46 protein-coding genes and 3 tRNA genes (1 of these 49 only partly in view) are annotated in these 52,301 nt (G+C 49.4%); 21 read left to right on the top strand and 28 right to left on the bottom strand.

The window, feature by feature from the left end; all coding sequences use genetic code 11:
* The 10 genes from WBJ47_RS07740 to WBJ47_RS07695 form a co-directional block, all read right to left on the bottom strand.
* A partial coding sequence (locus tag WBJ47_RS07740) for a GTP-binding protein (RefSeq protein WP_422245020.1) occupies window positions 1–151 on the bottom strand: 151 nt, incomplete at its 3' end.
* A gap of 87 nt (window positions 152–238) precedes the next feature.
* Window positions 239–313, bottom strand: a tRNA-Thr gene (locus WBJ47_RS07735).
* Window positions 314–403: 90 nt separating this feature from the next.
* Window positions 404–477: transfer RNA gene (locus tag WBJ47_RS07730), tRNA-Gly, on the bottom strand.
* A 37-nt stretch (window positions 478–514) separates the two neighbouring features.
* Window positions 515–601: transfer RNA gene (locus WBJ47_RS07725), tRNA-Tyr, on the bottom strand.
* Between the two features lie 137 nt (window positions 602–738).
* The gene (locus tag WBJ47_RS07720) at window positions 739–2,331 is read right to left on the bottom strand and encodes a rhodanese-like domain-containing protein (protein WP_424585383.1); all 1,593 of its coding nucleotides are present in this window, start codon (window positions 2,329–2,331) and stop codon (window positions 739–741) included.
* Between the two features lie 26 nt (window positions 2,332–2,357).
* Complete coding sequence (locus WBJ47_RS07715) at window positions 2,358–3,266, bottom strand: ParB/RepB/Spo0J family partition protein (RefSeq protein ID WP_424585382.1); 909 nt, start codon at window positions 3,264–3,266, stop codon at window positions 2,358–2,360.
* 63 nt (window positions 3,267–3,329) lie between these two features.
* Window positions 3,330–4,127: a ParA family protein gene (locus tag WBJ47_RS07710; RefSeq protein ID WP_422243013.1), complete on the bottom strand. Its 798-nt coding sequence runs from the start codon at window positions 4,125–4,127 to the stop codon at window positions 3,330–3,332.
* Window positions 4,124–4,801, bottom strand: a complete 678-nt coding sequence (rsmG, locus tag WBJ47_RS07705) for a 16S rRNA (guanine(527)-N(7))-methyltransferase RsmG (RefSeq protein WP_422243012.1) — start codon at window positions 4,799–4,801, stop codon at window positions 4,124–4,126. Before rsmG ends, WBJ47_RS07710 begins: the two co-directional genes overlap by 4 nt.
* Window positions 4,801–6,714 carry a tRNA uridine-5-carboxymethylaminomethyl(34) synthesis enzyme MnmG gene (mnmG, locus tag WBJ47_RS07700; RefSeq protein WP_422243011.1) on the bottom strand — a complete coding sequence of 638 codons (1,914 nt, stop codon included), beginning with the start codon at window positions 6,712–6,714 and terminating at the stop codon, window positions 4,801–4,803. Before mnmG ends, rsmG begins: the two co-directional genes overlap by 1 nt.
* 279 nt (window positions 6,715–6,993) lie before the next feature.
* Window positions 6,994–8,025: an AbrB family transcriptional regulator gene (locus WBJ47_RS07695; protein ID WP_422243010.1), complete on the bottom strand. Its 1,032-nt coding sequence runs from the start codon at window positions 8,023–8,025 to the stop codon at window positions 6,994–6,996.
* 60 nt (window positions 8,026–8,085) lie between these two features.
* Between WBJ47_RS07695 and WBJ47_RS07690 the strand changes: the two genes are divergently transcribed.
* Window positions 8,086–9,255 (top strand): methionine aminotransferase, encoded by a 1,170-nt coding sequence (locus tag WBJ47_RS07690; protein ID WP_422243009.1) that lies wholly within the window; start codon window positions 8,086–8,088, stop codon window positions 9,253–9,255.
* A 426-nt stretch (window positions 9,256–9,681) separates the two neighbouring features.
* On the opposite strand, the gene mnmE is transcribed toward WBJ47_RS07690, so the two are convergent.
* Genes mnmE through rpmH form a run of 5 tightly spaced genes read right to left on the bottom strand, consistent with a single transcriptional unit; the run spans window position 9,682 to window position 13,625 of the window.
* The gene (gene mnmE / locus WBJ47_RS07685; RefSeq protein ID WP_422243008.1) at window positions 9,682–11,034 is read right to left on the bottom strand and encodes a tRNA uridine-5-carboxymethylaminomethyl(34) synthesis GTPase MnmE; all 1,353 of its coding nucleotides are present in this window, start codon (window positions 11,032–11,034) and stop codon (window positions 9,682–9,684) included.
* A gap of 20 nt (window positions 11,035–11,054) precedes the next feature.
* Complete coding sequence (yidC, locus tag WBJ47_RS07680) at window positions 11,055–12,770, bottom strand: membrane protein insertase YidC (RefSeq protein ID WP_422243007.1); 1,716 nt, start codon at window positions 12,768–12,770, stop codon at window positions 11,055–11,057.
* Between the two features lie 49 nt (window positions 12,771–12,819).
* The gene (yidD, locus tag WBJ47_RS07675) at window positions 12,820–13,056 is read right to left on the bottom strand and encodes a membrane protein insertion efficiency factor YidD (RefSeq protein WP_422243006.1); all 237 of its coding nucleotides are present in this window, start codon (window positions 13,054–13,056) and stop codon (window positions 12,820–12,822) included.
* Window positions 13,053–13,436 carry a ribonuclease P protein component gene (locus tag WBJ47_RS07670; protein WP_422243005.1) on the bottom strand — a complete coding sequence of 128 codons (384 nt, stop codon included), beginning with the start codon at window positions 13,434–13,436 and terminating at the stop codon, window positions 13,053–13,055. Before WBJ47_RS07670 ends, yidD begins: the two co-directional genes overlap by 4 nt.
* A gap of 54 nt (window positions 13,437–13,490) precedes the next feature.
* Window positions 13,491–13,625 (bottom strand): 50S ribosomal protein L34, encoded by a 135-nt coding sequence (rpmH, locus tag WBJ47_RS07665; RefSeq protein WP_006578231.1) that lies wholly within the window; start codon window positions 13,623–13,625, stop codon window positions 13,491–13,493.
* 178 nt (window positions 13,626–13,803) lie between these two features.
* On the opposite strand from rpmH, the gene dnaA reads away from it, so the two are divergent.
* Genes dnaA through WBJ47_RS07645 form a run of 4 tightly spaced genes read left to right on the top strand, consistent with a single transcriptional unit; the run spans window position 13,804 to window position 20,069 of the window.
* Window positions 13,804–15,315, top strand: a complete 1,512-nt coding sequence (gene dnaA, locus WBJ47_RS07660) for a chromosomal replication initiator protein DnaA (protein ID WP_422243004.1) — start codon at window positions 13,804–13,806, stop codon at window positions 15,313–15,315.
* Window positions 15,316–15,318: 3 nt separating this feature from the next.
* On the top strand, window positions 15,319–16,428 hold the full coding sequence (gene dnaN, locus WBJ47_RS07655; RefSeq protein ID WP_422243003.1) for a DNA polymerase III subunit beta: 1,110 nt from the start codon (window positions 15,319–15,321) through the stop codon (window positions 16,426–16,428).
* 3 nt (window positions 16,429–16,431) lie between these two features.
* The gene (gene gyrB / locus WBJ47_RS07650) at window positions 16,432–18,897 is read left to right on the top strand and encodes a DNA topoisomerase (ATP-hydrolyzing) subunit B (protein ID WP_422243002.1); all 2,466 of its coding nucleotides are present in this window, start codon (window positions 16,432–16,434) and stop codon (window positions 18,895–18,897) included.
* A gap of 17 nt (window positions 18,898–18,914) precedes the next feature.
* Window positions 18,915–20,069 (top strand): iron-containing alcohol dehydrogenase, encoded by a 1,155-nt coding sequence (locus WBJ47_RS07645; protein ID WP_422243001.1) that lies wholly within the window; start codon window positions 18,915–18,917, stop codon window positions 20,067–20,069.
* A gap of 27 nt (window positions 20,070–20,096) precedes the next feature.
* On the opposite strand, the gene WBJ47_RS07640 is transcribed toward WBJ47_RS07645, so the two are convergent.
* Complete coding sequence (locus WBJ47_RS07640; RefSeq protein WP_422243000.1) at window positions 20,097–20,438, bottom strand: DUF1840 domain-containing protein; 342 nt, start codon at window positions 20,436–20,438, stop codon at window positions 20,097–20,099.
* Window positions 20,439–20,592: 154 nt separating this feature from the next.
* Between WBJ47_RS07640 and argS the strand changes: the two genes are divergently transcribed.
* Genes argS through WBJ47_RS07625 form a run of 3 tightly spaced genes read left to right on the top strand, consistent with a single transcriptional unit; the run spans window position 20,593 to window position 23,643 of the window.
* The gene (argS, locus tag WBJ47_RS07635) at window positions 20,593–22,278 is read left to right on the top strand and encodes an arginine--tRNA ligase (RefSeq protein WP_422242999.1); all 1,686 of its coding nucleotides are present in this window, start codon (window positions 20,593–20,595) and stop codon (window positions 22,276–22,278) included.
* Between the two features lie 10 nt (window positions 22,279–22,288).
* Window positions 22,289–22,975 carry an SPOR domain-containing protein gene (locus tag WBJ47_RS07630; RefSeq protein WP_422242998.1) on the top strand — a complete coding sequence of 229 codons (687 nt, stop codon included), beginning with the start codon at window positions 22,289–22,291 and terminating at the stop codon, window positions 22,973–22,975.
* A 29-nt stretch (window positions 22,976–23,004) separates the two neighbouring features.
* Complete coding sequence (locus WBJ47_RS07625) at window positions 23,005–23,643, top strand: thiol:disulfide interchange protein DsbA/DsbL (RefSeq protein ID WP_422242997.1); 639 nt, start codon at window positions 23,005–23,007, stop codon at window positions 23,641–23,643.
* A gap of 67 nt (window positions 23,644–23,710) precedes the next feature.
* Here WBJ47_RS07625 and WBJ47_RS07620 read toward each other — a convergent pair whose 3' ends face one another.
* Genes WBJ47_RS07620 through WBJ47_RS07610 form a run of 3 tightly spaced genes read right to left on the bottom strand, consistent with a single transcriptional unit; the run spans window position 23,711 to window position 26,283 of the window.
* Window positions 23,711–24,013 (bottom strand): DUF1330 domain-containing protein, encoded by a 303-nt coding sequence (locus WBJ47_RS07620; protein WP_422242996.1) that lies wholly within the window; start codon window positions 24,011–24,013, stop codon window positions 23,711–23,713.
* 13 nt (window positions 24,014–24,026) lie between these two features.
* Window positions 24,027–25,253 (bottom strand): cystathionine beta-lyase, encoded by a 1,227-nt coding sequence (gene metC / locus WBJ47_RS07615; RefSeq protein WP_422242995.1) that lies wholly within the window; start codon window positions 25,251–25,253, stop codon window positions 24,027–24,029.
* Entirely contained in the window at window positions 25,225–26,283 is a 1,059-nt protein-coding gene (locus WBJ47_RS07610) for an MBL fold metallo-hydrolase (RefSeq protein WP_422242994.1), read from the bottom strand. Before WBJ47_RS07610 ends, metC begins: the two co-directional genes overlap by 29 nt.
* Window positions 26,284–26,358: 75 nt before the next feature.
* Between WBJ47_RS07610 and WBJ47_RS07605 the strand changes: the two genes are divergently transcribed.
* The 10 genes from WBJ47_RS07605 to WBJ47_RS07560 all read left to right on the top strand — a co-directional run bounded on the left by WBJ47_RS07605 (window position 26,359) and on the right by WBJ47_RS07560 (window position 39,287).
* Window positions 26,359–26,739, top strand: coding sequence for a MerR family transcriptional regulator (locus WBJ47_RS07605; protein WP_422243015.1), 381 nt, complete (start codon window positions 26,359–26,361; stop codon window positions 26,737–26,739).
* Window positions 26,740–26,808: 69 nt separating this feature from the next.
* On the top strand, window positions 26,809–28,416 hold the full coding sequence (locus WBJ47_RS07600) for a carboxyl transferase domain-containing protein (RefSeq protein ID WP_422242993.1): 1,608 nt from the start codon (window positions 26,809–26,811) through the stop codon (window positions 28,414–28,416).
* Window positions 28,417–28,435: 19 nt separating this feature from the next.
* Window positions 28,436–30,454, top strand: coding sequence for an acetyl/propionyl/methylcrotonyl-CoA carboxylase subunit alpha (locus WBJ47_RS07595; RefSeq protein ID WP_422242992.1), 2,019 nt, complete (start codon window positions 28,436–28,438; stop codon window positions 30,452–30,454).
* A 94-nt stretch (window positions 30,455–30,548) separates the two neighbouring features.
* A complete protein-coding gene (locus WBJ47_RS07590; protein WP_422242991.1) occupies window positions 30,549–31,511 on the top strand; it encodes a TAXI family TRAP transporter solute-binding subunit in 963 nt (320 codons plus the stop codon).
* Between the two features lie 133 nt (window positions 31,512–31,644).
* Complete coding sequence (locus WBJ47_RS07585; RefSeq protein WP_424585381.1) at window positions 31,645–33,669, top strand: TRAP transporter permease; 2,025 nt, start codon at window positions 31,645–31,647, stop codon at window positions 33,667–33,669.
* A 133-nt stretch (window positions 33,670–33,802) separates the two neighbouring features.
* Window positions 33,803–34,261: a DUF494 family protein gene (locus tag WBJ47_RS07580; protein WP_422242976.1), complete on the top strand. Its 459-nt coding sequence runs from the start codon at window positions 33,803–33,805 to the stop codon at window positions 34,259–34,261.
* Complete coding sequence (gene gluQRS / locus WBJ47_RS07575) at window positions 34,239–35,192, top strand: tRNA glutamyl-Q(34) synthetase GluQRS (protein ID WP_422242989.1); 954 nt, start codon at window positions 34,239–34,241, stop codon at window positions 35,190–35,192. Before WBJ47_RS07580 ends, gluQRS begins: the two co-directional genes overlap by 23 nt.
* Window positions 35,193–35,254: 62 nt before the next feature.
* Window positions 35,255–37,936, top strand: a complete 2,682-nt coding sequence (locus tag WBJ47_RS07570; protein WP_422242975.1) for a DNA topoisomerase III — start codon at window positions 35,255–35,257, stop codon at window positions 37,934–37,936.
* 13 nt (window positions 37,937–37,949) lie between these two features.
* Window positions 37,950–38,771, top strand: a complete 822-nt coding sequence (panB, locus tag WBJ47_RS07565; RefSeq protein ID WP_422242974.1) for a 3-methyl-2-oxobutanoate hydroxymethyltransferase — start codon at window positions 37,950–37,952, stop codon at window positions 38,769–38,771.
* An 18-nt stretch (window positions 38,772–38,789) separates the two neighbouring features.
* A complete protein-coding gene (locus WBJ47_RS07560; RefSeq protein WP_422242973.1) occupies window positions 38,790–39,287 on the top strand; it encodes an SET domain-containing protein in 498 nt (165 codons plus the stop codon).
* Window positions 39,288–39,321: 34 nt separating this feature from the next.
* Here WBJ47_RS07560 and WBJ47_RS07555 read toward each other — a convergent pair whose 3' ends face one another.
* On the bottom strand, window positions 39,322–39,801 hold the full coding sequence (locus WBJ47_RS07555) for a DUF3429 domain-containing protein (protein ID WP_422242972.1): 480 nt from the start codon (window positions 39,799–39,801) through the stop codon (window positions 39,322–39,324).
* Window positions 39,802–39,845: 44 nt separating this feature from the next.
* Between WBJ47_RS07555 and WBJ47_RS07550 the strand changes: the two genes are divergently transcribed.
* Window positions 39,846–40,652: a ferritin-like domain-containing protein gene (locus WBJ47_RS07550; RefSeq protein ID WP_422242971.1), complete on the top strand. Its 807-nt coding sequence runs from the start codon at window positions 39,846–39,848 to the stop codon at window positions 40,650–40,652.
* A 42-nt stretch (window positions 40,653–40,694) separates the two neighbouring features.
* Here WBJ47_RS07550 and leuA read toward each other — a convergent pair whose 3' ends face one another.
* The 3 genes from leuA to WBJ47_RS07535 form a co-directional block, all read right to left on the bottom strand.
* Window positions 40,695–42,365 carry a 2-isopropylmalate synthase gene (leuA, locus tag WBJ47_RS07545; protein WP_422242970.1) on the bottom strand — a complete coding sequence of 557 codons (1,671 nt, stop codon included), beginning with the start codon at window positions 42,363–42,365 and terminating at the stop codon, window positions 40,695–40,697.
* Between the two features lie 157 nt (window positions 42,366–42,522).
* The gene (locus WBJ47_RS07540; RefSeq protein ID WP_422242969.1) at window positions 42,523–42,684 is read right to left on the bottom strand and encodes a hypothetical protein; all 162 of its coding nucleotides are present in this window, start codon (window positions 42,682–42,684) and stop codon (window positions 42,523–42,525) included.
* Between the two features lie 88 nt (window positions 42,685–42,772).
* Window positions 42,773–43,408, bottom strand: coding sequence for a hypothetical protein (locus tag WBJ47_RS07535; protein ID WP_422242968.1), 636 nt, complete (start codon window positions 43,406–43,408; stop codon window positions 42,773–42,775).
* On the opposite strand from WBJ47_RS07535, the gene rpoN reads away from it, so the two are divergent.
* Window positions 43,407–44,918, top strand: a complete 1,512-nt coding sequence (gene rpoN / locus WBJ47_RS07530) for an RNA polymerase factor sigma-54 (protein ID WP_422242967.1) — start codon at window positions 43,407–43,409, stop codon at window positions 44,916–44,918. The two genes, WBJ47_RS07535 and rpoN, sit on opposite strands and share 2 nt — an antisense overlap.
* On the opposite strand, the gene WBJ47_RS07525 is transcribed toward rpoN, so the two are convergent.
* The 5 genes from WBJ47_RS07525 to WBJ47_RS07505 all read right to left on the bottom strand — a co-directional run bounded on the left by WBJ47_RS07525 (window position 44,915) and on the right by WBJ47_RS07505 (window position 51,301).
* Window positions 44,915–45,520 carry a hypothetical protein gene (locus WBJ47_RS07525; protein WP_422242966.1) on the bottom strand — a complete coding sequence of 202 codons (606 nt, stop codon included), beginning with the start codon at window positions 45,518–45,520 and terminating at the stop codon, window positions 44,915–44,917. The genes rpoN and WBJ47_RS07525 overlap by 4 nt on opposite strands.
* A gap of 23 nt (window positions 45,521–45,543) precedes the next feature.
* Complete coding sequence (locus WBJ47_RS07520) at window positions 45,544–47,154, bottom strand: peptide chain release factor 3 (protein ID WP_422242965.1); 1,611 nt, start codon at window positions 47,152–47,154, stop codon at window positions 45,544–45,546.
* A 47-nt stretch (window positions 47,155–47,201) separates the two neighbouring features.
* Window positions 47,202–48,656 (bottom strand): DEAD/DEAH box helicase, encoded by a 1,455-nt coding sequence (locus WBJ47_RS07515; RefSeq protein WP_422242964.1) that lies wholly within the window; start codon window positions 48,654–48,656, stop codon window positions 47,202–47,204.
* Between the two features lie 193 nt (window positions 48,657–48,849).
* Window positions 48,850–49,818 carry an alpha-E domain-containing protein gene (locus WBJ47_RS07510; RefSeq protein ID WP_422242963.1) on the bottom strand — a complete coding sequence of 323 codons (969 nt, stop codon included), beginning with the start codon at window positions 49,816–49,818 and terminating at the stop codon, window positions 48,850–48,852.
* Window positions 49,819–49,828: 10 nt separating this feature from the next.
* Window positions 49,829–51,301 carry a circularly permuted type 2 ATP-grasp protein gene (locus WBJ47_RS07505; protein ID WP_422242962.1) on the bottom strand — a complete coding sequence of 491 codons (1,473 nt, stop codon included), beginning with the start codon at window positions 51,299–51,301 and terminating at the stop codon, window positions 49,829–49,831.
* Window positions 51,302–51,465: 164 nt separating this feature from the next.
* Here WBJ47_RS07505 and WBJ47_RS07500 point away from each other — a divergent pair, with 164 nt between their 5' ends.
* Window positions 51,466–52,301 carry the beginning of a DUF2126 domain-containing protein gene (locus WBJ47_RS07500; protein WP_422242961.1) on the top strand. 2,548 nt of this gene lie beyond the right edge of the window, so 836 of the gene's 3,384 nt are visible here — the first part of the coding sequence; its start codon is at window positions 51,466–51,468; its stop codon lies beyond the right edge, outside the window.

The raw sequence follows: 52,301 nt of genomic DNA, 5'->3' as shown, positions 1-52,301 counted from the left end.
CGATCTGCGCGTAGCCTTTTGCTTCGCCACCAAACTTCTTGGACAGAACAGTCGTGATCGCTGCAGTCAACGTCGTTTTGCCGTGGTCAACGTGGCCGATTGTGCCGACGTTAACGTGTGGTTTGGTACGTTCGAATTTACCTTTTGCCATGGCTGACTCCTGACCTGAGTTGACACTAATAAGATTGGTGAAATTAAATCTGTCTTGAACTTGTAAAACTAAATACGGTATGGCTTCTGGTGCCCATGACGCGGATCGAACGCGTGACCTCTCCCTTACCAAGGGAGTGCTCTACCACTGAGCCACATGGGCGCATTCGCCGGGCATGCCCTACGAACCTAAATTGGTACTGCAATCACTATCTCAAAACACTCAAACAGTTTAGGTACCTGCACTTGCTACTGGAGCGGGTGAAGGGAATCGAACCCTCGTCGTAAGCTTGGAAGGCTTCTGCTCTACCATTGAGCTACACCCGCCCGTATCGAGTTTGCGTCCGTCTAAACAGTCGCCTCTTGGTGGAGAAGGTTGGATTCGAACCAACGTAGGCGCAAGGCCAACAGATTTACAGTCTGCCCCCTTTAACCACTCGGGCACCTCTCCACAAGAGAACCAACGATTATGAACGAAGATTTCCTAATTGTCAAGAGCTTAGGGCCGTTATATGACAATATGGCTTCAATTCTTAATTCTATTGATTTCTTTTCCTTAAAAACAAAGAATTCCTTTATTTTATCTCTTTAATGTGGCAACTTATAAGTATTTTTTTCCTGCTCATCAATTTGAGCGAGCAAATTCATTTCCCACGCTAAGTATTGCCTTGCTGCAGCCTTGTTCCCATCATGTCTGTCATGAACAAAAAACAAATAATCGATACATTGTTCATTAGATGGTGAGTTTGGCGAGGACTCCATGGGAAGCTCTGCAGCTTTCCAAGTGCTTGGGGCGTCCACATTGACGTAAATCTCATTCACACCAAGTTCGCGTAGGTCTATTGATGCGAGTTGTGCCGTTTCTATATCTTCTGAAATCAAAAGAATAGATTTTTGCTGCGGTAACAGTGCTAACTCAGAGAGATTGGGACGGATTGACCATGATGCCCCCAAAATATGTGACTCTCTAAATTTCATGCTTGGACGCAGGTCAATTACTTTTACACCTGCATTCATCAGAGCTGCAATTTCTTCGCTTCTTGTTTGCGTGATGCCCTCGTTTGTTGCAGCGACTTTAATGTCTTGTGTGCTTGTTGATGCGTGCTTAAACGCATCTACCCAAACGGCGACCTCCCACCCCAACATCGCGAGCCAAGATGCCATCGCAGGCGCACGAACACCTTCATCATCTATCAATACTAGTCGGGCACCTTTTATTCCAACATATTGATCTGTGGCCTGGACCAATTGTCCGCCTGGAGTATGTTGGGCACCAGACACTGTTCCTTTGGCAAACTCTTCTGGTGTGCGCACGTCACATAAAAAAGTAGTTCTGTTTTGATCTTTTAACCAGGATTGCACGGTGGTGTGATCAACAAATTGAACTTGGTGTTTTTCAGCTAGCGTTTTTGCGCGTGATCTACGCGCGTCCATTCCTGCGTCGCTTATTTCTTCAGGATATTTTCTTGTTTGTCCGTGATCTAAAGGTAGATCCTGTAGGTACCAGCCCTGAGTTCCATTTTCAAGTGCAAGCACTTTATTCGGGATGCCTAAATTGATGAGTGTTTGTGCGCCAATGATGCTTCTCGTTCTTCCCGCGCAATTGATGACAATGGTCGTTTCTGGGTCAGGGGCAATCTCATCTATTCGAAGTGCTAACTCTCCATTGGGACAGCAAACTGCAGTAGGAATACTCATCTTTTTATATTCAACGAAAGGGCGTCCATCAAGGATCACCATATTTTCTTTTGCTGCTATTTTTTGATTAAGCTCTAAGGCAGTGATTCGAGGTGTATTGAAGGCATGCTCAGCGAGTTCACCAAAAGCTTTGCTGGGCAAATTGACACCTGCGAACACCTCTAATCCTGCTTTTTTCCATGCGGGCATTCCACCATCGAGTACCTGGATATTTTGATAACCCATTGCACTCAGCCTCTTAAAGGCTTTGTTTGACAAAGCCCCTTGTTCATCTCCTACCAATACCATCCGCACATTTTTGTTTGGCACAAGTCTAACAACTTCTATTTCAAGCTTGCTGTACGGTATCGAAACAATATAAAAAAGATGTTCTTCTCCATATTGTCCGTGTTCGCGAATGTCCAGGACAGCAACTTCCTGACCATCATGTAACCATTGTTTTAGAGTCGTAGGAGTGATTTTTTTCTCAGTGCTTTGTTTCATGTTGTCTCTTTTTTGTATATGACAATTTAATTGTCTAGCTCTTCTTTTAGATTCATCTTTTCAATAAGGGATGAACAATGTTCCCAACCATGAAAATCTATAATCAATTGACCGCGTCCTTTTGCGTTTGCTTTCAAGAACACTTTCGTTCCCAATTGATCCGATAAAATTTCTTCAAGCCGTACTACATCTCTAGATCCCGACTTGTCTTTTTTTGATGTCTTTGTTTTGCTCTCTGTTCCTATTTGAGAAACAAGTTTTTCTGCCTCTCGCACGGAAAGTCTCTTAGCAATAATTTGATTAGCAAGCTGGATTTGCGTTGCATTATCAACCGCAAGTAGTGCGCGCGCGTGCCCCATGTCAATATCGCCTGCTAACAACATTGTTTGTATCGGCGCGGCTAAATTTAAAAGTCTTAATAAATTACTCGTTGCTGATCGCGAACGTCCGATCGCGGTCGCTGCCTGTTCGTGTGTCAATCCGAATTCTTCTAATAAACGTTTGACTCCTTGCGCTTCTTCAAGGGGATTTAAGTCTTCACGCTGTATATTTTCTATCAGTGCCATTGCCGCCGCATGTTCGTCGGCGACCTCTCTTACCAGCACGGGTACTTCTGTTAATCCTGCAAGTTGCGCTGCTCTAAAACGTCTTTCACCTGCAATAATTTCATAACGTCCTTTTGCCGCATCAACGGGACGAACAAGGATTGGCTGCATGATGCCCTGAGTGCGAATAGAGTCAGCTAACTCTGCTAATGCGCCTTCATCCATGCGTGTTCTTGGTTGGTATTTTCCTGCTTGTAATTTCGAAACAGGTAAGACAGTTGGCAACGCCAAGCTTGTTTCTGTCTGACCCAGTTGGCTAAGACCCGGCGCATCAGCGCCAAGTAACGCTTCGAGTCCACGGCCGAGGCCTTTGGGTTTTTTAGTTGCCATTGTTTTTTTCTGCCTTCACATTTCATTGACTATTAATACCAAAGATATTTTCTTTGGTATCAATCATTTTTGTTCTGCGCGAACGCGTTCGATGACTTCAGCACCAAACGCGATGTAAGCTTGTGCACCTCGAGAACTCGGGTCGTAAATGACGCCGGGCATTCCATGGCTAGGTGCCTCGGCTAATCTGACATTTCGTGGAACAACAGATTTAAATACTTTATCCCCGAAGTGTGCTTCGAGCTGTGCTGACACCTGTTGCTGTAATGTGACCCGAGGGTCATACATCACTCTTAACAATCCAATTAAACTTAATTCTGGATTGATGTTTCGATGAACGCGTTTAATTGTATTAACTAAGTCCGATAAACCTTCTAGCGCAAAATATTCACACTGCATCGGAATAATGACGCCATGTGCTGCTGCCAACCCATTTAGGGTTAACAGAGAGAGGGTAGGAGGGCAGTCAATGAGTACAAAATCGTATTCTGTTCCAACGTGATCAATCGCTTGTTTTAGTTGCAATTCACGCTGGTCCATACCAACAAGATCAATTTCTGCACCTGATAATTCTCTGTTTGCAGGTAGAACGTCATAGCCTCCAGTTTCAGATTTAACTCGTGCTTCTTTGATTGATGCTTCGCCTATCAACACATCATATAAGTTGTGCGCTAGCGTACTTTTATCTATACCACTTCCCATCGTAGCGTTACCTTGTGGATCAAGATCGATCAGCAATACACGCTGTTGATGTTTTGCCAATCCTGCGGCAAGGTTAATGGCGGTAGTGGTTTTACCCACCCCGCCTTTCTGATTCGCAATGCAAAATACGCGCGCCGATTGTGGTGTTTGAGTTGTCATTTTGTTTCCTTATCCTTCATCCATACTAGGCAGCGCTGTGCGTCTAATTGAGGAACCTTTAGTTGCTCTACCTTTTCAGCCACCCATGTTGTATTTTTCTCCAAGTTTTCTATTTCTTCTTCTGGATGTTTTCCTTTCATTGCAAGAAGTAATCCCTTTTCTTTCACTTTGCTACCTGCTAATTGCGCAAAGTCAACTAAGCTTGCAAATGCTCTGGATATCACCACATCGTATGGACCAGAGGCTAAGTTTTCTACACGATTATGAACAGCCTCTACGTTTGAAAGCTTGAGTATTCCGGCAACTTGTCTGACAAAAGTCATTTTTTTATCAACCGGATCTACACAACTGATTTGACTTGTTGGAATCATGATTCCCAAAATCACAGCTGGTAAACCAGCACCTGAACCAACATCTAAAAGCGTTCCTTTAGTGATGCCTTGCTCTAAAAAATGGTCTGTTATTGGTTTAACCACCGCTAAGCTATCAAACACATGTTGAATAAGTGCCTGTTCAGGATCACGTATTGCGGTGAGGTTATATGTTTGATTCCACTTTAATAGTTGATTTAAATACTCTAGTAATTGCTCCTTTTGAGTATTCGTTGGCTCCAACAACAATGTTTTACATGCCAGCTCTAGTTGTTCTAAGGTTCTCAAAGTATTTTTTTGCATCAGTGGGTTTTACTCGCCTGGCCGTATAGGTGTCGCTTTAAGTGAATAAGTAGTAAAGAAATCGCAGCAGGCGTTATTCCAGAGATTCTCGACGCTTGACCAACTGTTTCTGGCCGGTGCGCTCTAAGTTTCTGCCTGACTTCAAAAGAAAGGCTTGTTATCGCATCAAAATCAATTGTTTCAGGTATTTGTTGTGATTCGTAAGATTGCTGTCGGTCGATTTCTTCTTGTTGTCTCGAAATATATCCCTCATATTTGATTTGTATTTCTACTTGCTCTGCACACTCACCGGGTGGGAGTCCAACTGGTATTTCAACTTGATCGTTGTATTGAATATTTATTAGATCTCGGTAGAAAACGTTAGGTCGCTTTAATAAATCCGATAGTAAGTACTCACGTCCAATTTCCTTGCCCAACACATCTTGTGCCTCTGTAATGCTTAACATTCTTGGGTTTATCCATGTGCTTCTTAACCGCTGGATTTCTCTTTCAACAATTTCGTGCTTTTCGTTAAACGTTTCCCAACGTTGATCATTTACCAAACCAAATTGTCTACCTAGCTCTGTCAGTCGCCAATCTGCATTATCTTCTCTCAAACTTAAACGGTACTCCGCTCTTGAGGTAAACATTCGATATGGTTCTGTTACACCCTTTGTTACGAGGTCATCAACTAATACACCGATATATGCTTGATCACGTCTTAATAAAAGTGGCTCTTTTTCACGTGAATACTGTGCAGCATTTATTCCCGCAAGCAAGCCTTGAGCAGCAGCCTCTTCATAACCAGTTGTTCCGTTTATTTGACCGGCAAAAAACAACCCTTCTATGGTTTTTGTTTCTAGTGAAGACTTTAGCTCTTTCGGATCAAAAAAATCATATTCAATTGCATAACCCGGTCGAACAATGTGTGCCTCTTCGAGGCCTTTGAGAGACCTGATGAGCTCTAGTTGGACATCAAACGGTAAAGAGGTTGAAACTCCATTTGGATATACCTCGTGTGTATCCAATCCCTCTGGCTCTAAAAAAACTTGATGTGCATTTTTATCAGCAAACCGATGGACCTTGTCCTCGATAGACGGGCAATATCTTGGTCCAACACCCTCGATGACGCCGCTATACATTGGAGAACGATCTAAACCACCTCGAATAATGTCATGCGTTTTTTCATTTGTATGAGTCACCCAACAAGGTATTTGTCTTGGATGCAGATTTGCCGATCCTAAAAATGAAAATACCGGCACGGGATCTAGATCACCTGGTTGTTCTTCTAATACGGAATAATTAATCGTTCGGCCGTCGATGCGAGGCGGGGTCCCAGTTTTGAGACGGCCCTGGGGTAGGCTCATTTCTTTCAGTTTACGACCTAAAGAGATAGCAGAGGGATCGCCGGCACGACCTGCTGAATAGTTTTCTAAACCTACATGGACCAGTCCGTTAAGAAAGGTACCTGCCGTCAGCACAACTGCTTTTGCTCTAAAAGCTACGCCTGTTTGCGTAAGCGCTCCGACAACCTTATTTCCCTCTAATAATAGATCTTCGACCGCTTGTTGAAAAAGCCACAAGTTCTCTTGATTTTCTAATCTTGTTCTTATTGCCTTTCTATATAAAACCCTATCGGCTTGAGCTCTTGTCGCTCGTACGGCAGGGCCTTTTGAGCTGTTCAGTATTTTGAACTGAATCCCGGCTTCATCTGTCGCGATAGCCATTGCACCGCCAAGGGCATCCACCTCTTTTACTAAATGTCCTTTTCCAATCCCTCCAATGGAGGGATTGCATGACATCTGTCCTAAAGTTTCGATGTTATGCGTTAAAAGCAGGGTCGTTGCACCACTGCGTGCTGAAGCTAAAGCCGCCTCTGTACCAGCATGCCCACCACCGACCACTATGACATCAAAAACTTTTGGATAATTCATTTGTTCCGCCTTACTAGTAACCCTCATTATAAGCGCCCAAGTGTTTCACGTGGAACACCTGTTTCACGTGAAACACAAATACTCAATAGAGAAACAATTGATAATGAAAGACAAGAGGATGTTTCACGTGGAACATACTTTTAAAGTAATATAAATGAGTAAAATTAATGTTTCACGTGGAACATTAAAGTAGAGGTGAAAATATTTACGTTGTTAAAACTGTGGATAACAACTGTATAAGTCTGTGAGTAAAACTGTATAACTTCAATCGGTATTTGATTACTCAAATCTAGAGACAATATGTTTATACAAAGGACCCGTTAACAACACAACACCAACCATTCTAGAAACTTGAAAAGCTGTTACTAACGGAACACCAAGCTGAAGAACTTTAGCAGTGATCGCCATCTCAGCAATTCCTCCTGGTGCAACACTGACTGCAAGGGATGAAAGCGGTAAGTCAGTGAGACGATCAAGGAGGAGTGCAAAACCGAAAGCGATCAATAAAGCTGTTGCACTAAACACCACAACATAAAAAAGAAACTGGGGTGCTTTCTTGAAAAAACCAGGGCGGAAACGGTCGCCTAAGGACCAACCAATACACAGTTGCGCAATTTTAGATAATTCAGGTGGAACGCTAGAAAGATGGATTTGGTTAATAGTTAACAGCATTGCTACAAACATGGGACCTAATACCCAAGCATTAGGAATATTTAAATAGTGTGCAATGTAGCCACCAATCACTGTTAAGAGACCAAGCAAAATTAGACCCTTAACCGAAAACTCTTTGGTTTCAAAGACGGTTGAATCAACGCCAGAAACATTGAATAATTGACATGCAAAGGGCACAGCTAAAACAACTAAAATAACCCTTACTGTGTGAGCACTTGCTACCAAATCTGGCCTTACACCGTGGCGCTCTGCTAATACAGCCATTTCATTCGCACCACCAATAGCAGAAGAAAACCATGCTGTTTTTAAATCAACATGCCCTAATTTCAATAACAGCACTGTTCCATATACTGCAAGTAAAAGAGCGAGCAATAAACCTGCCAACATTGCAAACCAATGGGCTGCAAGAATACTGAGTACATGAGGTGTGAAGTACAAGCCTAACGTTAAGCCAATCACCCACTGACCAAAGTTACGCAAAGGCGATGCACTACTGACTGGTGCATTGAGTAATCTGAGGGCGGCAACAGCCAACAAAGGTCCCAAAGTCCAAGGTAGAGGTACGCTCAAATATTGAGCTAAATACGCACCAATCAAGGAAGCAATCGAACCGATACAAAGCTTAAGAAATAAAGTCACGAACAAACAACCATTAAAAATGCGTATTATCAAAAAATTCAAATATCACTTTTTAATATCATGCAGATTGATTCGAAGCTACCTAATGTAGGGCCTACAATTTTTACAACCATGAGCAAAATGGCTGTCGACTATCAAGCCATCAACTTAGGTCAAGGTTTTCCTGATTTCAACACTCAACCTGACTTACTAGCTCTTGTTTCAAAAGCAATGCTAGATGGAAAAAATCAATATCCAGTGATGAGCGGTATTCTTGAACTGAGGCAAGTCATCAGTCAAAAGGTTGAATCTCTTTATGGCAAGTATTACGACCCTGAGACAGAAATCACAATCACTAGCGGTGCCACTGAAGCCATCATGTCTGCAGTATTAGCAACTGTAAGAACTGGTGATGAAGTCATTGTGATTGAACCAAGTTACGACTGCTACGTGCCAGCCATTATGCTTGCTGGAGGGATACCTAAATTTGTACAGATGTCTCCGCCAAGCGCGCAAAATCAAAATTTTTCTATTGACTGGAATAAAGTTAAAGAAGCGATCACAAATAAAACACGACTATTGATACTGAATTCTCCTCATAATCCCACTGGTGCAATTTTTGATGCTGCTGATTTGGATGCGTTGGAATCAATTGTCATAAATACAAACATTATTGTTTTATCTGATGAGGTCTATGAACATATTGTTTTCGATCATTTGAAACACCAGAGCCTTGCCTCAAGAAAAACGTTAGCAGAACGTACTTTTGTGATTTCATCCTTCGGTAAAACAACTCATACAACAGGTTGGAAAGTTGGCTACTGTTGCGCACCAGCATCATTAACCAAAGAATTGAGAAAAGTTCACCAATTTGTTGTGTTTACTGTTCCATCACCCTTCCAACATGCATTGGCTACCTATACAAATAATCAGAATACATATCTGTCATTGCCAAACTTTTATCAAGAAAAAAGAGATTACTTAACTGCGGGTCTCAAGCAAACAAAATTTATTCCTCTGACAAGTCCTGGGACATTTTTCCTGCTTGCTGATTACAGCAATATTTCAGATCAAAAAGAATCAGATTTTTCAATTTGGTTAGCAAAGACACATGGAGTAGTTGTCATACCAGTCTCAGCTTTTTACTCAAATCCTGACCATATTGACTCAAATCACAAACTTGTACGTTTTTGTTTTGCTAAACAAGGCACCACTCTTGATGAAGCAATTCAACGATTACAAAGAATTTGAAAGAGTAAACATTTTTTCGAAGAATGGATTTAAACACGAAGAAGTTAAGCGTAGTGTGTTGTTTTTTTTTGATAACTGGTTCGACACTTGCCTTTAGTACTTTGCTTTATATCTTTTGTTTTATATATAAAGACTGATGGATAATACACCTTGTGGATAATAGGGATAACTGAAAAATTTCTATATAAAACAGAGTGTTATGTTGATTTTTAGTTGTGGAAACACTCTGTTTAATATTGTGGAGCAACTTGAATAAGTTTTTAGAATCGAAAAAGTGATGTGATTGTTCGCTTTCCATACACAATCTATCCACACTTACATTGCCCTTGTTATCCACAGTAAAAAAAAATTGTAACAATGAGTATTCAACGTTTAAAAACAACAGTTGAAAAGAAAAAATATAAATTTTTTAGTGTGTATCAGACGTTACTTGCCAATACAAAACCGAGAAAAAATTTCCCCCAACAAGTCATCGGGAGTCATGTGACCAGTAATGGATCCTAAAATATCATGTGCAAGCCGGAGTTCTTCAGCAAACAAATCTAAAACACGATCATCTTGATCTGCATGAAAACTAGCGTTGATTAAATGATTACTTGCAGCTTCAAGGGCATCAATATGTCGCTGTCTGGCGAGCCATGGGCTTTCTTGACCTGGTTTCCAGCCAGCTAAAGCAAGCAACTTTGTGGTCAATTCCTCAAGGCCATCACCTGTTTTGGCTGAAATATAAAGATGATGATCAGTTGATTCAGGTACTGGACTAAGTAAGTCTGCCTTATTGAATACGGTTAATAAGGTACTTTTTGGTGAACGATGCTGTGAAATTTTTTCATCTAAAAATTGATCTCCCAAGACAGCATCTTTTAGGTTGATCACTACATCAGCCTTAGAAATTTCAGACCAACTTCGCTCAATACCCATCGACTCGATCTTATCGGTCGTGTCTCTCAAGCCAGCAGTATCGACAATCGTTAAAGGAACACCTTGCAAGTGGATAACTTGTGAGACTTTATCGCGTGTAGTTCCTGCAATATCCGTCACAATCGCAAGATCTTCACCGGCTAGAGCATTTAACAGACTAGATTTACCTACGTTTGGTTCTCCTGCCAACACAACATGTAAACCTTCTCTAAGAACCATTCCTTGGTGAGACTGTATCAATACATGTTTAAGCTGGTTTTGTATTGTTCTTAGCTTTTCACGCGCTTGATATTTTTCTAGAAACTCTATTTCTTCTTCTGGAAAATCAAGCGTGGACTCGACCATTATTCGTAAATGAATGATGGATTCAGAGATCGCATTGACTTCTTTCGAAAACGCCCCGCTAAAGGAAGACATTGCAGCGCGAGCGGCAGCTTCTGACGAGGCATCAATTAAATCGGCAACTGCTTCTGCTTGAGCAAGATCGATTTTGTCGTTTAAAAAAGCACGCAGCGTAAACTCACCAGGAGAAGCCATACGCAAGCCGAAAGCAGAACCAATAGCCAGACATTGCTTGAGTAAAGTTTGCATGACTGCGGGCCCACCATGGCCTTGCAACTCAAGAACATCTTCACCCGTATATGAATGGGGTGCAGAAAAATACAAGGCAATACCTTGATCAATAGCAACACCGTCTGAACCACGGAAAACACAATAATGTGCATGCCGTGCTATCAGCTGTTGGCCAAGTAACGCAAATGCTAAGGGCCCCAGAAGGGGCCCCGAGATTCGAATGATGCCAATGCCGCCCCGACCTGGGGCGGTAGCAATGGCAACAATCGGATATTTATGTTGCATGATCTATCCGAACAAACAATTTAACGGTGTGGGATAGCCGCAGTAGCTGCGATTTGACGCATCACATACCACTGCTGAGCAATTGAAAGAATATTGTTCACGCACCAATACAATACGAGACCTGACGGGAAAAAGAACATCATTGCACCAAAGACCAAAGGCATAAACATCATCACTTTGGCTTGCATTGGATCAGGTGGAGTTGGATTTAACTTCATTTGAATAAACATTGTTCCCATCATCACAACAGGAAGAATGAAATATGGATCTTGAACAGCTAAGTCCTTGATCCACCAAATCCAGGGTGCTCCGCGTAATTCAACACTTGAGCCGAGAACGTAATAGAGGGAAATAAATACAGGGATCTGAACCAGAATGGGTAAGCATCCACCTAAAGGATTGATTTTTTCAGTGCGGTACATTTCCATCATCGCCGTATTCAGCTTTTGACGGTCATCACCAAATTTTTCTTTTAAAGCTTGAAGTCTAGGCGCAACCAATTTCATCTTGGCCATGGAGCGATAGCTTGCGGCGGAAAGCGGATAAAAAGCAGCCTTAATAAGAATAGTCAGGACAACAATCGTCCAGCCCCAGTTACCCAAAATGGTGTAGAGCCACGTCATCAATGCAAACAAGGGTTTTGCAATAATCGTTAACAAGCCATAATCAACAACCAAATCTAGACCAGGAGCAACCTTTTCAAGACCATCTTGATCCTGAGGTCCAACCCAAAGTTTGGCAGGAATATTAAGCTGGCTATTCGGTGCGATGGCGCCTACAGGTTCGATACTACGAACAGCAAAGAGGTTCTTTTGCAGCTCTGTCATTTCATAGCTACGGGTTTTACCTTGTGGTGGAACCCAAGCAGTCACGAAGTAGTGTTGCACCATGGCAAACCAACCGTTATCAGCTTCTTTGACGTAGGTTGCTTTGCGTTTTTCAATATCTGTAAAAGAAACTTTTTGAAATTTGTCTTGTTCAGAATAAATAGCAGGACCGGTAAAACTAACAGGCCCAGACATAAAACTTGGCGTTGAGTTTTCGCTCGCAGCATCTTTGCCATCGCGTGTAATCTGAAGATAAACGGAAGGACTGATTGGCTGAGCCGTTAAGTTTTCGATCTGGTGATCAACCAGAATTTCATAGCTGGATTTTTGTAGCGTGAACGTTTTCGTCAGTTTGACGCCGCTAGATTCAGAAACAAATTTGATGACTAACTTGTCGCCATTCAATTCGCGGTCAGTCGTAATGAGTGTGTATTGTGCAAGGTGAGTGGGATAAAGACTTCCGGCAGGCGCTCCCGTAAGACCTGACTGCACAACATATGTCTGACCACCACGGTTGTTTAACAAAACAAATGGTTGATTTTTTTCTTCGCGACTTGGAAATGATAAAAGATCTGCGCGGACCAATTGAGCACCCTGAAGGTCGAAGCTCAGTGACAACACATCAGTTTTGAAGTTGACAAGCTGAGCTTGACTGACAGCGGTAGGTGCAACACCAGGGACGTTAGCCGAAGTTGTGTCAGTTGAAGCCGAAGGCGTTACTGGCGCGGTTGGAACGCCGGCAGGTGTCGCAGTGCTTGCAGAGTCTGGTGAGGGCTTTGCCGTAGATTCAGTTGATTGCGGTTGCCCACCCAACAAAGAAGGGTTGCCTTGGTGGACTTGCCAGTTGTTCCAAAGCATCAGCAAGGAAAACGAGAAAATCATCAATAGGATGGTGCGTCGGATATCCATTCTTGCCTAAATAAAAAAAAGCTCACCAGCGAAGGCTCGCAGTTTAGCGTTAATCAGAGTGGTTGCGTTGGGGAACAGGGTCATGACCGCCTTGGCACCATGGGTGGCATCGCGAAATGCGACGAATCGCTAACATCAAGCCAATGAAAGGTCCTCGGACTTGTATGGCCTCAATAGCGTAATTAGAACAGGTGGGAGTAAAACGACACCAGTGACCCAACCAAGGACTAAGTAAATATTGATAAGCGCGAATAGGCGCAATTAACAGTGCTTTTAGCCACTTCATGATCGAAGCGCCCGTAAAAAATGTGCGTCTGCCTCTAAGCGAGCTGTTTTTTTCAGTTCGGTGAGTGACATAGCAGTGATACGTTTGTTTAGGCGGACAACAAAATCATGAGCAGGTAACTCAAGGCGTTTGGAGCGAAAAGCTTCTCGAACCACGCGTTTTAGAGCATTTCTAGTGCTGGCATGATGTGCAAAGCGCTTGGCCATAATAAGACCTAGCCTAGCACAAGGCTCTGCTGTCGGCTCAGAATCGATGGCTTGACGTAAGTGAGCGGTCACTACGAAAAACGCCCCACGGGCAATACGGCGACCAGCTAGGGCCGCAGCAAATTCGGTGGGGCGGTGCAAGCGCGCCGCCGCGGGAAACGTGGCGCGAGACATAACAAAGCAAAGGAACGAGAAAAGGAATAAATCGATTTCTCGTTACCAGCCGTATTAGACGGCTAGACGCTTGCGGCCTTTGGCGCGGCGAGCGTTGATGACGGCACGGCCACCACGAGTTTTCATCCGAACACGAAAACCATGCGTGCGCTTACGGCGGGTGACGGAGGGTTGGTAGGTACGTTTCATAATTAAGGGCCCAACAAAGAGCGAAAGAGTTTAAGAAAATCTGGAAAAGCCCTCCATTTCATCAAAAAACACGAGACAAGTCAAATGTTTACATCTGTCTACACGTATAAATACGAAGTCAGCCTGTGGATAACCTTGGCCGACACAGGGTAGAATCGAGGTTTGATCAGTGAGTCACATGAACGAGTTTTGGCAATCCTGCGTCGCGCATTTGGAGCAGGACTTTCCCCCACAGCAAATCAGCGCATGGATACGTCCGCTGGTACCTCTCGCCTTTGATGAGACAAAGGCGCAGTTGCGTGTGTCTGCTCCAAATCGATTTAAATTGGATTGGGTCAGGAAAAACTTCGCTCAACAAATAGAAGCATTTGCAACCAAATGGTTTGAACAGCCTGTACAAGTCATGTTTGAACTACCTGCGGCAACAACAGAACGGTCAAAGCCAGCAAGTCAAATTGGTTCTTCCTCACAAAACACCGAATCTAAAACCAATAGAAACCAAAGTGAAAGTCAGAGCGGAGCTTCTGCAGCAGATGCAGGAAACGCATTTGCTAAAACAGAAGTAACGGGTGTGGCACAAGTTGCCGCAGGGAATGCGGAAACACATAGAAATCAAACGACGACAGAAGCCGCACGCGTAAATGCCTCAATGACGCCTGTCGATGATAAGTCACGACTCAATGTCGACCTCACGTTTGATAACTTTGTAACGGGAAAAGCGAATCAACTCGCGCGTGCTGCAGCTCTTCAGGTAGCAGAAAATCCAGGTACTTCTTATAACCCTTTGTTCTTGTATGGCGGGGTCGGACTTGGTAAAACGCATCTAATCCATGCAATCGGTAATGCAATGGTGGCAGCAGGGCATGGCGTCCGTGTGCGTTACGTTCACGCGGATCAATATGTTTCTGATGTGGTGAAAGCCTATCAGCGAAAAGCATTTGATGACTTTAAACGGTATTACCACTCACTTGATTTGTTGCTGATAGATGACATTCAGTTTTTCTCTGGGAAAAGTCGCACCCAAGAAGAGTTCTTTTATGCATTCGAAGCAATGGTGGCGCAACGCAAGCAAATCATCATAACGAGTGACACATATCCAAAAGAATTGGCAGGGATCGATAGCCGTTTGATTTCACGCTTTGATTCTGGTTTGACTGTAGCAATTGAACCCCCTGAGCTTGAAATGCGTGTCGCAATTTTGCTAAGAAAGGCGGAGCAAGAAGGCCTAACAATGCCTGAAGAAGTTGCTTTTTTTATTGCAAAGCATTTGCGCAGCAATGTGAGAGAGCTAGAAGGTGCATTGAAAAAAGTTGTTGCATACGCGCGCTTTCACGGGCGAGATGTCGCGAACGTCGATATTTGCAAAGATGCGTTAAAAGATTTGCTGTCCGTATCAAGCGGACAAGTGACTGTTGAAAATATACAGAAAACAGTAGCTGATTTTTACAAAATTAAGGTGGCCGACATGTATTCAAAACGTCGACCCGCCAACATTGCAATGCCGCGTCAGGTTGCAATGTACCTAGCAAAAGAACTGACGCAAAAGAGTTTGCCAGATATAGGAGACATGTTTGGTGGACGAGATCACACAACCGTTTTACACGCAGTTAGAAAAATAACTGACTTGCGTGCAAAACAAGCAGACCTTAACCATACGCTGCATGTGCTCGAACAAACTTTAAAGGGATAATTCATGCAACTTGTACAAACCCCACGTGACGCGCTTTTAAAGCCGTTATCGACCGTAGCCGGAATCGTTGAGCGCAGACATACCTTGCCAATCTTGGCAAACATATTGTTGCGCAAAGAGGCTGATCGGGTTTCATTTATTGCGACAGATCTCGAAGTTCAGATTACGACACATGCTGATTTTGGTGTCGGTCCTGAGACAGAGTCTCTGACCGTCGCTGCGCGCAAGTTTGTAGACATTTTGCGCGCACTACCTGACACAGGAGACGTCAAGCTTTCCACAGCTAGCGGAAAACTGGCCATCCAAGCAGGAAAGAGCCGGTTTTCTCTGCAGACTCTTGCGGCGACCGAGTTTCCAACAATGACTCAGCCAGATCGCTGGGATGTGTCACTCACAATGACACGTAAAACATTGAAGCACCTGTTCAATATGGTGCATTTTGCGATGGCACAACAGGACATTCGTTATTATTTGAATGGAATGCTGATGGTGTTTGAGCCGGGACTTTTGCGTGCCGTTGCGACCGACGGACACCGCTTAGCGCATAGCTCAACACCTGTTGAAGGTGTGTCAGTCAAACACGAAGTGATTGTTCCGCGCAAAACGGTTCTTGAAATGCAGCGCCTCTTAGACGATAGCGAAGAGCCTGTCACAATTGATGTTGCAGCAGGACAAATTCGTTTTTCTTTCGGTCATGTTGAGCTGGTTTCAAAGCTTGTTGAGGGTAAATTTCCTGACTTTAATCGCGTCATCCCGACAAATTACACGAGGCACTTTGATGTGTCTCGCGAAGTGTTGCAGGGTAGTCTTCAGCGCGCAGCAATTTTGACAACGGACAAGTTCCGTAGCGTCCGATTGCAATTAGGACAGCACTTATTGAAGATTTCTTCGACAAATGCAGAGCAAGAAGAAGCGCAAGAAGAAATCGATATTGATTATGGTCACGAAGCTCTGGATGTTGGTTTTAACGTGAGCTATTTGCTGGATTTTCTGGCTAACGTCAAAGCAGAAACGATTCGCTGGTCAATTATGCCCGATGCGAACGCTTCAGCCCTTATTACTTTGCTCGATGACGAATCGTTTAAATACGTCGTCATGCCAATGCGGATTTAAAACATGTCAGATAACAATCAAGTAGCGGATCAAGTCCCTGAAGATCGCGATGCGTATGGTGCCGACTCTATCAAGATGCTTAAGGGGCTTGAGGCCGTGCGCAAGCGCCCAGGCATGTATATTGGCGATACCTCTGACGGGACTGGCTTGCACCACATGGTGTTTGAGGTCGTCGATAACGCGATCGACGAGGCCTTGGCAGGACATTGTGATGACATTGTGGTCACGATTCATGGCGACAACTCTATTTCAGTCACGGACAACGGTCGCGGTATTCCAACCGACATTCATAAGGATGACGAGTTTGGACGTAGTGCTGCCGAAATTGTTCTGACTGAGTTGCATGCGGGCGGCAAGTTTGACCAAAACTCATACAAAGTGTCGGGTGGTTTGCACGGCGTAGGCGTTTCTTGCGTGAACGCATTGTCATCCTGGTTGCGTTTGACGATTCGTCGAAATGGTCAGGTTCATGAGATGGAGTTCCGTCAAGGTGAACGTGTACAGCCGTTGACCGTCACAGGCAAAACAGAAAAGCGCGGAACAGAAGTTCATTTTCTGGCCGACACGACTATTTTTAACAACGTCGAGTATCACTACGAGATTCTGTCCAAGCGTCTGCGAGAGTTATCTTTTTTGAATAATGGCGTCAAGATCAGACTGATTGATCAGCGTCAAGGCAAAGAAGAGAATTTTGCATTTTCAGGCGGTGTTAAAGGTTTCGTTGAATACATTAACCGCACAAAGACGGTGTTGCATCCAAATGTGTTCTCAGTCAGCACTGAGTCCAATGCGGGCGGCACACTCGTGGGTGTTGATGTCGCGATGCAATGGAATGATGGTTATAACGAACAGGTATTGTGTTTTACCAACAACATTCCGCAAAGAGATGGTGGTGCGCATTTGACGGGTTTGCGCGCAGCAATGACCCGTATCCTCAATAAGTACATTGCGGATAATGAGCTCGCAAAGCGCGCCAAGGTTGAGACCACGGGCGATGATATGCGCGAGGGCCTGACATGCGTGTTGTCCGTCAAAGTTCCTGAGCCAAAATTCAGTAGTCAAACGAAAGACAAGCTTGTTTCGAGTGAGGTCAGACCTGCCGTAGAAGAGGCCGTTGCGCGCACACTCGAGACGTGGTTGCTTGAAAACCCGATTGATGCGAAAGCCTTGTGTGCAAAAGTTGTAGAGGCAGCGCGTGCGCGTGAAGCGGCGCGAAAAGCACGCGAAATGACACGCCGTAAAAGCGTCCTCGAAGGTGCTGGTCTGCCTGGCAAACTTGCGGATTGTCAGGAAAAGGATCCGGCGCTTTGTGAGTTGTATATCGTTGAGGGAGACTCTGCGGGAGGCTCAGCAAAGCAAGGCCGTGATAGAAAGTTTCAGGCAATTTTGCCCCTGCGTGGCAAGGTGTTGAACGTTGAGAAAGCGCGCTTTGATAAGTTGATTGCAAGTGAGCAAATTACGACACTCATTACTGCTCTGGGAACGAGTATCGGCCCAGACTTTAACGTGGACAAGTTGCGTTATCACCGCATCATTATCATGACCGACGCGGACGTAGACGGCGCTCACATTCGTACGCTGTTGTTGACACTTTTGTATCGTCAGATGCCAGAGCTTGTCGAGCGAGGCTATATCTACATTGCCCAGCCACCTCTTTACAAAGTGAAGTCTGGTAAAGACGAGCGATATCTTAAAGATGAAGTGGAAGAGTCCAGCTACATGCTGCAAGTGTCACTCAAAGACGCGTCGCTGGTTCCTCAAGCAGGCGCTGCCGCAATTTCGGGCGATGCGTTAGCTGAGTTGGCTAAACAGTATGTAATGGCAGATAGTGTGATTGCCAGACTCAGCCGATTTATGGACGAGTCGACGCTATCGGCGATTGTGGGTGGAGCAACTGTTGAGCTCGACTCAACGGAAAATGCAGCGGCCTCCGCCAAACGTTTGCAGGCAGCCCTCGAAGATCCTTTGTTGCCGAATCAAGTCGATGTGGTTTCCGAATACCACCAAGGTTCAGAAAGATTCCGTTTGATTGTCCGACGTAAACATCACGGCAACGTTCGTGTCACTGTGTTGGATCCGGACTTTGTAAACGGCGCAGACTATGGCATTTTGGCGCGTGCGGCTGCTACCTTCCAGGGCCTGGTTGGAAAAGGTGCAATGGTTGCGCGCGGTGAAGGCGAGAAGCGCAAAGAGTCGATGGTGGCAGATTTCCGTGAAGCCATGCAATGGTTGCGTAGCGAAGCGGATCGTAACGTCAGCAAGCAACGCTATAAGGGTCTGGGCGAGATGAACCCGGAGCAATTGTGGGAAACCACGATGGATCCTAAAGTGCGACGTTTGTTGCGCGTGCAAATCGAAGACGCGTTAGCTGCGGATGAAATTTTCACCACACTCATGGGTGACAATGTTGAGCCACGGCGTGCGTTCATTGAGACACATGCGTTGCAAGCCGCGAATTTAGATGTGTAACTAGAGGTTAGGTTTTTATGACGATTTCAAGTTTTTTATGTCCCACGACTATTTTTATGGGCGAGGGGTCTTTTAAAAAAATCTCTGAAATCGTCTGCAAACTTCAATGCAAGCGTGTGTTCGTCGCGTTGGATGGTGCGTTGGTTGCCAGTGACTTCTTTGCCCAAATCAAAAAGTTGCTTGCGGCTGAGGGCGTAGAGATTGCGACGTATACAGAGATTGAGCCTGATCCGAGCGCGCACACTGTAGAAAAAGCGTTTGCTGTATGTCAGGCGCACAACGCGACAGTGCTGTTGGCGATCGGTGGTGGTAGCACGATAGATGTGGCGAAGGCAGTCGGTATTTTGGCGACAAACGGTGGTCGGATACACGACTATGAAGGCATCGAAAAGTTTGCTGTGGCTCCTTTGCCTTTAATCGCAATACCGACGACCGCGGGTACGGGTTCTGAAGTATCTGGATCCTGCGTGATTTCAGATACGGAAAAAAATCTCAAAATGTCGATACGGCATGCGGCACTCAATCCGGCCGCGTTCGCCATTTTGGATCCTCTCGCATTACGTACTGTGCCTGGGCATGTTGCCGCACATTCCGGTATTGATGCGTTTGTGCATGCTTTTGAGTCCTATGTTTCACGCCAGTCGAATCTCATGACAGATGCCATCAATCTGCAGGCGATGGAGTTGCTAGCTGGCAATATCAGACAGTTTGTCGCCAATCGTGAAAATCTCGATGCGGGACTCAATATGTTGGTCGGCTCCGCGTTGGCCGGAATTACTTTTGGTCAGACAGGTTTAGGAAACGTTCACTGTATGGCTCGGTTTGTGGGGGCACGTTTTCACTTATCGCATGGTTTGTCCAATGCGGTGTGTCTGCCCCATGTGGCGCGTTTTAATCTTGCGGCCTGTCCTGAAAAGTTTGCTCGCGTGGCGATTGCAATGGGCCGTCCTGTTCAACATATGCCAGTGATTGATGCAGCAGAGGCAGCAGTCGAGGCGATACGCAAGATGTGTGAGGACCTCGGGATTCCAGCCAGATTGCGTGATGTGGGCGCGACACAAGATACATTTGCCGAAATGTCAGAGCAATGTCTGGCTGCGAATTACAACCGATGGAATCCTCGGCACACGACGGTTGCAGACTTTCGTGCGTTGTTTGAACGCGCGTATTGAATGTCCAAGCACCGAAGGTCGTCTGTTTTACCAGCCAGAACCTGCTTCCCACATGACGGGGACGTTAAGTCCTTTTGCGCGCTTTAGTAAATCAAGAAGAGGGAAGGCGCGCTGGCGCAATCCGACGGGTAAGGTGAGCGCATCCTTTGGATGATCAGAGTCTGGATCCTCATCTAGTCCTTGTTTGGGCTCTGCGGCGATGGCTTGTTCAAGGCGTGAAATCGCTTCTTGAAGGTGTTCGGGCATCACCACACCTCGCGTGAGCAAGTCTTTATCGTCTACCTTGCCAATAAGGGTGAGTAGCGGTTTGGCGTGCGGTGCAAGCATCAGAATGTCTGCACCGGCTTTACTGCTAAAAGTCACAAGCATGAAAGTCTCCCTGATAGACCCTTGATTGGATCGCCTTTAGTCATAGTACCCCCTTCAGCTCAGAATTTTGTGCAGTGACTTTGGAGGCGAGAGCGCTCGGTCAGTGGCCAATTCAGGCTATGATTTGTTCTTCTCATCGCTACAGTCAACGCCCATGCTCCTCGAGCAACAAAACACACTTATTTCCCGCATTCACGCTGCCGTGTCAGCCGTTTTGCCCGACGCGATCCCAACGGTTCTTTTAGAGCGCCCAAAGGTCGCCGCACACGGTGATCTGGCAACGAACGTTGCGATGCAGTTGGCCAAACCCGCCAAGCGTAATCCGCGCGAGCTTGCACAGTCTATTTTGGACGTGCTGATGGCTGATCCTGAGGCGCGGCAATTGATTGCTGAGGCTGAGCTTGCTGGCCCAGGATTTATTAATTTTAGATTGACCCATGCTGCACGTACCGCTGTGATGGCGTCGATTGCTCAGCAGGGGGAGGCGTTTGGTCGCGCACCACGTCAGGCACAAAAGGTATTGGTGGAGTTTGTTTCTGCGAACCCAACGGGACCTTTGCATGTGGGGCATGCACGCCAGGCCGCGCTGGGTGACGCGTTGTGTCGCTTGTTTGATGCGAGTGGTTTTGAGGTAAGTCGAGAGTTTTATTACAACGATGCTGGCAATCAGATTCATAACTTAGCGATTAGTGTTCAGGCGCGGGGGCATGGGATTGAGCCAGGTACGGATGACTACCCTGCAGACGGTTATCGTGGCGATTACATTGCGGATATCGCACGAGACTTTTTGGCCAAAGCGACAGTCAGTGCAAGTGATGGTGAGCCGGTTTTGGCTAACGGTGATCTGAATGACTTAGATAATATTCGTCGCTTTGCGGTGACATATTTGCGCCGCGAGCAAGACTTGGATTTACAGGCTTTTAGCCTTGCGTTCGATCATTACTATTTAGAGAGTTCTCTGTACACCTCAGGACGCGTAGAGGACACAGTCAATCAACTGATCGCAAGCGGCCATACGTATGAAAGCGAAGGTGCGTTATGGTTGCGCACGACTGAGCTGGGAACAGGCGACGATAAAGATCGTGTGATGCGTAAATCGGAAGGCGGTTATACGTATTTTGTGCCGGATGTGGCGTATCACGTCACGAAATGGCAGCGCGGCTATGCACGCGCCATCAATATTCAAGGAAGTGATCATCACGGGACGGTTGCGCGCGTGCGTGCTGGCTTACAAGCGTTGTCAATGGGAATTCCTGCAGACTACCCGTCTTATATCTTGCACAAAATGGTGAAAGTTGTGAGGGGCGGAGAAGAGGTCAAAATTTCCAAGCGTGCCGGAAGTTATGTGACCTTGCGGGATTTGATCGAATGGGTTGGGCGTGATGCAGTACGTTTCTTTTTGATCCAGCGTCGTGCCGATACTGAGTTTGTATTTGATGTGGATTTGGCGCGTTCGCAGAGTGAAGAAAATCCTGTTTATTACATACAGTATGCACACGCACGAATTTGTTCCATGCTGGCAACAGCGGGCTTGAATGCGACAGCGTTGCATGCAGCCTCTGCGGAGCTGTTGACTGCGCCTTCAGAGTTAGCGTTGATGCAACGGTTGGCTGAGTTTCCTACTTTAGTGAAAGAGGCTGCGACTGAGCTGTCACCCCACTTAGTGGCGTTTTGGCTGCGCGATTGTGCTTCTGACTTTCATGCTTGGTATAACGCGGAACGCGTGTTGGTGGATGATGTTTCGCTTAAGCATGCGCGTCTGCGTCTGGCAGATGCCACGCGGCAGGTGATTGCCAATGGCCTTGAGTTACTGGGTGTGTCGGCTCCGGAACGGATGTAAGATCATCACTATGGCTAAAAGTAAATCATCGGGTGGTAGCACGGTTTATGGTGTGCTTGCGGGGCTGCTGCTAGGCTTGGGTTTGGCGGCAGGCGTGGCGTATTACGTCATCAAAGCGCCTATGCCTTTTATGGATAAAGCGAGTCGCTCGCCCGACTCACAGGGTGTGCCTGATCCCCGGAATGCACCTGATCCCAATGCGGCCTTAGGAAACCGGGATGTTGGACCTGTCACCGCTCCAAGTTCGCCAGATCAGCCAACAGGTCAAGCAGACCTCTCCGGCTTAGGGCAAGGCTCTCAGCCGCCTGCAACGGGGGCATCGAAACAGCAAGGCGCCGATGCTTTGGGTTCATTGATCGCGACCTTGACCCCTGCACCAAATGCCTCGTCACGCAATTCGCAATCCGCTATAGTGAATGCACCATCGACCCCGACTCGCCCAGAGTCAACTTCTCCTCCTAAAACTGGGGGACCTTATTATTTACAAGTTGGCTCATTTAGAGTGCTTGAGGATGCGGAAGCGTTACGGGCAAAAATTATCTTGATGGGTATGCCTGTCGAAATTCAGCGCGCTGAAGTCAATGGCTTACAAGTTAATCGCGTGCGTGTTGGACCTTTTGCAAAAATTGACGATATGAATCAAACGCGTATTCGTCTGGGTCAGGAAAAAATCCCAACCGCAGTCGTGCGTCAATAATTGGATTTAGTTACTTGGGATGAATTGTTATGACACAAAATATTTTTTCACGTTTCTTCGTGATGTTGTTTGCGACGACAGCGCTGTTGTTTGCAACGGCGAGCTTTTCACAAGGCGGGCCTGCTGCGAAAGGAAAGTTTATTGAACTGACTCCTGCTCAGGCAACAGAACCAGGCAAGGTTGAGGTGTTGGAGTTTTTCTCTTATGGATGCGGTCATTGCGCAGCGATCGAGCCCTTGTTAGAAAAGTGGACCAAAGCTCAACCTGCTGATGTGGTCGTGCGCGGAGTGCCTGTTGCATTCAACGCCAGCATGAAACCTTTGCAACGCTTGTATTACACCCTTGAGGCGTTAAACCGTTTGGACATGCATCCAAAAGTTTTCATTGCCATCCATCAGGAAAAAAAGCGCTTGTTTACAAAAGCTGAAATTAAAAGTTGGATTGGATCGCAAGGCGTGGATGCAGAAAAATTTGATGTGGCCTATGAGTCCTTTGGTGTGTCATCTAAGGCAAGTCGTGCGGATCAACTTGTGACGGCCTACAGAATCCAAGGAACACCGACCGTAGCGGTTGGCGGACGCTTTGTCACGTCACCCTCAGAGGCGGGTGGTTATCAGCAAACTCTGGATGTGGCGAGTGATTTGATCCGTCAGGTCAGAGGAAAGTAAGGCGACCATTCGTCCGACTTGTCTCTGACAGGACCCGAACCGCTACTTGAAAGAAGTAGCGGTTTTTTTATGTGCCACGCATGATGTAAAACGCGTGGACATGTGCATAGCGATCGCGATGAAGTTTTGCCTCTTGGTACAGTGGCGAGTCGTAAAATGCGAGCGCATCTTTGTAACGATCAAACTCTAACAGCACGCGTCGACGTGCATCTTCAGGTCCTGATTTGACAGTGACTTCACCGCCGCGCATCACAAAACGGCCATTAAAAGCAGCCACGGCTGCCGTGGATCGGGGTTGGTAATGTGCTTTGAAGTTGTCCATGTCATGCACTTCAAGTTCCACAAAGACATAACCTTTGTCTTTAGACATATCAATTTTCCTCTTATTTTTTTATTTTCGTTAGTGCTTGCTTGAGGTCGGCAATCAAGTCGTCTACGGACTCAAGACCGATGTGCAAGCGAATCAATGCATGTTGGTGGTGCTTCCAATATTGGTGTGAAGACAAGCTGCCAGGTTCGACCCATTGAACCAAGCTTTCAAAACCACCCCAAGAAAAGCCGATGCCAAAAAGTTCGAGTGCATCGACGAAGGGTTTAGCCGCCTCAGGCGTGCAATTGAGCTCAATGGACAGCATGCCGTTGGAGCCCGTGCAGTCACGTAGCCAGAGTGCATGACCTGCGTCTTTGTGCCAAGCCGGATGGTAGACCTGAAGAACCTCTGGTTGCGCGTCAAGAAAGGTGCAGACCTCAAGGGCGTTGCGTGCATGTTGGGGCATGCGGACGGCCATGGTTTTCACACCGCGTAAGGCAAGCCAGGCGTCGTCTGCGCTCACAGAATTACCCATGGCGTATTGTGCAGAATGAATACGAGAGGCAAGCTTTTGATCTTTCACAATCACTGCACCAAGCATTACATCGGAATGCCCGGCAATATATTTTGTACCCGCTACGATTGATACGTCAGCGCCGAGCATTAAGGGTCGATAAATGTAGCCTGAACCCCAGGTGTTGTCGGTGGCGAGGATCAAGCCATGCTCTTTCGCTTTGGATGCAAGAGCGGGCATATCCAGCATTTCGTATAACAATGAACCGGGTGATTCGACATAAATCATTTTGGTATTGGGTTGAACAAGCTGGGTGATGTCGTCGCGCTCAGCGGAAAAGTAGGTCACGGAGATTCCAAAACCTTGGAGCAAAGCACGGTCGAGATTGCGTACCGGACCGTATACACAATCTGCGACGAGAACATGGTCCCCTGTTTTGAGCAGACCAAGAAAGGCGATATTGATGGCGGCCATGCCGGAAGGTGCGAGCACGCAATACGTGCCGCCTTCGAGCTGCATAAAGACATCTTCGAGCGCTCTATGGGTATCCATCCCTGAGCGACCATACGTAATCGCTCTTTCCCCAGCAAGTCGACGAGTCATTGCCCGATCAAGCGCCGCCAAGTTTTCGAAGCGAACGGTGCTGGTACGCATGGATGGCAGGCTAACAGGGGCGGTGCCTGTTTCTGGATCGAAGGGTGCGCTTCCGATATGGAGTAATCGGGTATCAAGGTGATGTGTGGTCAAAGCGAGTCCTTTATTTTCTGACAAAGCGAATAATGCCATCTGCGCAGAGCTCACGCGAGAGTTTGTCTTCAAAATATAGAGCATGAAGATGCGCGATGGCTTCGCCCATTGCAAACGTTGTTTGATGTAAGTCTAGCTTACGTTTAAAAAGCACAGGCAGGATATCGGTGGTCGATTGCGGCGTTGCGCAAGCCTCGAGCACCTCGGCGAGTCGCTCTGCGTGATGCGTGTGTTGTTGAGCAATGCGTTCGTGCAAGCCTTTAAAAGGTTTTCCGTGAGACGGCAAAATGAGCGTGTCAGCGGGGAGGTGCTCAAAATTGTTCAGGGAATTTAAATAGAGCGGGAGTGGGTTACCCATTGGCTCGTAGTCAAAGACGCTGACATTGGTTGAGATGCGTGGCAGCACCATATCTCCGGAGATCAGGACATTTTTATCTGGACAGAACAAAGAAATATGTTCGGGTGCATGGCCATACCCCACAATCGCTTGCCATGCATGTCCACCGATGTTTAGGGATTGACCATCCAGTATGCGTGCATAGGATGCGGGCATATCTGGTACGAGATTAGGATAGTAGGAGGCACGTGCCCGAATTTGCTCAAGTGAATCGGGGTCCGTCATGCCGTGGCGACCTAAGTGTTGGGCCGCGCTTTCCCCTCCCGTCGCACCGGTGCCTTGGCCGATGGACCAGAGCTTGGCGGTCATATAGTCCGTCATACTCATGTAGAGCGGGACATTCCATTTTTTACATAACCAGCTCGCTAAACCGACGTGGTCTGGATGCATATGTGTCACCAGGACGCGAAGTACGGGGAGCCCTTCGAGCTGAGTCGCGAAAATATCTTCCCAAAGTGCTTTCACCTCGTCTCGACTGATGCCACAGTCGACAATGGTCCAGCCTTCTACTCCGTCGATTTTGTCGCGCAGAAGCCAGAGGTTGATGTGATCGAGCGCAAAAGGCAGCGGCATGCGAATCCAGCGCACGCCAGGTGCGAGCTCCATGGATAGGCCGGGTCCGGGCATTGTGTCTGCAAAGGGGTATTGCAGTTGATGCTCGAGGGGATTCATTTTTTTGTCTCCAAACTTGACGGTTGTTGCGGTCCATCATAATTTACGTTTACGTAAACTGCCATGATGAATATGATGACTAAAGCGACCTGGACGATTTCGGATTTATCCAAAGAGTTTGACATCACCCCTCGCACGATTCGATTTTATGAGGATCATGGAATTTTGAATCCAGCCCGTGACGGCAATAAGCGCATCTATGTGGCGCGAGATCGCACGCGCTTAAGATTGGCCTTACGCGGGAAGCGGTTGGGTTTTACGCTGTCGGCGATACGCGAGTTAGTCGATATGTATGAGGGGCCACGCGATACTGTGCCTCAACTTAAGCATTATTTATCTATTTTGGAAACTCAGCGCGCCAGTCTGGCGCAGCAGCGCGTGGATCTTGAGGAAACGCTGGCTGAAATTGCGCAGCAGCAGCGGCAATGTGAAATCTTACTTAAGTCAAAAAAGTGACTATTTGAGCCCTGTGCACTATATTTATATTAACGTTTACGTAAACGTAAACTAATTGAGAGCATAGTGATGCCGATTATTGAGACAAAAACCAACCCTCGCACAGCTGAATTTGCGGCCAACGAAAGCGCGATGCAGGAAAAAATCGCAGCGCTGACGGCCGCGCTAGAAAAAATCGGAATGGGTGGACCTGAAGCAGCCAGACAAAAACATATCGCGCGAGGAAAACTCCTGCCTCGCGAGCGAGTAGAGAAACTTCTGGACCCAGGGACGCCATTTTTGGAGTTGTCACCTCTCGCGGCCTACGAGATGTATGACGGTGATGCGCCAGCTGCTGGAATTATTACTGGAATAGGGCGTGTATCAGGTATTGAGTGCGTCATTGTTTGTAATGATGCGACAGTGAAGGGGGGCACGTATTACCCAATGACTGTCAAGAAGCACTTAAGAGCACAAGAAATTGCGGCTCAAAATCATTTGCCGTGCATTTATCTGGTTGACTCTGGTGGTGCAAACTTGCCTCAGCAAGAGGATGTTTTTGCAGACCGTGAACATTTTGGCCGCATATTTTTTAATCAGGCGAACATGTCCGCGCAGGGCATTGCGCAGATCGCTGTGGTGATGGGGTCATGCACGGCGGGCGGTGCCTATGTGCCCGCGATGAGCGATGAGTCGATTATTGTGCGTGAACAGGGGACCATCTTTTTAGGGGGGCCGCCCTTAGTCAAGGCTGCGACAGGCGAGCAAGTCTCAGCAGAGGACCTGGGAGGAGGTGACGTACATACTAGACTTTCAGGCGTTGCCGATCATTTGGCAATCGATGATCACCATGCGTTGCATCTTGCGCGCAAAATAGTCAGTCATCTCAATCGACAAAAACCACAGCAATTCACACAGCGCGACTCTCGAGAGCCGCTTTATCAAGTCGAAGAATTAAACGGAATTATTCCTGCAGATACACGCAAGTCCTATGATGTGCGCGAAATTATTGCGCGGCTTGTGGATGGCTCCGAGTTTGATGAATTTAAAGCGCGTTTTGGCACAACGTTGATTACAGGGTTTGCACATCTTTATGGAATGCCGATTGGGATTGTTGCAAACAATGGGATCTTATTTTCTGAGTCCGCACAAAAAGGAGCGCACTTTATTGAACTCTGTGCACAGCGAAAAATACCCTTAATTTTCTTGCAGAACATCACGGGTTTTATGGTGGGACGCAAATATGAAAATGAAGGAATCGCAAGACATGGTGCAAAGCTTGTGACAGCGGTCGCCACGGCGGCTGTGCCAAAAATCACAATCATTATTGGTGGCTCATTTGGTGCGGGGAATTATGGAATGTGCGGACGCGCCTATTCTCCGCGCTTTCTCTTTATGTGGCCCAATGCGCGCATCTCTGTCATGGGTGGTGAGCAAGCGGCCAGTGTACTTGCGACGATCAGGCGAGAGGGCATTGAAGCAAAAGGTGCCACATGGACTGCGGAACAAGAGCAAGCATTTAAACAGCCTATTCTTGAACAATTTGAACGAGAGGGTCATCCCTTTTATGCGAGCGCTCGGCTTTGGGATGATGGTGTGATCAAGCCCGCGGACACGCGTCGGATATTAGGCTTAAGTTTGTCAGCGGCATTAAATGCCGAAATTCCGGAGACACGCTTTGGCGTGTTCCGCATGTAACGGCAGGCGGAGACAAACTATGTTTAAAACGATATTGATTGCTAATCGCGGTGAAATTGCATGCCGGGTTGCAGCAACAGCGCGTAAGCTGGGTATTAAAACCATTGCAGTGTATTCGGATGCAGATGCGCAGTCCAAGCATGTTGTGAGTTGTGATGTCGCGGTGCGAATTGGACCTGCAGCAGCGAGCGACAGTTATTTAAAGGGTGAAGTGATACTAGACGTTGCAAAGCGTTATGGCGCGCAAGCCATTCATCCTGGGTATGGTTTTTTGTCAGAAAACGAAGGGTTTGCACTTGACTGCGAAAAAGCAGGATTGACATTTGTTGGCCCACCTGCTGCCGCAATTGCTGCGATGGGCAGTAAGGCTGCAGCAAAAAGTCTGATGGAAAAAGCGGGTGTCCCGCTTGTGCCTGGTTATCACGGAGAAAAGCAGGAGCCTGAATTTTTGCGAAAGCAGGCTGACGCAATGGGCTATCCCGTGTTGATCAAAGCGAGTGCAGGCGGTGGAGGAAAGGGCATGCGCGTGGTGGAGGCGAGTCTAGACTTTGAAGCGGCGCTCGCATCGTGTCAAAGAGAATCTCGCGCAAGCTTTGGTGATGATCGTGTATTGATCGAGCGCTATTTACACAAGCCACGTCATATCGAGATTCAGGTGTTTGCTGATAAGCATGGGCAATGTATATATTTGTTTGAGCGCGACTGCTCCATACAAAGACGTCACCAAAAAATCATCGAAGAAGCGCCAGCGCCTGAGCTGAGTGTTGACATGCGGCGGGCGATGGGGGAGGCTGCAGTCGCTGCTGCCCAAGCTGTGAACTATGTAGGCGCGGGAACCGTTGAGTTTATCGTCGAGCCCAATGGGCGTTTCTATTTTATGGAGATGAATACGCGACTGCAGGTTGAGCATCCTGTGACTGAAATGATCACGGGGTTGGATTTGGTGGAGTGGCAATTACGTGTCGCCGCTGGAGAACCATTGCCGCTGACACAAGAACAATTGCAGCTGACAGGCCATGCCATCGAAGCGCGTATTTATGCTGAAAATACAGAAAAAGGTTTTTTGCCATCGATTGGTCGACTGACGCATGTCGAGTGGCCCAAGCATGTCGAGTTTACGCATGGCGAGGTGCGTCTGGATGCAGGAGTGCGGGACGGCGATGAGATCTCGACGTATTACGATCCAATGATTGCAAAGTTGATCGTGTGGGGTGCAACCCGCGAGCAAGCACGTATTAGGATGCAGCAGGCTCTCTCGCAGACACAAATTGTGGGGGTGCATACCAATGTGGATTTCTTGTCGAGAGTGATGGACGATGAAGCGTTTGCATCCGCAGACCTTGATACTGGCTTTATTGAGCGCAGGCGCTCTAAGTTGTTGCCTGAGCGAATGCCTGCATCAGATTTTGAATTGGCGTGTGCGATTGTGGCGGTTGTATCCGAGGAGTATGCTGAGCGTGAATCAGACGGATCTCAGGTTGGACATGCAAACGACCCGTGGGGCATGTTGGATGGCTGGAGATTGAATGGTGACTACTGTCGACCTTTTCTATGGTTAGACGCAGAGTCGCAGAGAAAGGCGAGCTTGTTGATGGCAGGTCAGTCAAAACTCCTAGAGATAGAGGGGCGACGACATGAAGTTTCATGGCAAAGTCAGCGCAGGGCAACGGGTGTGCATCAACTTGTCTTGAGGTGGATGGGTGGTCAGCAAGCGGCAACAGTCATCAAACAAGATGATCGGGTGGATATCTTTGCTCAAGGCCAGCATGTCGTGTTGAGTATGCAAGACCCTCTCAAGCAATTTGCGAGCGGCGAGACCAATGCCGCAGGTGGACTCAACGCACCGATGCCTGGCAAGATCATTGCTTTACATGTCAAGGCAGGACAGCGGGTTAAAAAAGGCGATGCGCTGATTGTCATGGAAGCAATGAAGATGGAGCACGTTGTGTTTGCCCCGTCCGAAGGTGTGGTGAAAGAGGTATTTTTCGGCCTAGGTGAGCAGGTGAGTGAAGGCCTGCCATTACTTGAGTTGGTATGAAGTTACGAATGTTGCAGACATTTACAATCAGTACGCAAAACTACCAGTTAAAATGACAAGGTTGTCGTCCGATTATTTAATCAGGAGTCCATTCATGTTTTTAAAATCTTTAGTTAAAGTGTTAGGTGCTACAGCGCTTGTCGCAGCTGTTGCCGCTCCCGCGCAAGCGCAGCAGTTTTTCCGCATTGGTACGGGCGGAACGGCGGGTACTTACTACCCGGTGGGGGGCATGATCGCCAACTTGGTGACCCAGCCAGGCAAGCTGATTGCATCCGCCGTGGCGAGCAATGGTTCGGTGGCGAACGTCAACGGCATCATGGGCGGATCTCTTGAGTCCGGTTTTAGTCAGTCGGATGTGGCGTATTGGGCATACACCGGCACGGGGACGTTTGCAGGCAAGCCCAAGGCAGCGGACTTAAGACTGATTGCCACGCTCTATCCAGAAAGCATTCACTTAGTCGCACGCAAAGGTTCTGGTATCAAATCAGTCGCTGACTTGCGCGGTAAGCGTGTTTCGATGGACGAGCCTGGTTCGGGTACGTTGGTTGACGTTCGCCTGATCATGGGCGCATACGGCATGACAGATAAAGACGTCAAAGCTGAGTACATGAAGCCTAACCAAGCCGGCGAAAAAATGAAGGATGGTGGTTTGGATGCGTTCTTTATCGTCGCAGGCGCGCCAGTTGCGGCTGTTGCTGAGCTTGTTTCTAGTGGCGCAGGCGTGGAGCTTGTGTCGATCGCTGGGCCCGAGATTGATAAGTTGCGCGCGTCACAACGCTTTTTTACGCCTGACGTCATTCCCGCAGGTACGTATCAAGGTGTCGGCGAGGTCAAGACCATCGCGGTGAATGCGCAGTGGGTCACTTCTGCCAAGCAGCCCGAAGCCGTGGTGTACGAGATCGTGAAAGCAGTGTATTCGGATGCTGCTCAAAAAGCCTTGGCCGCTGGCCATTCAAAAGGCAAATTAATCACACTCTCCAACGCAGTGGTGGGGGCAGGTATCCCCTTTCACCCAGGTGCAGAGAAGTTTTATAAAGAAAAAGGTTTGTTGAAGTAATGGTTCAAGGCGTTGAGAGTCTATCGCTCGGGGCGCCTTAAGTGATGATGTGAGTAGCAAGGCGGTGAACGCGTAAGCGCAGCACCGCCTTTATTTTTGATCGAAATGGTCAACAGTTTATTAAGAGTCCGCCATGCAAATTGACGAAGTCAAAGCCCAAGCACTAACTGAAAAATTTGATCCTGAAATTCGGTTTCGTCCCCTCGCGGCGGGAGCAACCTGGATTGTTTCGATCTTATTGGTTTCTTTGTCGATCTTTCACTATTACACGGCGGGCTTTGGTTTATTGCGTGAGTCCACGCATCGTGGCGTGCATCTTGCCTTTGTTTTAAGCCTGATTTTTTTGGTGTTTGGTTTTAATAAACGGGCGTACAAGCGCGACCCCAAATCAACATGGTTCTCGCCGGGGGGCGTACCGCTCTTTGACTGGGCGATCGCCTTAGCGCTTGCGCTGACAGTGTTGTATATCCCTTACATTTTTGAAGAATTAGCCTTCAAGGTTGGCAACCCCGACACCATTGATGTCGTGATGGGAACGATCCTGTTGTTAGGACTTCTTGAGGGAACGCGTCGAGCAATGGGCTGGCCGCTGCCTATCATCGCGATTGTCTTTATTGTGTATGCGATGTTCGGTCAGGATTTTCCAGGGCTGCTAAAGCATGCTGGCAACACGTGGCCGCAAGTGGTCAATCACCTTTATTTGACGAGTCAAGGAGTCTATGGTGTTGCGATTGGTGTTGTGGCGACGTATGTTTTTCACTTCGTATTGTTTGGGGTGTTGGCCACACGGATTGGATTAGGGCAATTGTTTCTTGACGTGGCCTCTGCTGTTGCGGGGCGTTATGCAGGGGGGCCGGCCAAGGTTTCGGTTTTTGGTTCGGCGATGTTTGGCATGTTGTCAGGGTCCTCGATCGCAAATGCCGTAACGGTGGGTTCATTGACGATCCCTGCAATGATCCGAGTAGGTTATCCACGTCACTTTGCCGCCGGCGTCGAGGCGGCATCCAGCACAGGTGGTCAAATTACACCTCCAATCATGGGGGCGGCTGCCTTTTTAATGATTGAGTTTTTAAATATTCCTTACCGGGATATTGCCCTGGCAGCAACGTTTCCTGCTTTTTTATATTTCTTTGGCATGTTCATGCAGGTGCACTTTGAGGCCAAGCGTCAAAATTTGCGTGGCTTGACTGAAGAAGAAATGCCGAAGTTAAAAGAGTCCTTTCGCAAGCGCTGGCCAACGTTGATTCCGTTGGTGATTTTGATCGGCGTGTTGGTGAGTGGCCGTACCCCCTATCTCGCAGCATTCGCAGGCATTACCGCATGTATCGTGGTGGGTCTACTCAATCCTGTTCAGCGGTTGCGCTGGAAGGATCTGTACGATGCCTTTGAAACGGGTGCTAAATATGCGCTGGCAGTAGGTGCCGCAGCGGGCACGGTGGGTATTGTGATTGGGGTGGTCACACTCACAGGTGTCGGCTTTAAGGTGTCGTTCATTGTGATTGCGGCTTCGCAAGCGATTGCGGGTGCAGCGGCCGCCGTTCTGCCTGAGTTTTTAGTCAATATGCAGACCTTGACTTTAATTGCTGCGTTGGCGATCACGGGTCTTGTTTGTATTTTGATGGGATGTGGCATCCCGACGACGGCAAACTACATCATCATGGTGGCTGTTGCGGCACCAACCTTGGTGCAGCTCGGTGTTCAGCCGCTTGCTGCGCATATGTTTGTTTTTTACTTTGGGATTTTGGCTGATCTGACACCGCCCGTTGCCTTGGCGGCCTATGCGGCGGCTGGGATGGCAGGAAGCGACCCTTTCAAAACGGGCAACACAGCTTTTATGCTGGGAATCAGCAAGTTGCTGGTGCCTTTTGTGTTTATCTTTTCACCTTCCTTGCTCTTGGTATTGAAAGGATTTACGTGGTCGGAGTTTTTTGTGACCCTCAGTGGCGCGATGGTTGGCCTGGTATTGTTGTCCGCTTCATTTTCCGCATACTTTCTCACGCACATGAAAGCTTGGGAACGTTGGACGTTTGCAGCCGCAGCATTGTTGTTTATTGCGCCAGGTTGGGAAAGTGGTTTGGCAGGATTGGTGCTGGCACTCCCTGCGACACTGACGCAGTTTGCTCGACGCGCGACACCACCGGCGACTGTTTCCGCGTAATTGGCGCGGGGTCATCTGCGGGGCGACCTAAGGGGTATTGCAGATAGCGTTTGTTGTTTTCTATGTTTAAGGGTAAAGTTATTTCACATGAGGGGTCTGACAGACCCCGGTTAAAACAGGAGCCGTAGCTGCCATGTTCGATATCCTGGTTTACCTGTTTGAGAATTACTACACCCCCGAGGCCTGTCCGTCGGCGGAGGTCCTTGCCAAGCGGCTTGCCGCTGCAGGCTTCGAGCATACGGACATTGATGAGGCGCTTGGCTGGCTTGTTGGTTTAGCTGAAACCACTGAACAGTGTGTGGATCTTGCGCACACGCCTGGTGATGGTTTTCGTGTGTACGCCGAGAATGAGCAGCAACACCTCGGTGCCCAAGCGATTGGTTTTATTACGTTCCTTGAGGCAACGGAGGCTTTGTCGCCAGTATTGCGCGAAATTGTCATTGACCGTGCCATGGCAGCGACTGACGGCCCAGTCTCTCTGGAAAAGATCAAAATCATTGCCTTGATGGTCCTTTGGAGTCAGGAGTCTGAGGTGGATCATTTGATTCTTGAAGAGTTGTTGCGCGACGATGGTGACCGTCTGTTGCACTGAACAGCCCTCGGCTCACTTCCCATACGTTGGTCGCTTTGCGCCGAGTCCGAGCGGGCCCTTGCACGCAGGTTCAGTTGTAGCCGCTCTCGCGAGCTATTTGGATGCGCGTGCGCATGGTGGATCTTGGTTGGTGCGGATGGAGGATCTCGACGCGCCTCGAAATGTCCACGGCGCTGACGAGGTCATTTTGCAACAACTTCAGACGTTGGGGATGCGGTGGGATGGTGAGGTCTTATATCAATCTCGCCGATTAGATGCCTATCAGCAGTCTTATAATGCTCTTTTGTCGTTAAATCTCACTTATCCGTGCGGCTGCACTCGCCGGGAGATCGCCGACTCTGTCTTGCGCATGCAAGGACACTTTCCGGAGGGTGAGCGCCCCTATCCTGGTACCTGTCGCTCTGGGCGACCAGAAGGGCGTCAGGCGCACTCTTGGCGTTTGCGTGTGCCAGAGGGTCGGACAAGCTTTAAAGATCGCTGGATGGGCGCTATGGCGCAGGAAGTGGGTCAAGTCGTGGGTGATTTTGTTTTGCGTCGTGCTGACGGTATTTGGGCGTATCAATTAGCTGTGGTGGTGGACGATGCGCATCAAGGTGTGACGCACGTGGTGCGCGGTGAAGATTTGCTCAGCAGCACGGCACGTCAGTTAGTGTTGTTTAATTTACTGGGCTTGTCCCCACCGACATATTTGCACGTCCCCGTTGTGACGGATGAGGCAGGCCAAAAACTATCGAAACAAAATGGCGCGGCTGCGATAGATTTGAGTGATGCATTGGGTGTTTTGCAGCGGGCGTGGTTGGCATTGGGCTTTGATCCTTTGCCTGTTGCGGACGTAAGCCAATTTTGGGCGGCTGCAATCCCCGTTTGGGTGCAAGGGCTGAGTCGTGCTAACTTGCACGGCATTAATCGCCGCATTTATGATCCGCGCTAGACTGAAGTCAGAAAAGCGCCAGGGTTGAGCGTGTTGAGTACAAGAGCCGTATTTGGAAAAGAATGACTAAGACACTAATTATTGCTGAGAAACCATCTGTTGCCCTCGATATATCGCGGGCATTAGGTGGTTTTACGCGTGAGGGCGACTATTTTGAAAGTGACAATTTCGTTTTGTCCTCAAGCGTCGGTCACCTGTTAAGTCTCGTGGCACCGAACGATCCGGTCAAAGGAAAGTGGAGCTTTACTCACTTGCCTGTCATTCCGCCTCAGTTCGAGTTGAATCCGAGCGATAAAAAATCTGCTGAACGCCTGAAAATGCTCGTGCGCTTGATCAAGCGCAAGGATGTAACGGCCCTCATTAATGCATGTGACGCCGGCCGCGAGGGAGAACTGATTTTCCGCTACATCGAGCAATATGCAGGTCAGAAAAAGCCTGTTCAGCGGCTTTGGTTGCAGTCGATGACACAAGACGCGATTAAAGAGGCGTTCGCCAATTTACGTGCCGATACGACGATGAAGCCTCTGGAGGCTGCCGCACGTTCCCGCGCGGAGGCTGACTGGCTGGTGGGTATCAACGGTACGCGGGCCATGACGGCCTTTAACAGCAAAGATGGTGGTTTTTTCAAAACACCCGTTGGACGTGTACAAACACCAACGCTCGCCATTGTGTTTGAGCGTGAAGAAAAAATCCGGCGCTTTGAGCCACGCAATTATTGGGAAGTCCGCGCGACCTTTGTCGCAGCCTCGGGTCTGTATGAAGGCCGATGGTTTGATCCTCAGTTTAAGAAAGATGCAGAAGACCCAAGCAAGCATGAGTCTCGCCTTTGGGTAGAAGCCGCGGCAAAAAGCGTGGTCGCTGCATGTCGCGAACAACCAGGTGTTGTGACCGAAGTTGCAAAACCCAAGACAGAAGCTGCGCCTGCTTTGTTTGATTTAACCTCTTTACAGCGTGAGGCGAACGGGCGGTTTGGGTTTTCGGCCAAAGCGACCTTGTCCTTGGCGCAGAGTTTGTACGAGCGGCACAAAGCATTGACCTATCCGCGTACGGACTCCAAGCATTTGCCTGAAGACTACATCAACACGGTACGCGCCACGATTGAGGGTATTGCCGAGGGGGGGGGCGTCACAAGAAACCTAGCGCCTCATGCCAAGACGATTAGTAAGAGTGGTTGGATCAAGCCAAATAAAAGAATTTTCGACAACAAGAAAGTGTCGGATCACTTTGCGATTATCCCGACATTGCAAATTCCTAAAGAACTCAGCGAAGCCGAAGCAAAGCTATATGACTTGGTGGTCAAGCGCTTTTTGGCCATATTTTTCCCGTCGGCCGAATACCGCATGACGACGCGCACGACGACCGTTCAGTCCCATCAGTTTAAAACTGAAGGCAAGGTATTGGTCTCGCCAGGATGGTTGGCGGTATATGGTCGCGAAGCGCAAGAAGACGACGAGACCTTGGTGGCCGTGGTGGAGGGCGAGTCTGTTCGTACAGAAGAGGTGAATGCGATCGCTTTGGTCACTAAGCCACCCGCGCGCTATAACGAGGGCACCTTGTTGTCGGCGATGGAGCATGCCGGCAAGCTGGTGGATGATGACGAGTTCGCGCAGGCGATGGCGGCACGCGGCCTTGGTACGCCAGCGACGCGGGCTTCAATTATCGAAGGCTTGCTAAACGAGACTTACCTGCGACGTGATGGCCGCGATCTTGTCCCAACAGCCAAGACGCGCCAGTTAATGACCTTGCTAAACGGTTTGGATGTTAAGGAATTGACGTCGCCAGAGTTAACGGGCGAGTGGGAGCATAAGCTTCAGCAGATTGAGCATGGCGAACTGGAGCGTGATGCGTTCATGCGCGAAATTGCGCAAATGACCCAAGTCATTGTCAAGCGCGCCAAAGAATACGATCGCGATACCGTGCCAGGCGACTATGTCACGCTGACAACCCCATGTCCAAAATGCGGGTCTGTTGTAAAAGAAAACTATCGTCGCTATGCATGTACGAGCTGCGACTTTTCAATCGGTAAACATCCCGGTGGAAGAACCTTTGAGCCTGAAGAAGTTGAGACGCTGATCACGGATAAGCGCATTGGTCCGATGCAGGGATTCATCAGCAAAATGGGCCGTCCATTTGCCGCGATCTTAAAGTTGGATCCTGATTCAAAGTTGGAATTTGATTTTGGTCAGCGCGATGAAGAGTCAAACGAACCGGTTGATTTTTCAGGACATGCACCATTGGGTCATTGTCCTAAATGCTCTGCGCGTGTGTTTGAGCACGGCATGAGCTATATCTGCGAGAAGTCGGTTGGACCAGAACGTAACTGTGATTTCCGTTCGGGTAAAGTGATTTTGCAGCAAGAGATTGGTGCGGATCAAATGGTCAAGCTGTTAGAAAGTGGCAAGACTGATTTGCTAGAAGGCTTTGTTTCGAGTCGGACCAATCGAAAATTCAAGGCATATCTTGCGCGCGGTGAGGACGGCAAAGTCAGCTTTGAGTTTGAAGCGCGTCCAGAGAAGCCTGGACGCAAAACGCCGACGAAAACACCCGCGAAAACAGCGACAAAAACGGCTGGAAAGACAGCCGCTAAAAAGACAGCAAAAACGGCCACTAAGTCCGCAGCAAAAAAGGCGCCGACAAAAACTGCCGCAAAAAAAGCGGTGAAAAAAACGGTGAAAAAAGCCGTCAAAAAAGTGGCGAAAAAAGCAGTAAAAAAATCTACGGATAACGTGGTTTTAGATGAATGATCGGGAAACTAAAATGAGTGCGCACGCAGAAGTTAAGCGGATGACAGTCCCGCAATTGTTGGCTTGTAAAGGTCAGCGCAAGATTGTCGCGTTAACGGCTTACAGTGTGCCAACTGCAAGAGTGATTGATGATTATGTCGATTTCATTTTGATCGGTGATTCGACTGCAATGGTGGCTTACGGCTTGCCTAACACGCTGTCCATTTCACTTGAGCAAATTGGTCATCACACTGCAGCGGTTGTGCGCGGAACAAAACGTTCATGTATTGTTGCTGACCTTCCGTTCGGCAGCTATCAGGAGTCTTTGGGTCAAGCTTTTCGTAGCGCCGGTTATTTGTTGAGTCAGGGTGCGGATGCCGTTAAGCTAGAAGGCGGTGAGGTAATGGCCGAGACTGTCGAGTACCTCGTCAGCCGAGGCATTCCAGTACTGGCACACGTTGGCTTGATGCCTCAGTATGTCAACACCATGGGTGGCTATTTGGCGCAAGGCAAGACGCCCGACTCGGCAGCGCGTATTCTGGCGGATGCGCGGGTGCTCGAAAAAGCAGGCGCCTTTGGTGTCGTCCTTGAAGGCGTGACGGAAGCATTGGGTGCAGAGATCACTGCTCAGCTCAGCATCCCCACGATTGGTATCGGAGCCTCTCCCTCTTGCGACGGTCAGATTCTGGTGACAGATGACATGCTTGGACTCAGCGGTAATCGTGTGCCTAAGTTCGTCAAACGTTATGCGGATCTGGACTCGATCATGCGTAATGCTGTCCAGCAGTATGCCGATGAAGTGCGGGGCGGAAAGTTTCCCGAGGCACAGCACTGTTTTGGTGTGAAACGCACCTGATTTTTTCAAGTTTGATTGATGACAACAACTGAAAAGCCCTGGCACATTGTCAGGCGATCCAAAGTTCACGGCAACGGCGTGTTTGCTGCGCGCAATATTCCTGAGGGCACCCGTATCATTGAATATGGGGGCAAGACGATTAGTGCTAAAGAGGCTGACCGTCGTCATCCCACGAATCCTGAGGATCCGTTCCACACTTTTTTCTTTTCACTCAGTACAGGTAAAGTCATTGATGGCAATGACGAAGGTAATGACGCACGCTGGATTAATCACGCCTGCGAACCAAACTGTGAGAGTAGCGAAGGAAAAGGCGGGAAGCGGGTACACATCGTTGCTAAGCGCGATATCAAGCGCGGCGAAGAGTTGAATTACGACTACGGACTCGTGATTGATGATGAAAAGCTGACCAAAAAGCTTAAGGCGCAGTACGAGTGTCGTTGTGGCGCACCAAGTTGCCGTTTGACGATGTTGGCAGTGCCAAAGAAAAAGACGTCTAAAAAGAAATCTGAGGCATGATGGATGTTAAGCAGGCTTGCGGGTCTGCTTGACATTAAACCAACTGCCACCAAGCGAAGCCTAGCGCACTGGTCGCGCCTAACGTGAGGATGGTTCTCAATCTAAAGACCCACCGCGGAATCAAGTCGGGAACCCTGCGCATCAGTAGCCCGTCGAATACCCATTGAAGCGCCAAGCCCGCGATCAACATGCGTAAGCCGATGGCAGGCTCTGTCATGATGGATGCCCAACCGATCAATGCAGGCACCACACTCCAGAGAAACATTGCTACACGTGGTGCGGGCGCTTTGGCATGGACGGCTAAGCCCCACCAGAGTGCACCAATAAAGCTGAGGATAATCGCGCCATACATAATCAGCGCCATCAGCGCGAGCAATGGATCAAGCCCGCTTGAGAGCTGTGTCGAGAGGGCAAGCCCCCAAAAGGGCAAGAGTCCTAGCAAGCCGGGAATGAGTGCTGCGGCAGGAATGCTGGCAGGCAGGGCAGGATGTGTGGCGTTCAAAAGATCAGACATAATTGCAATATTACCAATTGAACTTAAAACTGTTGAGTAAAAACGTGGCTGAACTTCGAGAACTTGCACTCTGTGCCCTGAGTCAAACCACTTGGCAAGAAAAAGCGGATCTTTTAGCCAAGGTTTGCGAGGACACACCGATTGACTCCGTTCGCGCTCTAAAGGCATACGCTCCGATTCCTGGGCGTCCTTTGGTTGAGTTGGTTCCTCCGGCTGGACTGCGTTTGCGAAGCGTACATACGCTTGAGGGGCGTGCGGTGTTGATCCACGCTTTGGCACACATTGAATTCAACGCGATTAATTTAGCGCTTGATGTGGTGTGGCGTTTTAGCCAGATGTCCGAAGCATTTTATCGGCAGTGGATTGGGGTCGCGATCGAGGAGGCCGCACATTTTCAAATGCTGGACGCACACCTGAACACGCTTGGTTTCAAATATGGTGATTTTCCGGCGCATGACGGTCTTTGGGAGATGGCTGAGCGCACGAAGGATGATGTGTTGGCACGTTTGGCATTGGTGCCTCGTACCTTGGAGGCGCGAGGTTTGGATGCATCGCCTGCTGTGCGTCACAAACTTGCGAGTGGGGGCGATCCTCAGGCTGCGGCGATTGTGGATATTATTTTGCGTGAGGAGATCGGCCACGTGGCAATTGGTAACTTCTGGTACCGCTGGCTGTGCGCCGAGCGTGGTCTTGAGCCAATTCAAACGTATGCCGACCTTGCAATGCAGTATCGAGCGCCAACGCTCAAGGGGCCTTTTAATATTGAGGCGCGCTTGGCAGCCGGTTTTGAACCGGCGGAAATTGCTGCATTACAAAAGGCAAACGGGCGTCTACAAGAAACGCCCGTTTAAATTACATCAAGAGTGCTCCTTTGGGAGCGCTTGGTGTCCTAATTAAGCCGCATTGATGTGTCGATTCAGTGCGCTCAGGACGGCTTTAAAGGATGCTGTCACGATGTCTCGGTCGACGCCCACGCCAAATCCTGTGGCGCCTTCTTCGATACGCGCCTCGACATAGCACGCTGCACGTGTGTCTGTGCCTATACCGATCGCATGCTCGTGATAGTCCATGATACGAACAGGAATGCCCAAGCAGTCGACAAACGCTGAAATTGCACCATCGCCGGAACCCGTCAATTTGCGTCGCGATCCTCCGACATCAAACTCGGCTTCGATCGTGAACAGCTTGCCTTCGGCAGCGCTTGGGTCACCGGTAATGCTGTGTTTAATCAGCTTCCATGGCTCGGTCTGAGTTAAATATTCTTTGTTGAAAATACTGTAAACATCCGTGGCGGTCACTTCGCGGCCTGTTTCATCTGTCACGCGCTGAATCGCGCGGCTAAATTCAATTTGCAAACGACGTGGCAAGGCGAGGCCGTGTTCCTGCTCAAGCAAATATGAGACGCCTCCTTTACCTGACTGACTGTTGACACGGATCACGGCATCGTAGCTGCGACCGAGGTCGGCGGGGTCAATTGGCAAATAAGGAACCTCCCAAATTGCATCCGCTTTTTGTACTGCAAAGCCCTTTTTAATGGCATCTTGGTGCGAGCCCGAGAAGGCGGTAAAGACCAAGTCTCCCGCATAGGGATGGCGGGGATGCACAGGTAACTGATTACAAAACTCAACACAGCGTCGGACTTCGTCGATGTCTGAGAAATCTAAACCGGGGTGGATGCCTTGTGTGTAGAGGTTTAAGGCTAAGGTCACGAGGTCAACGTTGCCGGTGCGCTCGCCGTTGCCAAACAAACAGCCTTCAACGCGATCGGCACCCGCCATCAAACCAAGCTCAGCTGCGGCGACGGCAGTGCCGCGATCGTTGTGCGGGTGCAAGCTGATGATGACGCTGTCGCGCTTGTTGAGATTGTTGTGCATGTATTCGATTTGGTCGGCATACATGTTGGGCGTAGTGGCCTCAATGGTCGCGGGCAAGTTGTAAATGATTTTGCGCTGAGGCGTGGGTTTCCACGTATCAGTCACGGCATTACACACTTCGAGCGCGAAGTCTGGCTCAGTGGTGCTAAAAACTTCTGGCGAGTATTCGTACAACCACTCTGTCTGAGGGTATTTTGCCATGCAGGCCATCACGCACTTGGTGCCTTCGACGGCGACTTGCTTGACCTCTTCGCGATTCATGTTGAATACAATGCGGCGAAAACCTGGCGCGCATGCGTTGTACAAGTGGATCATGGCGCGCTTGGCACCGGCAGCAGCCTCGACCGTGCGTTCGATGAGTTCAGGGCGTGCCTGCGTCAAGGCGATGATCGTGACATCATCGGGGATGAGCTTGTCGTCGACGAGCTTGCGCACAAAGTCGAAGTCAGTTTGTGATGCGGAGGGGAATCCCACCTCGATTTCTTTGAAACCAATTTTGATGAGCATGTCGAAAAAACGCAGCTTGCGTTCGACGCTCATCGGTTCGATCAAGGACTGGTTGCCATCGCGCAGATCCGTGCTCATCCAGATAGGCGGATGGGTAATCCGCTTGGTTGGCCAGGTGCGTTCAGAAAAATCTCGTTCGAAGGGTTTGAACGGAATGTATTTTGTGGCGGGATTCGAAAGCATGTTTAACCTCAAGTCTATTTGTTCGATGTTGCGTTTCAGGGGCATCGCAATCATCTGCTGCTGGTTTCTGACCAGCGCCCGGTAGAACCGGGATTAATACAAGGAATCTGGTGGGGTAATGCGGAGTGGCCAAGGGCTGCCGGACTGCCACGGGACGCTAGGTCCGGCAACCGATCGCTAGTAGCAGCGGTAGTAGGCTGGGTGTGGCAGTAGGCTTGGCTAAGGGGGACACGCGTCCGATACGCAACATCGCACCATCGCCCTGTGAGGCGATGAGGTTTAAACGAGGGCAGGCAGTGCCTGAGATGTGCGCGTACATAACCATAAGTCAAACATAAAAGCAGTCCAAAAGCAAGCGCAGCTTCACTTTGACGGCCTAGTCGGACACTTTTAAGCAACGGTTTACTTTAGGCGAGAAGGGTTGGCTCACGCTGGCCGTCGGGAGCGTGGGGGGTGTCTGACGGGTCGGTTGTTGGCGTCACTGTTTTAGGCGTGAGGGCCATTTCAAGTTCAAGCTTCTGCGCGCGAGCTAAATCTAACTTGCGCTGACGACCTGAGCGCAGCTGTGCGAGCGTGGACTGAATGTTGCCGATCGTGACAGGATTTGACTTGTCACGCCAGACCCAATCCAGCACATCGAGTGCTTCTTGGCTCAGGCCAGTACACAGTTTGCGCATCTCGCCAAGCGGAACAAGCGCAGCACGTCCGCGTTTAACGCTACTTTTGAGCCAGCTCATGAGGCCACTCAGTACAAAAAGTACCAGAAGCGCGGCAATCAGCCACCAAAAGAATTTTTGGTATTGCATGACGAAATCGATCACCGTCTTGCCAAGGATCTCGTTGAGACCAGAGATATGCAGACTAAACTCTAGCCAGCCTTTGCCGCGTGCCAAAATGCCTTGCACGCAATAAAGCAGCAAGGCCAGCACACTTAAGGTCACAACTAAGCGAATAATTAGTCGCGGCAGCCCTAAACGCAACAAGGTATTGCCCAGAAGATAGACATCTTTTCGGATATTTGCGGTGTTTGGTGTGATCATCATGCAAAATATTGTACCTATGACTCGCAATTTTCTCGAACTTCGTCTTGGTCAGAGCCTGACACTGACCCCGGCACTGCAACAGTCCATCCGACTTTTGCAGTTGTCGACCCTCGACTTAGAGGCGGAAGTTGCGAAGGCGCTCGCTGAAAACCCTCTGTTAGAACAAGAAGGTGAAGGCCTGCAAGACCCTGGGGCCTTAGGCTCTACTGTGAGGGTGGACCAGGCGTTCGAAGGCCCTGCAGACCCTGCTGAAGGCCCTCAGACGGACGTGGAGGGGTCGACAACCTCCTCTTCGGAGAGTGACTTGCCCTTTGAGCGCGAGCGTTCGGAGTTTTCAGCTGAGTCACGTCATTCTAGAGATGATGAGTTCACGGAGCGTCCCGAAGCGGCCCGTGAAAGTAATTTGCGTGAATATTTGCTTGGTCAGCTTGGTACAACGCGACTCAGTGAGCGGGATGCTGCCATCGTGGGCTTGTTGATCGAGGAACTCAACGAAGACGGGTTATTAGCTTCGCCGCTTGAGGAAATCGTCGGATGGATGAGTCCAGAATTGGGATTAGAGCTTGATGATTTTCGCCTGGGACTCACATTTTTGCAGTCACTGGATCCGCCTGGTGTGGGTGCCCGTGATCTTGGAGAGTGTTTAGATTTGCAATTGCAATATGCAGACCCTGAGCACTTACCTGAGGTCAACAATGCAGACGTGCTGACGTTAGCGCGAAGAGTGTGTCAACAGCACCTCCATATCTTGGCAACAGGCAATATGAGTAAGTTGCGAGAGGCATTAGGGTGTGAGGCTGAGTTGTTGCGCCGAGCGCACGCGCTGATCGTTCGCTTGAACCCCCGCCCTGGAAGTCGTTGGAATAAGCCCGCGGCAGACTTTGCTGTTCCGGATGTGATTGTGCGAAAAACACGTAAGGGTTGGGAGGCCCATCTGAACGAGGCTGTGATGCCAAAGCTGCGTGTCAACGCGATGTATGCCGAGGCGCTTGGAAGTCCACGAGGTGGTGCGAATAGTGCGCTTCATGGGCAGTTGCAAGAGGCACGCTGGATGATACGTAATGTCGCACAGCGGTTTGAGACGATTTTGCGCGTATCCCAAGTGATCGTGGCGCATCAACAAAGTTTCTTTACGAAAGGTTGGGAGGCGGTACGTCCCCTCACGCTTAAAGACATTGCGCTTGAGCTTGGCATGCATGAGTCAACGATTTCGCGCGCAACGACGCAAAAATATATGGTGACGCCATACGGTACGTTGGAGCTCAAGCGCTTTTTCAGCACAGGTTTATCGACCGAGGGGGGCGAGGCGACCTCTTCGACGGCTGTCCAGACGCGGATTCAGGCGTTGATTCGTCAAGAAGATCGGGCCCGTCCCCTGTCAGACAGTCAGCTCGTCACGTTATTGGACAAGGATGGCATTACGATCGCGCGTAGAACGGTTGCCAAGTACCGCGAGCAAATGAGAATCCCCACCGCACCGTTACGCAAGTCGCAAGCAGGTGCGGCTTAGCCGCCTGGATTAAAGGTGTTAGTTCGCTCAGGGCACTCTGCAATTTTGCCCCAAGCTCTGTTCGGTCCGCAGTATTTAGATTGCGCCGCATCGATACAACCAGGGCGCCTAAAAAAACCAACGCTGTTGCATTGAGCGAGTTCTTTCTTTAAGGAGTCTTGCCAGCTCAGTACTTGAGGAGGTGGGGGTGTATTGGGCCGCGTCGTTGCAGAGTCTGTGCCGGGGGTGCGTGCATCGATTGTGCGCACGGAGTCAGAGGATGTTTCTTTATCCTCATCATTTTCGCTCTCATCGTCTTCTTCGCCATCTTTTTTGTAGGAGTTCGCATCTGCACGTGAGGCAATCACGGGTGCAATGGTCCACTCAACCGGGGCCATTTCTTTTGGAACACCAAGCGTACCGTCAATACGGGGTTGAGGGGGCTGTGGCGCGAGAGGTTTGCCGTCCGCATCGAGGACCTCACCATTTTCATTTTTTGGGGTAAAGGCAGAGGCGATAGACTCGGGTGCTTGCTCAACAAGCCAGAGCCCAAGTTGTCGGCCGCCTTGCCAGGAGGCGACGATGGCTAACAACAAAAAGAGTGTGAGGGCGCGCCAAGACATAGGGATCTCTGAGTTGCGGGGTGTCAGACTTTGTCAGAAAACACTTGACCACCGTGTTCACGCATCGCATGAAATCGTATCGCCGGATGACGCTCTTCGGCGACCCGAAGTTGCGCGGTTGACGAGACAAGGAAGGCTGGTGCTTCGACCACATCATAGGCGATATGAGAGGCGTTGGCATCAATGAATTTGCGTAGTTCTTTTGGATCTTCGGCTGTTATCCAGCGAGCCATGTTGTAGCGTGAAGGCATCAGTCGTGCTTCGGCACCATATTCGGCCTGTAGGCGGTGTGCCACGACTTCAAACTGAAGTTGGCCGACTGCACCAAGCAGCATCGCGCCACCTGCAGCAATAGGTTTAAAAACCTGGATAGCACCCTCTTCGCCGAGCTGGAGCAGACCCGTGCGCAGTTGTTTGATGCGCAGCGGATCTTTGGTTTCAACGGCCTGGAAAAGCTCAGGAGCAAAAAATGGAAGGCCTGTGAAATGCAGGGCCTCGCCTTCGGTTAAGACATCTCCCAAATGCAAAATCCCATGGTTTGGGATACCAATCACATCGCCTGCATAGGCCTCGTCGACGAGTTCACGGCGTTGTGACAGAAAAGACACAACGTTGTTTGGGCGAATTTCTTTACCATTGCGAGAGACTTTAAGGCGCATACCGCGTTCAAATTTGCCTGAACTCACGCGGACGAACGCGACGCGATCGCGGTGCGCAGGATCCATGTTGGCTTGGACTTTAAATACGACACCGGTAAATTTGGGCTCTTCGGGGTGGACGACTCGCTCCAGCGCTTGGCGTGAGCCAGGTGGTGGTGCTTGGTCGACCAAGGCATCCAATACCTCTTGAACGCCAAAGTTATTGATGGCAGAACCGAAAAAGATTGGGGTTTGTTTGCCGGCTAAAAAAGCATCGTGGTCAAAGGTTGGTGCGGCAGCTTGAATGAGCTCAATCTCGCCTTTGGCTTGTTCAAAGGCAGAACCAAAGCGCTTGGCAATTTCAGGGTTGTCTAGACCGTCAATAAAGTCATCCGTGCTGTCGTTACGGCGCTCTTGTCCTGGACGGAAGAGTCGCATACGGTCACGCTGAATATCGAATACACCACCGAAGGCTTTGCCCATACCAACAGGCCAAGAGAAGGGAACGGCATCCATGCCGATGTGCTGTTCGATCTCGGACAGCAGCTCAAGCGGATCGCGAACCTCTCGGTCCATCTTGTTGATAAAGGTGATGATGGGTGTATTGCGGGCTCGGCAGACTTGTAGCAAGCGAATCGTTTGTGGTTCGACACCGTTTGCGGCATCAATCACCATGAGTGCGGCATCAACGGCGGTCAGAACTCGGTAGGTGTCTTCGGAGAAGTCCTGGTGGCCCGGGGTATCGAGCAAATTGATCACGCAATCGCGATATTCCATCTGCATCACTGAGGAGGCAACAGAAATGCCGCGTTGTTTTTCAATCTCCATCCAGTCCGAGGACGCATGGCGGGAGGCCTTGCGTGCCTTGACGCTGCCGGCGATCTGGATCGCACCCGCGAAAAGCAACAGCTTTTCGGTGAGTGTCGTTTTACCGGCGTCAGGGTGAGAAATAATGGCGAACGTTCTGCGTCGCGCAACTTCAGCTTGAATACTCATGGTGAGGCATTTTACAGGCTGGACGAACCAGCCTGTTTTCGGGCTAATTACTTGTTAAAAAGGGCTGGGCGACGAGGGCGATTGGCTGGGCTGGGGCCATTTGGGCCTGAGCCAGCGCGAACCGGACCGCCGGTGCCTGTGCGAGCGGGGGCGTGACCTGAGGGGGCGCGACCGCTGCCTTGACCTTCGCGGCGAGGCGCTTGACCCGTACCTTGGCCGGCACGTGCCGGACGAGGCGCGCCCGAACCGGCGGGACCGGCAGGGCGGGATGAGCGTTGTTGGGGCCGGCGTGGACCGTCGCGACGACCTTCGGAACGTGCATCGTCGTCCGCATCGTGGGTGGATACTGGTGAAGCGGTCCAGCCAGTCGGTGCCGGAAGCTGGGGAATCTGCTTTTTGATAATGCGTTCAATCGCTTTGAGGTACTTGATTTCGCTCGAGTCGACTAAGGAAACCGCTGAGCCAGCGGCACCCGCACGGCCTGTACGGCCAATGCGGTGAACGTAGTCTTCGGGTACGTTTGGCAACTCGAAATTCACAACCTGTGGAAGTTGGTCAATATCGAGACCGCGGGCGGCGATGTCAGTGGCGACTAAAACGGCAACTTTGCCCTTTTTAAAGTCATCCAGTGCACGAGTACGTGCCGCTTGGCTCTTGTTGCCGTGAATCGCTGAGGCTGACAAGCCATCTTTGACGAGCTTTTCGGCTAAGCGGTTCGCACCGTGTTTGGTGCGCGTAAAAACCAACACTTGGTGCCAGCCGCTTTCGCGAATGATGTGGCTAAGGATGTCACGTTTGTGCGCCTGGGGCACCATGTGAACCGTCTGATCGACGCGCTCGGCTGTGGTGTTGCGTGCGGCAACAGAAACTTCAGAAGCGTTGTTCAGAACGCCCTTGGAAAGTTCACGGATTTCGTCCGAGAACGTCGCTGAAAAGAGTAGGTTTTGACGTTGACGGGGCAGCAAGGCAAGGATCTTGCGGATGTCACGGATAAAGCCCATGTCCAGCATGCGGTCGGCTTCGTCCAGGACGAGAATCTCAACACCTGATAAGTCGACGTTGCGCTGCTGGCAATGATCCAGCAAGCGCCCAGGTGTTGCCACCAGGATGTCGATGGGTTTGCGCAAGGCGTTAGTCTGGGGGTTGATATTGACGCCACCAAAAATCACCATAGAGGAAATTTTGGTGTGAATACCGTAGGTTTTGACGGACTCTTCGACCTGCGCGGTTAATTCGCGGGTAGGCGTGAGAATCAGTACACGTGGGCGGCCAGGTTTGCGCAGCTCAAGCGGTTTGGCGAGCAACATGTGCAAAATAGGAAGCGTAAAGCCCGCAGTTTTGCCGGTACCGGTTTGGGCTGCAGCGAGTAAGTCACCGCCCGCTAAAACACGGGGAATAGCTTGGGCTTGAATAGGAGTGGGTGCGGTGTAGCCAGCATCAGCAATCGCACGCAAAAGAGGATCAGCCAACCCGAGGTCAGCAAAAGTAACAGAAGTAGACAAGAGAACAGCTCCATCGTCGTGCCGGTCCGCAACTAAATGTGGACTCCAATCGGGGCAGACGAACAGGGAGTAAAAACGCCTTGGAGGCGAGCGCCCACAGAGTTTGGGCTTAGCGAGGTACGAGGACTGGAACGTTGTACCGTGGCAGTATTGTACGCTAAGCGAATCAGTGACGGGATAATTTTTAGTTCTTTCAGGCTCCTTCGTCTGGAGCGTCGGTCAGTGGCACGAGAAAATCTTTGCTGATGCCAATACCAACAAGGTTGATTTGGCTTAAAAATTCAGTCAGGTACGCATGAAGACCGATTGTAAGAATTTCCTCGATGGTCTGGTCCCTCAAGGTCGCCAGCAGGCTGAGCGCAGCATGATGTGTACTGCCGGAATAAATGTTGCGCACCCGTGTCAGTGTGTCGACGATTTCTTGCAGGCAAGCGACGAGTGATCTGGGCATGTTGCCGCGAAGTATCAAAAGCTCGGCGATGCGCTCTGGGGTGATGACGTCACGGTAGACTTTGCGGTAGTTTTCAAACGCGGAAACGGAGCGCAAGATTGCAGCCCAGTAATAAAATTCGTCGACTGCATCAAGACGCTCACCTTGCGAAGCGGCTGCGGCAAGAAATTTGACATCGAGCAAGCGAGCGGTGTTGTCCGCGCGTTCAAGAAAGGTACCAAGCTGGATAAAGTCATATACCTCGCCACGCATCATCGTGCCGTTATTGACGCCACGTGTCAGGTGTGATCGAAACTTGACCCATTCAAAAAACTCGGCGGGAGAACGTTGCATCATGCCACTGTGCAGCATACGTTGCGCATCAAGCCAGGTTGTATTGATGGTTTCCCAAAGTTCTGTGGTGATAGCGCCACGGACTGCTCGCGCATTTTCTCGCGCGGCTTGCAAGCAGCGCATAATTGAAGAAAGGTTATTGACGTCACTGACCATAAAATGCATCACGCCCGTCGGCGTCACTGCGTCATGTCGGGAAGCGTAGTCGTCCGTTAATTCAGAAATATCGAGCATCGCTCGCCAAGCATTCTCGATGGTCTGTGTGGACTGCGGAAAGAGAGACATCTGATAGTTGACGTCCAGCATGCGCGCAGTATTTTCGGCACGTTCTGTGTAACGTGACATCCAGTAGAGATGATCGGCGGTTCGTGAAAGCATGTTTGTCATCCTAACGTTCCAGAATCCAGGTGTCTTTGGTGCCGCCACCTTGCGAAGAGTTCACAACCAGAGAGCCTTCCTTGAGCGCCACGCGTGTCAGTCCGCCAGGCACCATGCGGACGTGCGCGCCAGAGAGGACAAAGGGACGTAAGTCGATGTGTCTCGGAGCAATACCTGATTCAACATAGGTTGGACAGGTCGACAAGGCGAGTGTTGGCTGCGCGATGTAGTTGTTGGGGTTGGCTAGAACCCGTGCTTTAAAGTCATCAATCTCGCTCAGGCTCGACGCGGGTCCCACCAACATCCCGTAGCCGCCTGCACCGTGGACTTCTTTCACGACGAGCTCGGCCATGTTTTGAATCACATACGACAGTTCGTCAGGCTTGCGACACTGAAAGGTGGGAACGTTTGCGATGAGGGGTTCTTCGCTGAGGTAAAACCGAATCATGTCCGGTACATAAGGGTAGATAGACTTATCGTCTGCGACACCTGTGCCCATGGCATTACAGATTGCGACGTTGCCCGCGCGATAAGCGCGAAGCAAGCCTGGGGGACCTAGCGTTGAGTCGTTTCTAAAGACGTCAGGGTCTAAAAAATCATCATCCACCCGCCGATAAATCACATCAATTCTTCTGGGGCCTTGGGTCGTACGCATGAACACGTAATCGTCTTTGACAAAAAGATCTTGCCCTTCGACGAGTTCGACACCCATTTGCTGCGCTAAAAATGCATGCTCAAAATAGGCGGAGTTGTACATGCCTGGTGTCAAGACAACAACGTTAGGGCGAAGTGTTGAGGTTCTGAATGTGTCGCGCAGGGTTTCAAGTAGCAAGTCAGGGTAGTGATCAACAGGCTCAACGCGATGGTTGGCAAAGAGCTCTGGAAAGAGGCGCATCATCATCTTTCTATTTTCAAGCATGTATGAAACGCCTGAGGGCACACGCAAATTGTCCTCGAGGACAAAAAGTTCACCTGTTTGTGCGCCGTGATTCGCGCGAACGATATCAATCCCTGCAATGTGCGCGTAAATACCGAGCGGCACTTTGATGCCTTTCATCTGAGGCCGATATTGGGCGTTATTGAGTACTTGCTCGGCGGGAATGATGCCGGCTTTTAGAATGTGCTGGTCGTGGTACACATCGTGTAGAAACATGTTCAGGGCTTGTACGCGTTGCCTGAGGCCGCGCTCAAGGTGCTCCCACTCTGATGCAGGAAAGATCCGCGGCACAATATCGAAGGGGATGGTGCGTTCCGCGCCGTCGGTATCTCCATATACGGCAAAGGTGATGCCGACGCGACGAAAAATCAACTCCGCTTCTTCGCGGCGGGCGGCAATCAGTTGCGCGGGCTGCTGTGCGAGCCAGTGTGCAAAGCTCTGGTAGTGTCCCCGGGTTACAGGTGAGGAAGAGGCGGGCTCTTCAGAGGTCTCCAGCATTTCGTCAAAAATATGGTTCAAAAGCAGGGTTTGCGTGGCTTGCCGCATGTCAGGATGTCCGTCTGTGTTCGCTTGGTATGCGCGCAACCTTTAGCGCGGGCTACACACGTTTCAAAGCAATATCCATGCCACGTCTATTTGTATAAGCAAGTGAGCGTTTGGCGAGACCTAAAAAATAAATAGACTGGCACGGATATTGCTTTGAAAGGACTATGTCTATCCATGTCGCACTTCATCACGTTACGACGTATCACTACGATCAGCTGATCACACTGGGTCCTCAGGTGATTCGGCTGCGACCTGCGCCGCACTGCCGGACACGCATTCTTTCTTATGCGTTGCGGATAGAGCCTGCCGCGCATTTTTTAAATTGGCAGCAAGACCCCTTTGCCAATTATCTCGCCCGTGTCGTGATCCCGGAGAAGACGCGAACATTTGAAGTGGTGGTGGACCTCGTCGCGGAGATGGCGGTTTACAACCCGTTTGATTTTTTTCTCGAACCGGGATCTGAGCACTTTCCCTTTAGCTACTCACCAGAGCTCAAGGCAGAGCTTGCGCCTTACTTGAACGCCGCGCCAATGGGGCCGCAGCTGACGACTTTTTTCAAAAATGTACCGCGCCGCGAACGTCGAAGTATTGACTTTTTAGTTGAGCTCAATAGCCGCGTGCATCGCAAGGTGAGCTATACCGTCCGGATGGAACCTGGTGTTCAAACTCCTGAACAAACGCTGGCGCTTGCTTCTGGTTCTTGCCGTGACTCAGGTTGGCTGTTGGTTCAGTTGTTACGCAATTTTGGTTTAGCGGCACGTTTTGTTTCGGGTTATCTCGTTCAACTGAAGCCGGATGTCGAGGCAGTGGATGGTCCGTCTGGTGCAACAAAGGACTTTACAGACTTGCATGCGTGGTGCGAGGTGTATTTGCCAGGGGCAGGCTGGGTGGGCTTGGATCCAACCTCTGGTTTGCTAGCTGGCGAGGGGCATATTCCTATCGCTTGTACACCTGAACCCTCATCGGCCGCGCCCATTTCTGGTGCATTAGAGGAGTGCGA

The organism is Zwartia sp., assembly GCF_049655405.1.
Taxonomy (GTDB): Bacteria; Pseudomonadota; Gammaproteobacteria; order Burkholderiales; family Burkholderiaceae_B; genus Zwartia.
Note: the sequence above shows the minus strand (reverse complement) of the source record. Positions and strands in the feature narration are given on the sequence as shown.

Coding starts and splice junctions, on each gene's coding strand:
- WBJ47_RS07625 (WP_422242997.1), top strand. CDS start 23,005: ATGACACAAAATATTTTTTCACGTTTCTTCGTGATGTTGTTTGCGACG.
- gyrB (WP_422243002.1), top strand. CDS start 16,432: ATGTCAGATAACAATCAAGTAGCGGATCAAGTCCCTGAAGATCGCGAT.
- WBJ47_RS07570 (WP_422242975.1), top strand. CDS start 35,255: ATGACTAAGACACTAATTATTGCTGAGAAACCATCTGTTGCCCTCGAT.
- leuA (WP_422242970.1), bottom strand. CDS start 42,365: ATGCTTTCGAATCCCGCCACAAAATACATTCCGTTCAAACCCTTCGAA.
- WBJ47_RS07710 (WP_422243013.1), bottom strand. CDS start 4,127: ATGACAACTCAAACACCACAATCGGCGCGCGTATTTTGCATTGCGAAT.
- WBJ47_RS07555 (WP_422242972.1), bottom strand. CDS start 39,801: ATGTCTGATCTTTTGAACGCCACACATCCTGCCCTGCCTGCCAGCATT.
- WBJ47_RS07640 (WP_422243000.1), bottom strand. CDS start 20,438: ATGCTTGTGACTTTTAGCAGTAAAGCCGGTGCAGACATTCTGATGCTT.
- WBJ47_RS07595 (WP_422242992.1), top strand. CDS start 28,436: ATGTTTAAAACGATATTGATTGCTAATCGCGGTGAAATTGCATGCCGG.
- WBJ47_RS07525 (WP_422242966.1), bottom strand. CDS start 45,520: ATGTCTTGGCGCGCCCTCACACTCTTTTTGTTGTTAGCCATCGTCGCC.
- mnmG (WP_422243011.1), bottom strand. CDS start 6,714: ATGAATTATCCAAAAGTTTTTGATGTCATAGTGGTCGGTGGTGGGCAT.
- WBJ47_RS07610 (WP_422242994.1), bottom strand. CDS start 26,283: ATGAATCCCCTCGAGCATCAACTGCAATACCCCTTTGCAGACACAATG.
- gluQRS (WP_422242989.1), top strand. CDS start 34,239: ATGGTGACCGTCTGTTGCACTGAACAGCCCTCGGCTCACTTCCCATAC.
- WBJ47_RS07715 (WP_424585382.1), bottom strand. CDS start 3,266: ATGGCAACTAAAAAACCCAAAGGCCTCGGCCGTGGACTCGAAGCGTTA.
- argS (WP_422242999.1), top strand. CDS start 20,593: ATGCTCCTCGAGCAACAAAACACACTTATTTCCCGCATTCACGCTGCC.
- rpoN (WP_422242967.1), top strand. CDS start 43,407: ATGCAAAATATTGTACCTATGACTCGCAATTTTCTCGAACTTCGTCTT.
- WBJ47_RS07690 (WP_422243009.1), top strand. CDS start 8,086: ATGCAGATTGATTCGAAGCTACCTAATGTAGGGCCTACAATTTTTACA.
- mnmE (WP_422243008.1), bottom strand. CDS start 11,034: ATGCAACATAAATATCCGATTGTTGCCATTGCTACCGCCCCAGGTCGG.
- WBJ47_RS07590 (WP_422242991.1), top strand. CDS start 30,549: ATGTTTTTAAAATCTTTAGTTAAAGTGTTAGGTGCTACAGCGCTTGTC.
- WBJ47_RS07510 (WP_422242963.1), bottom strand. CDS start 49,818: ATGCTTTCACGAACCGCCGATCATCTCTACTGGATGTCACGTTACACA.
- WBJ47_RS07580 (WP_422242976.1), top strand. CDS start 33,803: ATGTTCGATATCCTGGTTTACCTGTTTGAGAATTACTACACCCCCGAG.
- WBJ47_RS07535 (WP_422242968.1), bottom strand. CDS start 43,408: ATGATGATCACACCAAACACCGCAAATATCCGAAAAGATGTCTATCTT.
- WBJ47_RS07505 (WP_422242962.1), bottom strand. CDS start 51,301: ATGCGGCAAGCCACGCAAACCCTGCTTTTGAACCATATTTTTGACGAA.
- metC (WP_422242995.1), bottom strand. CDS start 25,253: ATGGCATTATTCGCTTTGTCAGAAAATAAAGGACTCGCTTTGACCACA.
- WBJ47_RS07605 (WP_422243015.1), top strand. CDS start 26,359: ATGACTAAAGCGACCTGGACGATTTCGGATTTATCCAAAGAGTTTGAC.
- WBJ47_RS07560 (WP_422242973.1), top strand. CDS start 38,790: ATGACAACAACTGAAAAGCCCTGGCACATTGTCAGGCGATCCAAAGTT.
- WBJ47_RS07540 (WP_422242969.1), bottom strand. CDS start 42,684: ATGTACGCGCACATCTCAGGCACTGCCTGCCCTCGTTTAAACCTCATC.
- WBJ47_RS07630 (WP_422242998.1), top strand. CDS start 22,289: ATGGCTAAAAGTAAATCATCGGGTGGTAGCACGGTTTATGGTGTGCTT.
- WBJ47_RS07585 (WP_424585381.1), top strand. CDS start 31,645: ATGCAAATTGACGAAGTCAAAGCCCAAGCACTAACTGAAAAATTTGAT.
- WBJ47_RS07620 (WP_422242996.1), bottom strand. CDS start 24,013: ATGTCTAAAGACAAAGGTTATGTCTTTGTGGAACTTGAAGTGCATGAC.
- yidD (WP_422243006.1), bottom strand. CDS start 13,056: ATGAAGTGGCTAAAAGCACTGTTAATTGCGCCTATTCGCGCTTATCAA.
- rpmH (WP_006578231.1), bottom strand. CDS start 13,625: ATGAAACGTACCTACCAACCCTCCGTCACCCGCCGTAAGCGCACGCAT.
- rsmG (WP_422243012.1), bottom strand. CDS start 4,801: ATGCAAAAAAATACTTTGAGAACCTTAGAACAACTAGAGCTGGCATGT.
- dnaA (WP_422243004.1), top strand. CDS start 13,804: ATGAACGAGTTTTGGCAATCCTGCGTCGCGCATTTGGAGCAGGACTTT.
- WBJ47_RS07670 (WP_422243005.1), bottom strand. CDS start 13,436: ATGTCTCGCGCCACGTTTCCCGCGGCGGCGCGCTTGCACCGCCCCACC.
- panB (WP_422242974.1), top strand. CDS start 37,950: ATGAGTGCGCACGCAGAAGTTAAGCGGATGACAGTCCCGCAATTGTTG.
- WBJ47_RS07520 (WP_422242965.1), bottom strand. CDS start 47,154: ATGAGTATTCAAGCTGAAGTTGCGCGACGCAGAACGTTCGCCATTATT.
- yidC (WP_422243007.1), bottom strand. CDS start 12,770: ATGGATATCCGACGCACCATCCTATTGATGATTTTCTCGTTTTCCTTG.
- WBJ47_RS07600 (WP_422242993.1), top strand. CDS start 26,809: ATGCCGATTATTGAGACAAAAACCAACCCTCGCACAGCTGAATTTGCG.
- WBJ47_RS07645 (WP_422243001.1), top strand. CDS start 18,915: ATGACGATTTCAAGTTTTTTATGTCCCACGACTATTTTTATGGGCGAG.
- dnaN (WP_422243003.1), top strand. CDS start 15,319: ATGCAACTTGTACAAACCCCACGTGACGCGCTTTTAAAGCCGTTATCG.
- WBJ47_RS07720 (WP_424585383.1), bottom strand. CDS start 2,331: ATGAAACAAAGCACTGAGAAAAAAATCACTCCTACGACTCTAAAACAA.